The following is a 57671-nucleotide window of genomic DNA, read 5'->3' on the forward strand; positions in this document are numbered from 1 at the left end:
GATCCGGTACGCCGAGGTGTTGCTCAACTACGCCGAAGCGGCCGCTCAAACGGGTAACCTCGCGCTGGGTACGTCGCTGCTACGGGCCGTTCGGCAACGGGCTAACCCGTCGTCTGTCTTCACCCCTGCCGAAATCGGTACCAAAGACGCGCTGTTATCGACCATTCTGACGGAACGGCGCATTGAACTCGTGGGCGAAGGCTTCCGACTGGGCGACCTACAACGAACTGGTCAGGCGCTACCGGCCAAAGTGGGATCAATCGGAACGGCCCCGACCGTCTTGCCTACGGCCAGCAACTACATTTGGCCCCTGCCGAGTGGCGAACTCTCGACCAACCGACTGATTGGGCAATAACCACGAGTATAACACCTTCATGTCGATGAAAAAATATGGAATCATCATCGCCGGCATAGCCCTCATTGGGGGCTTGCTGGCGTTCTTCTGGAATCCCACAAGGTACTCGGTTGCGCTCACGGAGATGACCGACGCGCAATATCCCGACAATCCGAATCTGGAATCGCGGCATTCGGGCGCTAAACAGCAGTTGTTCAGCACGGTCACCATTAACGAAGGCCAAAATAATCAGTTCGATTTCGCCCTGCGTTCGCATGAGGCCGATTATTGCACGATCACCCTCCCCAACGTACCCTTGCTAGAATGGATACCAACGGCCTCGGAGCCCATCAAGTCGGACGCGTACCTGACCTACATTGGGGTGATCAATCAGGAGTGGAACCGGCAGCAGATCCAGTTTAAGCCAGGGCAGTTTACGGTTTCGGGTACGTCGGGTGTGCCCATCACGCGGGTCGATCTGGCCCAGAACTGCCTCAACGCCTATTTGTGGGAAGCGCTTGTCTACGTTAAAGACACCGACGGCAAGGAAAAACTGTACTGGCAAGGCTGGTTCGATTTTCCGCACACGCTCTACGCCCGACTCTTTGAAGCGCGGAACAATCTTCCGTTCGACACCTTCCGCGAGGGGATGGAAAACTGGATCGATCCACCCTCGAGACCCATCGCCCTCGGTACCCTACGGCAGGTAACGGCAGAGACCGATGCCGTATTCGAGAGTCAAAACGAGGCGATGTACCCGCTCACGGGCGAACGCGAGCGCAAACGAAAGAACATCATCTGCCCCCGACAGGTCAATTCTATCAACGACCTGCTGACCGACTCGACTACCTTCGCCACCTTCTCGATACCGGGCTATTACAACACCGCCGACCCGCGCAAAACCGAACTGGGTCGACTGGGGAAACTCCAGCGGGTGATTCGTCGGCAGACGATCGGGATGGCGAGACAACCCCTGACCGAGCTGGAACTGGTGTTCGCCAGCCCGACGAAACCGGGTCTGCAAACGCGCCTGGTGGTGGGCGGTTTCAACCCGAGCGACTTACCCGTGCTGCCCCCCGAACGGGTCAATGAGAGCGGCTGGCAAATGTCGATGGGCGTGGGCAATCACTCGTTCTACGAAACGTTCGACTACCAGCAGCAGCACCCCGTCCGCACCAATCCATTCTATTCGTTCCTGCTCGATCAGCACGGCAACTGGCTCGACAGCCATAAAGTGGGTATCGACGGCACCAGCATGCACCTCGACAAAAACGGCAAACTGAATCTGTGGATCCTGTCCTTCGAGCGGCACGCATTCGTAGGCCATTATCAAATCGCCCTTGACTGATTCTGAGTAGATTATCTGTCAGCACTACATAAGTTCAGGCTATGACGGATAGATCAGCATCAGTTTGGGCTACGCCAGTACCAGGCATCAGGCTAGTTGATCTGAATCTCTAACGAAGTAGTTATTCAGATCTCTGGCTAAATTGGGTATTTCGACAGAATCGTACGAATGGCGACCTCTATGCTGTTTTATGCACGATTCTGTCGAAATACCCATATATCAACTTACTGGTGCTGCCGGTATAACGCCAATGCTTCAAGACAGAAGCCCGTGGTCAACTCTTCGGACCCCCAACCCTGTAATAACTTGGGACCACCGTAATAAAATAACCAGCGTGGCCACTCGCCGGTCTTACTCTGCTTGCTTAAAAGGAAAGAAACGGCCGGGGATAGCAGAGGAAGGTCAACGCCAAAATTGAGCAGCGTTGTGATCGTGAACGCCGTGTCTAAAACAGAGCGGCCTACTTGACCATCTGCTTGCACGACGGACAAAAGACGTGTGACAATGGGGCTAATCACAGGAGCCAGCTTCGTCACGCCCCGCTTGTAGGCACGCGACAACAAATAATAGATGTTATAAGGATTGCGGTACCACTTGTCGCAATCTCCTTCCCGCCCTTCTTCAATCATCTGAATTAAGGCGGTGATGAGAGGCTGTGTCTGCACGGTATCGCCCAGATAGTACAGTACGTTAATGTTAATCCCCAAATCGATATCGGCGCGGGTACATTCATTGGCACGCCAGAACAAAAAGCTAGTGATCGGCTGCCGCAGCTCCTTAATGGCCACTTGCCAGTAAGCTTGGTTGGCAGGCCAGCGAGCGCGAAGAACAAACCAGGTGTAGAACAGATCCTGCTCATTCCGGTTGGCCAGCAGAAGGGGCGTGCTACTGATCACAAGATCACCTGAGCCTCTATCCGTCAGCAAGGCGGAAGCATAGGCCAAACTATCTGCATCGTAAGGGACTATATGCTGCCAGGGATGCCGTTCAGAAAATACAGGCCACACACCACCATGATGCATTTGGCTGGTAACGTAGTCTGTAGCGCGGGTCACGATACCATCCACTAGTGGCTGATCAGTTAGAGGTAATAAGCAGGACGCTACTACCATGGTAGCAAAGACAGTGCTATCTGTGATGCACCACCCCTGCATTGGCTCGTCAGCGGCGATGTAGCAGCAAAATTCGCCGCTTGGATATTGGTGTTCCTCCAAGTATGCAATTCCGCTCGCGATAGACTCATCTAGTTGGCTTAATTTACTCGTCATTGTCGTATTAGGTGTTAGCCATTTCTTGCTGTTCCCACCGCTGATAGGCCATAATTGCTTCTAAACAAAAACCCGTCGTTAGTTCTTCAGACCCCCAGCCTAGAGGGCTGCCAAGGCTCGCGTAAAAGTGAAGTGCACGAGGCCATTCTCCGTAATACTGCTGGCCAGCTAACAGGACATTAGCCGCTTGCCGGATTATTTCCGGCTTCCCCCCCCAGGCGCTCAGGGCGCTCAGCGCCTGAGCCGTCTCCAACAGACTTTCTCCGAAACCACCGTTAGGTTGACGGAAGGTCATCAGGCGTTCGAGTACTAGGGAGCGAACCCCTTCAAACGGTGTGGGATTGGCGCGGTAGCAGCGTCCCAGTGCGTAATAAAATGTGATAGGCGTTCGGTAGCGGGGATCTCGATCGGTTTCCTTCCGGTTTCTGACAAGCGCAACTAAGTAATCCAGAATATGCAGAGAAGATCCGTCAACGGACAGGTAATGCAGCACATTGGCATTGGCGACTCCGCCCCGGTCGTTTCGGCTGTAACCGTGCTGCTGCCAGAAGCGCCAGCTGGCCAGCGGTGCTTTTAGGGCGCGCAGTCCAGTTCGCCAGTAAGTCCGCTGCCGCATTAGGCGAGGCCGTAGCACAAACCAATTGCCTATCCCCGCGCCGCCCCGTTGATTAGCTAGTAATAGGGCTCTGACACTGTTGCGTGGATAGATGACGCCCCAAGCATCCAGAAAGGCCGCCACGCAGGCAGTACTGTCGGCGTCAGGTGGATTAAGCTGAAACAGCGGGTTGCGCAGGGCAAAAAAATTAACTACCCCGCCGCGCATCATCTGATAGTCGAAAAAGGGGATTGTACGCGTCAGAATGGCGACGGCTTTAGGATGATCAGCTAAGGCCAGCAGCGCACTGGCGATGGCCGCCGTGGGCAACACCGTATGATCGGGTACGCATGGACCCTGCATTAGTTTATCAGCGGCGATGTAGCAACAAAATTCGCCGTTAGGATACTGGTGATTCTGCAGGTACGTTAGGCCCCGCTCAAGGGCCTTGCCGATTTGTTCGGGGGCAGGTCCCTCAGGTTCGGTTAACGGGCGAACGTCCATTCTACATCGAGCGTAATAAGTTGCTGCACTGTGGCTTGCATATTTTTCATAGTACTGACTTGATCTTCTTCTACCAGCAGTCGCTCCGGCGCATCTTCCCAGCCCAGATGAGCCAGTACTTGCATTGACCCGATCTCGAAAACAGCGGCTTTTAACTGGTAGCCACCCGCCATAAGCGGCAAACGTGGTAAACGGCAAACCAGCTCATTCCGACCTGCTTTCAAGGTGAGAGGAACTTCATTGATGGCACTCGTAATGCAGGTTGCCCCATCATTTGTCCAGATGAAAAAGGACCATCCCACGTTATCAACCGAGGTCAGCGATTCGCAGGTCAGCGTTACGCACACGTCGCCGCCTGATTTGGCGGCGGTGCCCTGCGCCGTTTTTACTGTTAGGCTACCAATAACCACAGGCCGGTCGGGGCCTAGACGTGTTGAGGACCGTTCGACTAGGCTGGTTACCGACTCGTGCTGTCGGGTGAAATAACGGTCCAGCGTTTCGGTAGCCGTTCCGGCAAAAAGCACGCGGCCTTTTTCCAGCAACAGGCCCCGCCCACAAACAGCCTGAATGTGGTACGGGACGTGTGATACCAAAATGATCGACCCACCCTCGGCCAGGTATTGTTGCATATGCCGGATACATTTACGCTGAAAGTCCAGGTCACCTACTGCCATCACTTCGTCGACCAGCAATAAATCCGGGTTCAGGTGAGCAGCCACCGCATAGGCTAGCCGGGCGGTCATGCCCGAACTGTAAAATTGTACAGGCATATGAATGGCCTCTCCCAGCCCGGTGAAGTCAATAATCTGGTCGACCAACGGGGCAACCTGCCGACGGGACATACCCAGTAGTGCCGCTCGCACAAAAATGTTTTCGCGCCCCGACAGCACGGGGTCGAGCCCAACGCCCAGTTCGATCAGAGCCCCCACCCGCCCTTGAATACGGACTTGCCCCACGTCGGGTTTGATCAACCCATTCAGGACTTTGAGCAGGGTACTTTTACCAGCGCCGTTATCGCCGATAATGGCTAGAGACTCGCCTCGGTTCAGCGAGAAAGAAACATCCTGCAATCCCCAGAATTCGGTTTTTCGCAGGTCATTGCCGGTCTGTGAATGACGCAACCCCGACGGATTCAGGTCACGGGCGATGTCTTTGACGCCGTACCAAAGCGACCGCCGAAATGACGTGCTGAATTTTTTGGCGAGCTGATCAACCGAAAGAATAGGTGCTGTCTGCATGCAGAATAGGCGACATAACGTGTCGAAGCTGTTTTAAGATAGGGCCAACGACCTTTGACGGTCGTTGGCAAAAAGTCAGAGTCGGCATTGCCGATAAAGATTTAGAGCGCTTAGATCTGTTAGTAACGTTTGTGGCCGGATAGGCGAAGAGTAGATTCGTGTTTATACACTACTCATTTCCGGCTATAGACCAAGGCGCCCACGAAATGCAGACAGCTTCATTGCTAAGCGAAACAACTGCGCTTATAAACGAACGATCAGGTGGGGCCGGGCCAGTCGATAAAGTAGCCAGCTTAGCAGCAGCAGCAGACAGGCCCCAGCGGTAACCACGATGAAACCCGGCGTTGGAACTAACGTACCCGTTAGCAGCCAGTTTCGGGTGGTGGTGAGCAGGGGCGTGACGGGATTCCAGGCAATCAGCCAAGCGACTGAGGCGGGCGGTTCGTAGACTACGGGAGTGATCAGAAACCAAAGGTTAAGCACTACCGGTAGCGCACTGGCAATATCGGCGTAGAGCAGTCCGGCGGGGGCCAGCAGATAGCCCAGGCCCAGGCCAAACACAATCAGCAAGCCTATGCCCAAGGGCACCAGCATCAGGGTGAGGTGTAAGGGTATCTGAAAAAAGGCCAGCACCATCCCCAGCAGCAGCAATCGAATTAAGGTATTGAACACCACCGTGCCTAACCCTGCTACCACAAAGGCCTCGTGCGGCACACGCACCTTGGCAATGGTGGGGCGGGCCTGTTGCAACTGTTGCAGTGGGCAGCTCAACGCCTCGACAAAACTCTGCCAGAAGAACAGGCCGGTCAAGACATAAACAGGGTAAGGAATGGCCGGGTTTACGCCACCGAAGATTCGCGTTTTCCCTAAATAAATCCAGACCAGTCCCGTCACCACCGGAGGCAGTAACATCCAGACATAACCCAGCAAATTCTGCCGCATCTGCACTGTTAGCTGGCGAATAAACAGTTGCCTTCCTACGTGATAAACCACACGCCCATCGTCGCGGATGTCACGCAAAAACCGGCCGGGGGTTTGCAGAGGCGAGTTCGCCGAATAAATAATTTCAGGGCCGGTGGTTGGTTGTTCGTTATTTCGTTGCTTTCGCCTTATCATTCGTTTTGTCCTTTATGTCTTCCCTGCCTGTTTCGCCGACGCTGCGCCGGTTTGTTCGCCAGTTGAAAACGTTTGTTCGCGCCAGCGAGTGGTGGGGCCACAAATTTTCGCCGCTGTTGGCCACGGCCTACGCTACAGCCAGCCTGAGCGCCATTCCTCTCTGGCCATTACTGCCTGTCTTCCTGCTCCAGTTGCTGGGGTTAACCGTGGGGGCCGTTTATGTTAGCCTGCTCAACGACTGGACCGACCGGGCGGTTGATCTAGCTGCGGGTAAACCCAACCGGCTGGCAGGCCGTTCACCGCAGTTTGCGGCTCTGATCCTGGGGCTTTGCCTGCTAACGGGCCTGCTGCTTAGCGCCTACTTCTGGATATTATCCCCCCCCGTTGGCCTATGGTATGGGCTCGCCTGGATTGTTTACTCGCTCTATTCACTGCCCCCAGCCCGGTTAAAAGAGAAAGCGTTCTGGGGCATATTGGCAGACGCCACCGGCGCGCACCTGTGTCCCCAACTTTTCACCGTTGGGCTGGTAGGCTACTGGTCTGGCTATACGCCATCGCTACCGTTCTGGTGGGCTGTTGGTGGCTGGTCGCTGACCTGCGGTATTCGCAACATTCTCTGGCATCAACTGAGCGATGAGGGCGCTGACCGGCAGGCGGGAATCCGTACGTTTGTTACCCACGTCGGGGCTTATCCCGCCCGCCGACTGGGGCTGTGGGTATTTTTTCCGGTTGAAGTAGCTTGTCTGGGTGTCATGTTTGCTTTATTGAATCTGCCACTTCTGTGGCTATCGCTGGGCGTCTATGTACTGCTGGAAGGATTACGCTGGCGTTGCTGGGCGCAACGTCCACAGGTACTGACTCCTCATCAGCGCATCCTGCTGAATGAGTATTACATTACTTTTTATCCTCTGGCTCTGCTGCTGACTCAACTGAGCCAGTATGCGCTGGATGGAATTGTATTACTGGTTCATCTTCTGCTGTTTGGCGGTCATTTTGCGGCTTTGTTTCGGAATGTAAGGGAGCTAAAAGGTCACTTTTTTCGACCACGGGCCTCCTGACCAGGCTAAACCGTTGCCAACGCTTTTGCATGTGCTCGTGGCTCCAGGTCAGCACAATCTGACTGACGGCCGTAGGCGATAAGCCGAAAGCGGTGGCCAAGTGGCGGCAGACAGTGGCCGAAGAAGCAACCGCCTGCCGCCAGCTAAAATACGCAAAGTGGAAATGGTGAATGGCCATGCGCCGCCGAAAAATGCGCCGCTCACGGGCCGTAAGCAAGTGTCTGAATCGCTGCATCAGTACCCGTTCGTCGTGAAATCCCACGTCTGGAATCACAAGCGTACTGTCCCGACAATCCCAGATGTTGTCGCTACCGATGTGTTTGGTCCAGTAGTGATGCGGTGAGAAAGCGGAATAACAATCCTGGGTCATCACCATATCCAGCATCATACACCAGTCATCGGCAATGCGCATCTGTGGGTTCCAGCCATTGGGGAACGACTGGCGGCGTATAATCAGGGAGGAGGAAGGCGACGGGCAGGTTTCCACAAACAGCCGCCGGTTTTGCTTTGGGTTGAGTAACCACCAATTGGCATCCAGTTGGGTGCAGTAGCGTTTGCGGTGCTGGGCGAAGTAAGAGGTATAGCCATCTTCGCTTTTGCTGGTCACCCAGTTCATAAACACAAAATCCAACTGATGCTTACGAAGCATGGCCACACCGTCGAACAAAAAAGCAGGATGCCATTCATCGTCGGAATCAAGGGAGGTAATGAATTCACCCCGGCAAAACTCAAGGCCCCGGTTGCGGGCTGCGGCCTGCCCCTGATTAGGCTGAGTATAAAATTCGAGGCAGTTGTAGCTGGATAGCCGTGCCCGCGTATCGTCAGTTGAGCCATCGTCAATAATGATAAGCTGCCAGTTGGTGTAGCGCTGCGCCTGTACGCTACGAATGGCTTTCTCAATCAGGTGGCTACGATTATAGGTAGGGATAATAATTGACACTAACGGTTCAGTCATACAATCACAGTGTTGTCGGTTACGGCGCAATGGGCCAGTTCAATCAGTTGAGTACTAAAGAGGACAGCGGCATCGGCAGGCACTGTGGCTCGTACGTGCCGGGCGGCCGCCTGTCCGATGAGCCCCCACTCGGCTCGCCGATTCCAGGCGCGCTCCAGTGCCTGGTCAATGGCGTCGGCTGTGGCGCCAGCCGCTAGAAAACCGGTCACGTTATCTACCAGCAACTCGGCAACTCCCCCAGCGTCGGTGGCAATCGCCGGACGCCCGCACAGCATGGCCTCAATCAGCGCCAGAGGCAGTCCTTCACTACGGGAAGGCAGAATTAAGGCTTGGTGAGTTTTCCAGATAGTCAAGGGATCGGCTGCGTAGCCACCTAGTTCCACCCGGCCATTGAGGCGCAATAATTGTATTAACTCCAGGATTCCCTGCTGGTGTGGTCCCTTCCCGTAAAGCGTAAGCTGAATAGGGCGACTCCGCCACTTAGGGCGAGCCAGCACGGTCAACAACAAGTCCTGCCCTTTGTCAAACAAATCAAGCCGGGCTACGCAGGCAAGCCGGATGGGATGCAAAGAAGCAGACAATGGTAATTCGGGGGAATTAAACGCGCTCAGTAAAAGGCTGTTAACTGGATTCCAGACCACTATCGCCTGCGGAAGCTCCCGGCCAATTTGCTGCTGAGTTAATTCCAGATTATGGCGGGAAACGAAAAAGCATATTTGCGCCGCTGCATAGACGGCCTGAATACGGGGCCTCTCCCAGTCGTAAGGAAACAAGAAATGAACTGCTTTCTGAGCTACCAGCGCGTAGACGTACCCACTCCGACGGCACACATCGGCAAAACCTACACCATCGAAATTATTGCCCTGAGCTACCAGCGTCAAGTCAGGCCGAAAAGATTTGAGCACCTGCATCAGAAGTTGTTGCCCACGTTGCTGGGCGTGAGCTTGCCACCGAACGGGCAGCAGACGGTTGCGTAAACGCATCAGCAACGGCGGAAGCTGGTGCAGGTCGGTCAACGTGCACCCTGCCGCTACCAAGGCTTTAATGCGTGGATGACGGTGATCAACGTTGGTTTTGGCCACATGGACCTGATGATTCGCCTGCCGGAGTTGAATAGCCGCCTGCGCCCACAACTCCTCACTGCCGCCCCAAGGCTCAGGGCACGAACTGACAATGAGGAAGTTTAACTGAATGCTCATAAGTCTGATTGTGCAACCAAGTAGTGCTTAGTCGCTGGCTAATGGACTAAGGGTGATTATTGGGTTGCCACTAAAACTCTTAAGAAGTATGATCAAGAAGCTTGCCGATAGTGTTGGTATACCAGTGGAAAAAGTAGTTAAACTAGTCCTAAAACGCATAAAACTATACAGTGCTTTGCGTGTCAGTACGTTAGCGAAGCGATTATTTATTGGTAGGTATGCATGCATCCAACATAGGTCCTCCTCCGATATGTTAGTCCAAAAGAAGATGCCTGGTCCACTGGCCCGCTTTAGGTTTGGGACCTGAACACATTCAATCACCCACGCCTATGTTTCATTCCACCACCGGACTGGTTCACCTGCTGGCAGCCTTGGTGGCCCTGGTCAGCGGCAGCACTGTGCTGCTAAGACCCAAAAGGGGCCGTTTCCACAAGCGGGCCGGGTACGTCCACCTAACCAGTATGCTGCTGAATCTGACCGCTCTGCTGATCTATCACCTGTTTGGCCGCTTTGGTCCCTTTCACTGGCTAGCGGTCCTGGGTTTGCTCTGCCTAACGGGCGGTATGGTCCCGGCCCTGCTCCGGAGCCGGATCAACAGCTGGATCTACTGGCACTACTACTTCATGAGTTGGTCAGTGGTGGGTCTGTTCGCAGCCTTCTGGTCGGAAACCCTTACCCGAGACCTGCCAGTGGGTCAATTTTGGCCCCTGGTGCTGCTGGCAACGCTGGTAACAGCGATGGCGGGCTCGTTTCTGATTCGGCGTTACGCCCCCCGCCTGTTGGCCACTGGCCCGACTACCCGCCGCAGCCTGCCTTAACTGGCCTGAAAAACGACGGCCTGTTTGAGCGTACGCTCATTACCCACCTATCGGTCATTGTAGGCCCGTTCGCCCATCTCGATGGTGAGCTGCTTGTCTATAAGCTGCTTGGTATTCGGTTCCTTCTCAGACTGAGCCTCAATGCCTGCCTCTTTAAACAAGCTGATGATGGTGGGCATACCGGCCTCCGACTGCTAGAAGCGGTGTGGTACGTAACCCTGCTCGTTCTCAAAGAGAACGGCAAAAGAAGGAGTCTTCGTGTATTTGCTTTCTCCTTCGTCAACGGTGGTCTGGACTCTGGTTTACCTGCTGCTGGGAAGCAGCCTGCTTCCAACGCTTCCGCGCCAGGTAAGACCTACTTAATCTAGAGAATAAACTAGATTGGCACGATTTTACGTAGGTTTTCGGATAAAAATAAGTTGAATGCGTCTTTTTTGCCTGTTCGTCTGTCTCTGGCCATCGTCAATTTTCGCCCAGTTTAAAGGCTGGCAGGAACTCACTATATCTGACGGCTTATCGCAAGGCATGATTTATGATCTGAAACAGGATCATAAGGGCTTTATATGGGCAGCTACCAAAGATGGCTTAAATCGGTACGACGGCTATAATTTCACGGTTTTCACGCATACTGCTTACAATGAGTACAGTTTGTCGGCCAATACCTGTTCGACCTTATTGGTGGATCACAACGGTCGATTATGGGTGGGTACGCTGACCCGGGGGCTAAACTTGTATGATGACCGAACGCAGCGGTTCTATCACATCGATATGAGTGATCCGGCTTCGCCCGCCTCTGGCAATAATGAGATCGTCTCACTAAACGAAGACCCTGAAGGAAATATCTGGGCAGGGACCAGCCAGAATAAACTCGTTAAAATCACGCTATCTGACTCGCTAAAAACCGGCTTCCCCACTCAGGCTAATGCAACCGGACAGGTCCAGTTCAGCCGGTTTTTATTTCCGCTGTTTGGTTCCGACGCCCGCAACGCTCCCTCGCATATTGTTTTTCTGGCCGATGGCCAAGCGATGGTTAGTGCGGCCAAAGGACTGTTTGCGCTTAATTGGAAACAGCCCAGCGGGATTAGCCAGATCGCTGCATTTAGCGGCATGGCTTCCCTGGTTCATCCCTCCCCCAAGACTACCCGGTCTGATTACTGGTTTGGCTTCAGTTCCGATACGCTCGTTGGCTGGCAGGGGGCTAAACGCAGGGTGATTGCCTTGCCGCCCATCAAAAACTACAATGTGTATCTGGCCGCACTGGATGACCAGACAATTGCCGTGGCTACCCCCGACTACTTGTGGCTCATGTCGCCTGCCCAACTTTACGCACAGGGTAGCCTATCGGCTCGCAATGCATTTGCTGTGATGCCCCCGAATGTGTTTGCCGTCTCTAAACTGCTGATCGACAAAACTGGTAATATCTGGGTGGGCACGGGAGGCTATGGCCTGCGCCGGTTCAGTCCACGTATCAAGCAGTTCAGGACGTACCTGCCCAGTAGTTCACTCTCTTACTTGTTTGAGGATAGACAAGGCCAGACGTATGTTCGGGATCAGTTCGACTATGGGCAATTAGACCGCTCCGGCAACCGGCGGTTTAAGATACCGTTTCGAGGTAATGACAAGATCGGTCGGCATGACAAGGCACTTTATTTCATGCAGGATCGCCAGGGGTTTTTCTGGGCTTCCATGAATAGCGCTCAGCCCAATGTGGCTTCGCATCAGTTGGTTAAGTTTTCGGAGAGCTGGCAGCGTCTGAAAACTTACCCGCTTCCGGCCGGTACTGCTTTTGGCCTGTATGGCAATCAAACCCGGGAAGACAGAACCGGACACCTGTGGATCGGAGCCATGAACGGCAAACTTCTCCGGTTTGATCCTGCTACCGAGACATTTACGCAGTTTTCCTACCAGCATTTGCTGCCAAGGCAGGCTGCCGAAGTAGAAACCTACTCCCTGTATTTCGACGGGACCGGTACGGGCTGGATTGGTACGCAGAGCGGTCTTATCCGGGTCGATCACCCGCAGACAACGCCTGCTTTTTCACTCTACAGAAATGATGTGGCTCAATCAGGAAGCCTGAGCAACGATTTTGTGTCGAGTACCATCGATGATCCAGATCAGCCCCAAAACTATTTGTGGGTCAGCACCAAAGGAGGAGGGCTGGAGCGGCTCAACAAGCAGACGGGCCAGTTCCGGCACTTCACCGAAGCCCAGGGCCTACCCAACAAAGTCGTTTATGGCATTCTGACGGATGAGTTTAAGCGTCTCTGGATGAGTACTAATCGGGGCCTGGCGCAGTTTAATCCCCGAACTTTCACGTTTCGTAAGTATACAAAAGCCGACGGGCTTCAGGACGACGAATTCAATACGGGTTCATTTCTTACAACCGCATCGGGCGAACTGCTCTTCGGGGGCGTAAACGGGTTGACCTCCTTTAGACCCAAAGACGTCGTAACGCTTACGTCGGGCTCCGCACCGCTGGTTCATGTAATCGGGCTTAAAATCAACAATGAAGCCCTTGCCGTGGGGGATGCCGAGGGTATGTTACCCCAAAGCATCGAGCAGACGACTCGACTCGATCTGTCGCACACCCAAAACCTGGTGACGCTCGAGTTTGCCCTCATGGATTATGCTAACTCAACCAAAAACCAGTTCCGCTTCCGGCTGAGTGGAATCGATCAGGATTGGGTAGAAGCGGGCACTAACCGATTCGCCAACTACGCGCAGCTACCCAGTGGTACGTATACCTTTGAGGTTGAAGGGTCGGCCAATGGTGACGTCTGGAGCAGATCCGTCCCATTAATTATACGGATTCATCCGCCTTTTTACCGAACCTGGTGGGCGTACGTGCTTTATGGCTGTATCCTGGTGTTACTTGGCTGGCAAGCCTATAAATTCCAGAAACAACGGTGGTTACTTCAGCAGCAGGTACGCTTTGAGCAGAAAGAGGCCAGCCGACTGGCGGAGCTTGACACCTTGAAAACGCAGTTTTTTACCAACATTTCCCATGAATTCCGCACTCCGCTGACCTTGATTTTAGGCCCCCTTACGGATTTGAAACGACGATTCCTGACCGAAAAAGTGGTTATGTTGACCGAGCCGGTCGTGACGCTGATGGAGCAAAATAGTAATCGGCTTTTAAGTCTGATCAATCAGCTGCTGGATCTGAGCAAACTGGAGGCCAACCAACTCAAAGCCGAACCGCAACCGGGCGATATGGCGGTTTTCTTCCGTACGTTGGCCAGTTCGTTTAGTTCGCTGGCTCAAACTCGTCAGATAGAATTTTCCTTTACGCAGCCGCCTACCCATTTCTGGGCCAGTTTCGACCGGGACAAGATTGAAAAAATAGTTACGAATCTGCTTTCGAACGCCTTCAAGTTTACGCCCGCCGGCCAACAGGTGCACCTACGTATCGATTACCCTTTCCCGGGCGAAAACCAGGAGGTCGTTATTACGGTAGCCGATACCGGCATTGGCATTGCCCCGGCTAATCTGGCCAGCGTATTTGAGCGTTTCTATCAGGTCGACAGTAAAGCCAGCCGAATGTACGAAGGCACGGGTATCGGGCTGTCGTTGGTCAATGAACTGGTGAAGGTATTAGGCGGTAAGATTACTGTTGCCAGTACAGAAGGCGTTGGTACTACGTTTACCGTTTGTCTGCCAGTGGTTAGCCTCCATGAGCAGATGCCTGGCGAGACATACATTGAGAGCGACGAGCCAGTTCTGTCCTTACAACGTACCCAGACAGCACTGAGTGGTACGTCCTTGCCAGCTCCGGCCACGGAGAATGTGCTACTGATCATCGATGACAACGCCGATATCCGGGCGTACGTACGCAGCGTTTTTCAGGCGGACTATCACATTATCGAAGCCCGCGACGGGCAGGATGGGCTGGAACAGGCAACCGCCTCCCTGCCTACTATCATTATCTGCGATCTGATGATGCCCCGGCTCGATGGTCTGGGCTTCTGTCGGCTGCTCAAAAATCAGGAAACTACCAGTCACATCCCCGTCATCATGCTGACAGCCAAAGCAACCGTAGAAGACCGGATCGAGGGGCTCGAGGTAGGTGCTGATGATTACCTGACCAAGCCCTTCAACCAGGCCGAGCTGGAAGTCCGCGTGCGCAATCTGATGCAGAAACAGGCCCGGTTGCAGCAATACTATACCGGTAAGCTGGATGTAGTAAACAACGTACCCAACGTACCCATGCACTCGGCGAAAGAAGAAGCCTTTTTACGCAAAGCACGGGCGTTGGTGATGAGCCAGCTAGCTGATAGCGGCTTTGGTGTGGAGCCCTTCAGCCAGCAGATGAACATGAGCCAGAGTCAGCTGGTGCGCAAACTAAAAGCACTGACGGGGCAGACGGCCGTGGAATACATTCGTACCATCCGACTCGACGTGGCCGCCGAGCGGTTGCGGCAAGGAGAGAGCGTTTCGGAGGTAGCCTATCAGGTGGGTTTCGAGAGTCTGTCTTATTTCAGCCGGGTTTTCCAGGATAAATTCGGCGTCACAGCCTCAGCCTATGATTCCCACGTCCAGCCGGACAGACGCTAATCAATAAGTCACTAATCTGTATAATCAATAGCCTATACGGGCTCAACTCGAGCCTGTGTAGGCTATTGACGTACCTGGGAGCAGGTAAATGGCGAAAACGAGCAACAGAATGCCGAAAATGAGCTAACGCGTGCCGACTGAAATCGGGCAATTTTACCCCCATCAACCGGAGCGGATGCTCACTTCAGTTCGTCTGCTTCCGGGTTGCTGCTCCGTTATGAAAAACGACGTTTATCTGCTCTCTTTTTTGGCATCAATCGGCTTCACGCCATACTACACAGGCGTGTTCGGGAATACACCTGTTCGGTTACCCGCCACGATGATGCATCGGCTCATAGGGCAACTCTTCTGGCCGAACTACTTGCGCTTATCCTGCTTGACCCACCTGATAGCCTGCGGATCAAACCAGGTTGCAGCACCTGACGGGTTCACCAACCGCTGACCGCTTTCCGCTTCACACACATCTACTTTCTACCTGTTTCGCCAGATACAATCTGGCGACAGGCAGTCGCTCCGTATCCATACGAGACCTCTTCATCTAGCTACTTCTCTATCTTCTTTATGAACGCACGTTTACGTTTCTTCCAACGCATCACCGGCCTGCGGGTTGTTATACTGCTGATGGGGCTGCTCAGCCTAAGCCTGAAGACCCAGGCTCAGACAATTCGCTATGTTAGGCCAACTTCCAGCGGCAACGGTAGCGGCACTAGCTGGACCAACGCCAGTGGCAACTTGCAGGCCATGATCGATGCCAGCGCATCAAGCGATCAGGTGTGGGTAGCAGCCGGTATCTACAAACCGGGAGGTAGCGCCAACACCAATCGAAGCATCAGCTTTGTGATGAAGAACGGAGTGGCCATCTATGGCGGCTTTGTGGGCAACGAGACGCTCCTGACTCAGCGTCCAGTTATCAACCCGATCACTGGGCAGCCCTCTAGCACGACCCTCTCCGGGGAGATTGGTAGCGCCGGTACCACTGATAACAGTTACCACGTAGTCAACAACGATCAGACGGGTATTGACAATACGGCGGTGCTGGATGGATTTGTTATTACGGGGGGGAATGCTGCTGGGGAGAATGGTAATGCCAGAGCGGGTGGGGGTATGCTTAACGTACTGACCAGTCCAACAGTACGCAACTGTAGCTTCCAGGCCAATACTGCTACTACCAGTGGCGGGGGGATGTACAATGGTGATGCCAATCCCCGCTTGACCAACTGTAGCTTCCAGGCTAATATCGCTGTTGTTGGCGGGGGGATGTGTACTATTGGCGGTAATCCCATTCTGACCAATTGTGGCTTCCAGGCCAATACCGGTAATGACAGTGGCGGGGGGATGTACAATAGTGGTGCAAACGTCCGCCTGACCAACTGTAGCTTCCAGGCTAATACCGCCGGGATTGGCGGGGGAATAGACAATGAGGGCAGCAGTAGTTCTATCCTACTTAACTGTTCCTTCCAAAGCAACACGGCTAATAATGGGGGCGGACTCTTTACCAACCCCAGCAGCACTGCCAACCTGATCAACTGCTCTTTCCAGGGCAACTCGGCTAGCGATGGTGGTGCCGTTTATGCAGAGAATACCTGCTCGCTCACCAACTGTGTGCTGTTTGGCAATGGCGGCGCCAACACCCTGACTACGGCGGGCCGAGGAACAGTGACGCTGCGCTACAGCCTGATCGAGGCGTCGGAAACCGGTTATACCAATGGGGGAAGTAACCTGACCGCTACCGTCTCGCCCTTTGTGTCTACGACCTCCACCCAGCTTAACGGTTGTGCGCCCGCTATCGACGCCGGAAACCTCAGCGCGTACACGACGGCTGGTGGGCCAACTACCGATCTGGCGGGTAATCCCCGTTCCTATAACAGCGGGCCGATAGACATGGGAGCTTATGAGTTTCAGGCAGCTTCTGCAAATATTTCGCTCACCAATCCCACTATCAGAAGCGGCGAAGTGAACGTTTTCTTTAGTCAGCCCTTCAGCGCCTCTGGCGGGACATCGCCCCGCAGTTTCAGCGTGGCCAGCGGCAGCTTACCTGCCGGGCTGACCTTGTCAGCTGCGGGCGTCTTGTCGGGAACACCCACCCAAGACGGCAGCTTCACTATCACCGTACGGGCCACCGACGCCAACGGCTGTTCGGCGACGGGCAGTGCTTATGTGCTCACCATTGTGGACAACAGGCCCGTCATTGAGAACTATGCCGCCGTCAACCCCACGGTTTGTGCGGGCAATCCCCTCACGTTTACCGCCACGGTAAGCAACATATCGGGCAGCTACAACTTCACCCTGACCAACGGGATCTCCACTTCTTTCACCGGTACCAGGGTAGGGGCTAGCTTTAGCCAAAACTTGACATCTTCAGGTGATGGTACGCAGAGCTTTACGTTGACTATCAGTGATAATAGCCAATCGACACAGGTAGTCACCCAGGTAACGGTGAACCCACTGCCCATCGCCAGCCTGACCAGCAGTGGTCCCCTCAGTTGCACCAATGCCAGTGTGACGCTGACTGCTGCTGGCGGAACCTCTTACACCTTCACCCGGGGTGGAGTAGTGATTGGTACACCGGGCTCGTTGAGTACCGTGGAGGTAACCGAGTCAGGTACCTACTCGGTGCGGGTGGCCAGCGCCAGCGGCTGCGTCAGCACGACCAGTACCACCGTCACCAGTACTACGGCCACCGTTGCCGTTACCAACCCCACCACCAGAAGCGGAACGGTGAACGTGTTCTTCAGTCAGACCTTCAGCGCTTCGGGCGGGACAACTCCCCGCAGTTTCAGTGTGGCCAGCGGCACTTTGCCTACCGGGTTGACCTTGTCGGCTGCGGGCGTATTGTCGGGTACTCCCACCCAGGCCGGCAACTTCCCCATTACTGTACAGGTCACCGACGCCAACGGCTGTTCAGATACGGGCAGTGCTTACGTGCTAACGATCGTGGACAACAGACCCGCCATTGAGAATTTTGCCCCCGTCAACCCTACAGTTTGCGTGGGTGGGCTCGTCACCTTCACCGCCACGGTGGGCAACGTATCGGGCAGCTACAACTTCACCCTCACCAATGGCATCAACACACCTACCATTGGTGTCAAGGTAGCGAGCAACTTTAGTCAGAATGTGCTGGCTTCAGGGTCTGGCACCCAAAGTTTCAGCCTGATTATTACGGGTAATGGCCTATCTGCTCGGGCCACAACCGAAGTAACGGTGAGCCCGCTGCCCATGGCTGGCCTGAGCAACAGTGGTCCACTCAGCTGCACCAATACCAGTGTAACCTTGACTGCTACGGGGGGAAGCTCCTATACCTTTACTAACAATAACGGTGATGTACTGGCCGGAATGGGTAACACACGAACCGTTTCTATTGCGGGCACTTACCAGGTGCGGGTAGCCACCGCCAGTGGTTGCGTGAGCACGACCAGCACCACCGTTACCAGCACTACGGCCACCGTTTCGCTCACCAACCCCACCACCAGAAACGGATCGGTAAACGTGTTCTTCAGTCAGACCTTCAGCGCCTCGGGTGGAACGTCGCCCCGCAGTTTCAGTGTGGCTAGCGGCAGTTTGCCTACCGGGCTGACCTTGTCGGCTGCGGGCATCTTGTCGGGTATCCCCACCCAGAGCGGCAGCTTTACCATCACTGTGCAGGTCACCGACGCCAACGGTTGTTCGGCGACGGGCAGTGCTTACGTATTGACCATTGTGGACAACAGACCCACCATCAATGACTTCACGACGCTGGATAATACCGTCTGTGTGGGCAGTCCCATTGCCTTCGCGGCCACGGTGGGCAACGTGACGGGGAGTTATAACTTTACGGTAACCAATGGCAGCAGCACCACCACGGGTACGTCCGCCAGTACAAACTTCAGTCAGAATCTGATCGCTTCAGGCACGGGGAATCAAACCTTCACCCTGACCATCAATGACAACAGCCAGTTGGCCAGCGCCACTACCATTGTAACGGTCAACGCGCTACCAGTTGCTATCTTAACGCCTAACTTCGGGGGGACCTTAACCTGCGGACAGACCAGCCTGACCTTGACGAGTTCGGGCGGTACCCATTATGAGTTTGCCCGCCAGGGAGGGGGGGGGATCCTCGGTATGAGTGGTGCGATTCCGGATGGCGTATTGCGTGACGGCTTTGCCATCGTTAATGCCAGCGGTGTCTATTCGGTCACGGTTACTAACAGCAATACAGGCTGCAGGAGCACAGCAACGACCACCGTATACAGCAATACGGCTGTTATTACGGTCAGCAATCCGGCCACGGTTACTGGTACGCTGAACACCGCCTTTAATCAGACCTTTACCGCTTCGGGCGGAGTAGTACCCCGCAGTTTCTCCCTGGCCAGCGGTAGCTTGCCAACGGGTTTGAGTTTAAATACGGCCACAGGTGTCTTGTCGGGCACCCCCACCCAGACTGGTAACTTTCCGTTCACCGTACAGGCCACTGATGCCAACGGCTGTTTAGGCGTAAGTGCTATCTACACCCTGATGATCAATAGTGCTACGCCCACCCTGACTGGGTTTGCCGTTAGCCCCAGCCCGGTATGCGCGGGTAGTCCACTCAGCTTTACCGCTAGCGTAGGCAATTTCACGGGCAGCTACACGTACACGCTTACCAATGGCAGTAATCCGCTGACTGGAACGGCCAGTACCTCTACATTCAGTCAGCTACTGACGGCCAGCGGATCAGGCGTACAGACCTTTACGCTGACGGTGAGCAGCAGTGGCCAGCTAGCCAGGGCCACTACCCTGGCGACCGTCACCCAACCGGCTATCGCCAGCATCACCTACCCAGGTACGTTATACTGCACCCTCAGCAGTGAGGCACCCTCGCCCACCTTCACGGGGACCTCGGGTGGCTCTTACAGCAGCGTTCCATCCGGGCTTAGCCTGAACAGCACCACCGGTCAGTTCGTTACCAATACCAGTCAGCCGGGCAGTTACACCGTTAGCTATACCCTACCCCCTCAGGGAGGTTGTCCGGCCGTGGTGGCCACCGCCTCTTTGACCATCGCCAGTCCGCCAACGTTGGGCAGCATCCAGCTGACCCAACCCACCTGCGCTGTGCCCACAGGTACCATCAGTGTGAATGCTGCGCCTGCGCAAGGCACCATCGAGTATTCTAAAGATGGCATCACCTGGCAACTCAGCGGTGTGTTCAGTGGCCTGCTACCAGGCACTTACACCATACAGGCGCGGGTACAGAGCGCTGCCGCCTGCATCAGAACGATCAGCAACCTCACGATCGATCCGGTGCCTACCCGTACGGCCAGCATCAGCTATCCGGCCGGCCCCTACTGCCAGAACGCTTCGACGACCTACGCTCCCACCCGGAGCGGCCTTTCGGGCGGCAGTTTCAGCAGCAGCCCAGTGGGGCTGAGCATCAATAGCGGGGGTACGGTCTTCCCCATTTTTAGCCAGCCAGGCAGCTACACCGTCAGCTACACCCTACCCGCTCAGGAAAGCTGTCCGGCTGTAATAGCCACCGCCTCCATCACCATTACTGCGGCCCCCACTTTTGTCTTTGGCGGTGGCTTCCCGGGCGTGACTCAGCCTACCTGCGTCAACCCAACGGGGACTATCAGCCTGAGCGCCATCGGCAACGGTGCGGTCGAATACTCGCGCGATAACGGTGCCACCTGGCAGGCGTCAGGCATCTTTGCCAACCTACCGCCCAACCAGGCGTATACGATTCTGACTCAATCGGTGGCCTATCCAGGCTGTACCCGCAGCCTGAGCCTGTCCATCGACGCCGTCCCCCTTCCGCCGGTGGCCAGCATCCTGACCCCGGCCAGCAGCACGCTGAGCTGTACGACACCCAGCCTGAGCCTGACGGCCACGGGTGGGGGCACCTACCGCTGGAATGATAACACCAGCTCGCCCACCAAGGCGGTAAGCACCTCGGGTATCTACTCGGTGACGGTTACCTCACCTGGTGGCTGTACGGCGAGTGCCAGCGTGACGATTGACGCTAACCAGATAGTCCCTCAGGTGAGCATCAGCGCCTCTACTACCGTCCTCACCTGCGCCAATCCGTCGGCTACGTTGACGGCTACTGGGTCTGGCAGTGTTCGCTGGAATACCGGTTCAACCGCTAACCAAATTAGCGTGGGTGCATCCGGTATCTATTCAGCAACACTTACTTCGCCTAATGGCTGCACGGCTTCAGCTAGCGTGACGATCAACGCCAACCAGGCAGCCCCTCAGGTAAGCATCAGCGCGTCAAGTACCGTCCTGACTTGTGTCAGTCCAACAGTCACCTTAACGGCGGTGGGCACGGGCAGTGTTCGCTGGAACACGGGCTCGGCCGATAGCCAGATCACGATAGCTACGGCAGGACTGTATTCAGTAACGCTGACGGCTCCTGGTGGTTGTACGGCATCGGCCAGTGTAACGGTGAACGCGGATCAGACAGCCCCTCAGGTCGGTATTACAGCGTCCAGCACCGTCTTGACCTGCATTAATCCGTCGATTACCCTGACGGTTTCGGGATCTGGCTCAATTCGTTGGAGCACGGGCTCGACCGATAGACAGATTAACGTCAATACAGCGAGCGTTTACTCAGTGACCTTGACGGCTGCTAATGGATGCACGGCGAGCACTAGTGTAACAATCAATGCCAACACGACGCTCCCTCAGGTGAGCATCAGCGCCTCTACTACCGTCCTCACCTGCGCCAATCCGTCGGCTACGTTGACGGCCAATGGTACAGGAGCTGTTCGGTGGAGTACTGGATCGACCGATCCCCAAATTAGCGTGAATGCATCCGGTATCTATTCAGCAACACTTACTTCGCCTAATGGCTGCACGGCTTCAGCCAGTGTGACGATCAACGCCAACCAGACTGCCCCTCAAGTGAGCATCAGCGCGTCAAGTACCGTCCTGACTTGTGTCAGTCCGTCGGTTACCCTGACCGCTACTGGTACAGGCATTGTGCGCTGGAGCACGGGCTCAACGGAAAATCAGCTTAGCGTGAGTGTATCAGGTACGTACTCCGTAACCCTGGCCTCACCGGGGGGCTGCACAGCTTCGGCCAGTGTGACAATAGGGACTGATCAAACCGCCCCCCAGGTCAGTATCACGGCGTCCAGCACCGTCTTGACCTGCCTTAATCCGTCGATTACCCTGACGGCTTCGGGATCTGGCCCCTTTCGCTGGAGCACGGGTTCGACCCAGAATCAAATCACTGTTTCCACGGCAGGCTTGTATTCGGTGAAACTGACCGCTGTCAATGGCTGTACGGCAACGGCCTGGGTCAATGTCGAGAGCAGTACCACTCTGGGCGCGCCGACACTAGTCACTCAGAGTGGCCAAGCGAACATCACCGTAGAACTCAACAGCACTCCGGTTACTCTGCTGGCCAGTGGCTGCGCCGGTACCATCAGCTGGACGGGCTCTAACAACACGGGGGGTACGGGCACAACTATTTTAGTGCCCACTACCCAGCCCGGTACGCTAATCTATCAGGCGGTCTGCCAGCAAGGTAGCTGCACCAGTCCGCCAGCCAGCGTGACGGTAAACGTGGCTGCTCGCCCGGCCAGTAGCCTGATGGTGCTGCACCGGGATGTGGACAATTACGCTAACAACAATGCCATACAACCAATGATCCAACTCCTAAATACCAGCGCGGGATCGCTGACCCTGTCAGCCATCACCCTGCGCTACTACCTGACCGTTGAGGGCGCCGCCGCCCTGAGCAACCTCTCGATCAACTACGCTCAGGTGGGCAACCAGAACGTGCGGCTGCGCTACGTGCCCCTGAACCCGGCCCAACAGGGTGCTTCAGGCTATGTGGAGTACAGCTTCTCGCCCGACGCGGGCAGTCTGACCGCCGGGGCCAACTCAGGCAGCATCCAGAGTTACTTTGCCAAAAGCGACTATTCAGGTCTCAACGAACTGGACGACTACTCATATGCAGTCGTACGCGATCAACTGGTGGGCAACCCGCGCATCACGGCCTACTACAACGGGGCACTAATCTGGGGAGTAGAACCGGGTAATACCAACCCTTTCCGGGCGCTGCGAGCCCTGACCGAGAGCAAGAATGGCCCCTCGGCTACCCAGATCAGTACGTACCTGACTATTCGCAATGAGGGCAACGTACCTGTTAATTATAGTGAGCTGAAGGCACGGTATTATTTCACTTCCGATGGCCCTGAGCGGCTACTGGTAGAAGTCGACGAGGGGCAGGTAAGCACCCAACTCGTTGCCTTAAGTCCGGCCGTAGGTGGGGCCAACTACTACCTGGAGGTTCGCTTCAACCAAGGTGGTCAGTTAGCTCCGGGGGCCAGCACAAGCCAGATTCGTTACCGCATTAGTAAGCCCGATGGTGGCCGCTTTGATCAGGTCAATGACTACTCCTATCAGGAGCAGCCCGCCGAGCCGAGTTCCAACAACCGGGTGACGCTCTACGTGGGCACTGAGCGGGTATGGGGCGCTGATCCAGGTGGCGCAGCCCGACAGGCAGTGCCAGAGCAGATGCCTCAGCTGGAGGTGACGGTTATGGATAACCCCGTGCGGGGTGATGTGTTGTCTGTTGCCATCAAAGGGGCGGACTCCCAACCGTTGCACATTCAACTGGTCACCACTCAGGGAGGGGTAATTACCCGCCAACAAGTAGCCAGTGCTCAGGCCCAGGAGCGGCAGCAGCTGTCACTAGCGGGGCAAAGCGCAGGCGTGTACCTGCTGGATGTCAGCAGCCCAACTCAGCGCCGGACTATCCGGGTGCTGAAGGTTGACTAATCAGCCAAGGAGCGCTATCTAGATGAAGGGGAGATGACCATAACGGTCATCTCCCCTTCTCTATTGAGGGGCTGCTGGCAATACGTTGAGGAAACCAGAATGAGCAGTCAAGGCGTTGGACCTGGTATGAGCCCATTACCTAGCCTTGATATTGGCCAGCTGACGCGGGCCATCACGGCCAGCTATGCCAATTTTACCATAGCTACGGTCAATGATCACCTGGTGAGGGTGAGCGAGCGTATGACCCGGCACTACTTCCGGCACTATTACCTTAATTCAGATGAAACCTTTCTAGTCCTGGAAGGCGTCTTGATACTTGAGCTGGAAACAGAAACGGTTGAGGTATAGCCCGCACAGCTGATGGCGATTCCCGAAAACACGGTTCAACGGATCCGGTCTGTAGGCGAGCTGTTGGTGAACCTGACCTTCGAGCGGGAGTCGATTGAGAGGGTGCCGGTCGAACGCTGTCGCCACCCAACTAATAGTGGCCACTAGCCCTTCAAGGCTCTAAAGGAGGCGTTTGCTGGCTGGTTAAAGAAGTCCCTGAGAATCATCGCTGCGTCAACTCTAAACGCTGTCGATCTCTTTACATGAACGTCCGTTCTTATAACGTTATAAACACCCAGACTACCTTATCTTCGCCCGTGGAGCCCCTATCACCTAATGCCTTTCCAGAGATGGATAAGTGAAGGCATTAGGTGAAGTCCTCTCTCCCCTTCCGTCATTCCTCTATTTGAGATATGAAGTACGTTCCCTATTACCGGGTTTCCACCGCCAGTCAGGGTAAAAGCGGACTGGGCCTGTCGGCTCAACGTGAGATTGTCAACCGCTTCGTCAAACAGGGAGACGAACTTCTTGAAGAATTCGTCGAAATTGAATCGGGTAAGCGGGCAGATCGACCGCAGCTAGAGGCCGCCACTGCCTTCGCCAAACAACAGGGTGCCCGTCTTCTGATTGCCAAACTCGACCGGCTTAGCCGTAATGTCTCTTTCATCTTCTCATTACGTACTTCAGAAGTCGACTTCGTGGCCTGCGATATTCCCGATGCCAATACCTTAACTGTAGGCATCATGGCCGTACTAGCACAGCACGAACGGGAGCTCATCGGAGAACGTACCCGAGCGGCCTTGCAGGCTAAGAAAGCCCAGGGGTACAAATTGGGCACCCCTAACCTCACTCCTGCCATCAGTGAACTAGGTCGACAAATTCATCAAGCCAATGCCCGCACTCATCCGGCCTTTGTCGTTGGGGCGTGTTCCCAGGATGTGAGTTGAGTAAAAGGAGATGTTCACAAACGTAAGTATTTCAGAAAATATCTCATAGATACGGATACGCTAACTAACTGAAAAACAATAATTTAACTACTAGTTTTAAGCTGACAATCAGGTCGAATTATAGCCGGGAGAGGATGAGCCGGTATAAAAGTTGGGTGAAACGATAATGCTTTATTTCATTAACACACCGCAGGTACGTCTGCTAAAATAAGGGGTAGGCTAACCACAAACTGCCCTGACTGCTCTTGCACTAGGGGCCGTGGCTGGTTTAGCATCTGATACTTCGTATAAATGTTGGTCAGGCCAACGCCGTTGGAAATTACCCGGCCCGGCTTCCGCTGAATGTTATTCCGGACTTGCAACGTACCGCGCCCGTTGGTACGAATCTGGATGTGCAGGGGCTGTTCGGGCAGGGCAATGTTATGCTTGACCGCGTTCTCGACGAGCAATTGCAGCGTCAGCGGTGGTAGTTGGCAGTCGAGCAGATGGGGAGCTATCTGTGAGTCAATGAGGAGAGCGTTGCCGTGCCGGGTTTGCAGCAAATGCCCGTAGGATTTAATAAAATCCAGTTCGGCTCTCAGCGAAATCAGTATCCGGTCGTTGGAGCGAAGCAGGTAGCGGTACACGCTGCTCAGCTCGTCGAGAAAGCGGTTGGCGCGTTGCGGGTCTTTGTCGTCGATGAGAGCACTAAGTGAGTTGAGGCTGTTGAACAGAAAGTGCGGGTTGACCTGCGCCTGCAAACCCCGAATCTGTATCTCGACCTTCTCCTGTTCAAGCCGTTGCTGCGTTAATTCGGCCTCAAGTTGATCGCGATGGTGGCGTTCCCGTTCCCGCACCAGTTCCTGCTCGACCATCGCGCTCCGAATGGAAGCGCGCCGTTGGCGGTAACTGAGGCCAAGCGAAAAACAGATTAGTTCGGCAATGATACCCGCCTGCATGTAGGTGAGCGACACCCGCCAGAACGGGCCGTTCCAGTCTTCGCCAGGCCGGTCCATCGATAAAAACATGGCCGTCAACCCCCCAATCAGCAAAAATGCCGTGCCGATAGCATAAGCCCGCGACACAACATCGCCCAGTTTACCCATCTGCCAGATGCCGTATACACCCAAAACAGCCATTGCCAGCCGCATGGCCACAAACGAGGTTTCGTAGAGGGCCAGCGGAACAGGAGCCGAGTAACAGATAACGGACTGCGTCAGAACGTACAGCAACAGGCCAATCTGGGTACTCTTGAGTTGGCGGTAGAACCGGGGGACGCGGTGGCGCAGGTCGAGGATGGCGTCGGCAAAATCGAAGTAGACGTAGTAAGCCCCCATCGGCGCGACGGCCCGTACAAACAAGTTCGTTTCTAACGACACCCAATCGCGGAAGGTGTAGACGCGCAAGCCGAAGTAGCACAGCCACGCCAGCATGTAACCGGTGTAGAATCCATAACTCCGGTCGCGGTAGGTCAACCACTGCACTATGTTGAGTAGAAGAATAGACAGGATCATTCCCGTAAAGACCGCGCACCAGAGCTGGAAAGACATAGCGTTACGAGTTTCAGGGGCGTTGCCGACACGCACGTCAGCAACGCCCTCTATACTTATTTATCAGTCAGTTCATTAGCTAATGCATTGTTGTCAAATGTATTTGCGGTACTGAGATCGGAATTATTGGACGATCCATAGCCAATGAATACACCATGACCACCGCTGCCGCTAATGCGCGCTTTCGTGACGTTTATGGTGGAGTGGGGTCCCCAAACCGCGATATTGGCTTTCCTGCCCGAACAATCGAACTACTGCCTGCTTCATTAACTTCAGTGTTTTCCAGCTCATTTTCAGCGTCCGGCGAGTAACTGATGATTCCACGACAATAAGCAGACGTACGATCAGCACTGGTAAAGATCACTTTTGCGTGAGTGTACCTTTGGGTTTCGTTAATTTGAATCAGCGCATCGCGGTTCATTTCCATAATTACACCCGGTGCCAGTTTGAAGCCTGTGGCAATCCCTAGCACGCCATTGATCCGGTAAGTGGTTTTGTCAGCAAAGCCTGCCCAAACCAATTCATTTTTACCAGTGATGGGTGATGGCGTTACCTCGACCACATTGCGTTCGTTGTTAAGTCCATTACCGGCGGTGAAGGTCGAGGCCGCATCTAACTTCGGTACGTTCAGGGCATCAAGTAAAATACCGGCTCGTTATTGGCCGAAAAGTCGTTTTGACTGAACTCGCGGAGAATGCCTCCCTCATACACATAGATTCCGTACCCGTCATTCTTAGTGAACAAACAGTTTTTTATTGACTGATCTGCGCTTTGCTGCTGCCAGCTACAAAGAGTGCCGCTTTGGTGGTGCTGTAAGCTGTCCGATTACCTGTATTCCTCACCTCTACGTATTCCATGGTATTGGCGTTGCTGCCGGAATAAAGGGTAAGACGCGCCCAAAACCCTTTGCTATTCTGAACACCAATCAGTTTAATTCTCTGATGATGGGTGCCTTTGACCATCAATACGCCCTCACCATCAGTGATCGTCATCCGGACATCGCGCTCGAACGCAATAACAACACCGGGGTTAATGGTTAACTCGTGAGTGACGTCGATGGTCTTTGTCACGATGTAATCCGGTCAAGGAGCGTAGTCTTAACGATGATGTTAGTGATAATGGCCAGAGGCTCGGCCGCCGAGGCCGTCACCACCACCCGGTCGGTACTTTTACCGTTGGCACTAGACACGGTCAACTCGAATTCGTACTCACCTACTTCGTCGATTTTAACCGTAGGTTTAAGCGAGGCCGAATAGAAGAGAGTGGCCGTACTTTTGGCGGGTTTGCGGAGAATGGTCCACTGGTAGGTCAGGGGATTTCCGTCACTATCGGCGGAGGCCGATGCATCGAGAGTAATTGTCTGGCCAACCTGTACCGACTGATCCGGACCGGCTTTGGCTGTAGCGGTACCGGCTGGTGTTATTTCGATTTCCATTTCGCAGCCTGTTAACATCAGTAGGAAAGCCAGCAGTAATAGCAATGACCCGGTTGACGGAATCAAAACGCGGTTATTCAGGGGAATAGCAATATTCGTTTTCATGGGAAGGTGGCCGATTTGCTGTTTACAGGTTTAGACCGCTTTCCAGGTCAGCAGCGCCGTCATCGTATGGCCGTCTTCGGTCATAGTCATCTTGACTTTCATAGTTTTGGCCGAAGCTTCCACCACATCCATTTCGCTCACTTCTTTACTTTCACCGTCGATAATTCGAAGTCTTTTGGTACCGTTGTCGTAAGTCCAGGTGTCAGGCTTAGACGGGTTGGGGTCCACATCGTCGTCGCAACGTTGCTTGCCAAAATCGCCCAACATTTTGCCGGTTTTCTCAAACACAATGGTATTATCGAGGTCGCAGGGGCGCATGAAGCGCATCAGGTCGGAGTCAGGTTTGCCATCTTCGTCGAGGTCCATCGGTGGAGTCAGTTCAAAGGCCGCCATCTGGAAACGGACATTCATGAATGAGGCGACAATACTCGGTTCAGTCGGGTCGGGTGTTACTACATCGCTGTCTTTTTTGCAGGAGGTGGTCAGAGCGATCATGCCGAACAAAGCGGCACAGAGGCGGAGATTGCATACACGTGTCATTTGATCTGTTATTTAGAGCCTTTGGTTGATTTGAGAAAAATGTCGTATTCAACTGTTCAAAATTGGCTCTACGTGGCTTAGCGGCTATTTTGTTTTCGGCTGAAGCTTCATCTCAACCCGATGAACCCACCCAAACAGCAGTTGACTTGGTCGCGATGGTGATGTTTAGGCTTTTGTACGGACTATGGTTGCCGCAAATCTTGACGTATTTAGTAGCCAAAGCCGAGCTGGTACGAGCGGCAGGTTGGTGAGCTGCTGACGCAAACCAGCCTGAAGCCACTGCCGTACCCACAATACATCATCGCTGAGCCGGACACCAACGACCTCGTCGCGCTGGGTCAGTAGATCGCGAATGCCTTTGGCGACTGTTTTACCTGCCATTCGGCTACTTTGCTGAAGCAGGACAGGTATATACCGAGAAGACCGGAGGCTACTACGGCGGCGTATCGAGCTGAAAGATGAAAGAGGTAAGCCAATTTAAAGCAGCCTGTTGTTGAGTAGTAACAAACGAACGTCACCTATGCTGTCCTAGTAGAGCGTAGGTGACGTTTGTATACTGAGTGGACAATGACTTAGCGGCCACCCAGCGGGATCAGGTAGGCGACCGAGAGCTTGCCGTTTTGCAGGCTGACGTTGGCTTGATCTGTGACCAAATACGTACCCCTCGCCTCGATGTGCAGGCTACCCGGCCCGGCTTTCAGCGCAACACCCAGGCCCAGCGAACCGCCGTAGTTAAGCCGCCCGTCGTTTGGGCCAATCTCCATATCGGCTTCGCCCGATTCGCCTGCTTCTTTAAATGAGATCTTGCCGCCCAGCAGGTACGTTGCCGTTGGGCCAGCATTGATAAAGAAGCGCGTGTTGGTTTGGCCAAACGTGTATTTCAACATTAGCGGCACTTCAACCGTGTTAGTTTTTAGTTGCAGGTAATCGGACCCGGCGGCAAGTTTGAAACCATATTGCGAGTACAAAATTTCGGGCTGAATCGTGAACGCGCGTTTGCCAATGCTGAACACGACGCCCGCATGGAAGCCCATTGCGGACTCTACCTTCGCACCACCAAGGTCGGCCTCGGAAAGACCGGTAGCGGTTGACCCGCTGCCACCAACGCGGAATCCAACACGTAAACCACTCTCGCCATTACCAATTGACTTGGCCTCAACGCGCGGGGCGGGTTTGGCAGCGCGGGTGGCTTTCGCAGGTTTTGCCGACGCCGCCACGATGGGCTGTTCAGTAGCTTTCGGCGGCGTTGGTTCAGGGGCCGGGGTCGCTACAGGTGTGGCAGGTACGTTGGCTGTGGTATGGACCGATTCGGCGGGTTTGGCCGTCATCATGGTGTTTGACGTCGCCGGGCGCGTCCCCAACCGGCTAGTCGATGGGCCAGCGGCGGAGCGATGGGCCGAGGTGGTCGGTTTTCGAACCGATGATTTTGACTGGGCTGATAAGCTCAGCGGAAGCACTGCCAAAGCGAGAAAAGTAACGATCTGTTTCATTTGAGAAAGTGCAAAAAGGCGATTTGTTGTTTACTATTCTGAGTGTTCATTGGATTGGTCTGCGATGACCATGACAAAGTTGAGAGCTTCTACTTCACTACCCAGCTACGTACTGTGTGAGTCGTCGGAAGTGATGTATGAACCGGGAAAACTGGCATACCAACAGGAATTGGTTGATGCTGGTGTATGGCTGAAGCGTGACAATAAACCGGCATCAGCCGATTCCTATAGTTGATCCGTCGAATCTGGCAGTTTGGCGGAGATAATCTCGGCTGCGTAGGGCAACTAGCCTGGATTTACCGAAGCAACTAGATAACACATACGCATGAACACACTAGCTGTCCGCGCGCCGGGTGTGTTCTATGGTCTGGCTATCAGTGCCGTACCGTCAATATTGATCCAGCAGGCCCGATGATGGGCACAGTGCATCCGTAGGTAGTGCGGTGGTAAAAACGGATTTGGCAGCAGCGTGGTTACCTCGGACTGGTGGCAGCTTTTCTTGGGCATACAGCTGTAGTCGCCCGCACTGGCCGTACAGACATGTTCGCCGATGGTGAACCGGACCGACCCTTCGAGTGTATAGAACGGTTCGTCTCCGCGGGCATGAGTGTGGGCACTTGGTTTGCGGCAGGGTTGCAGGCTTATGGCCACTTGTGCGTAGCGCCCCCGGTTTGGCTCCCGTATGATTAGGGCGGTGACGAGCGAGCCAGAAACCAGAGCGTTTTACCAGGCGATGTGACTGGTTCGGAAACGGTTACTATTTCCGTATTCATAATCTTTTAGGCCTGAAAACATGGCTTAAAGCCGGATCTCCAGGCTGACAAAGAAAAGACGCGTCGGCCTGATCCCGATCGTATTAATCTGATTGATGAACTGTCGTTTTGAGTCATTAAAGCGGCTTTGTGATGCTTCATCAATCTATACTTCCGGTTCATCGGGCCTTGTCTATACTACCGCTGGGTTGCGCGCCAATTTTGGTAAAACGAACAGTAAACAACAACCCCATGGCCAAGCCCCTTATTTACCTTGCCCTCGTGGCCGCGCTCGCTGCTTCGCTGGTAGCCCTGCGCCCCGCCGACGTACTGACCGACACTGGCGTTACGATGGCCAACATCGAACAGGCCGCCCTTGTCAATCTTAAAGCTGACGGCTCATTATATGTCGAACCCTCCGCCCTCATGCGCCGGATGGCCCGGCGTATCCCTACCGACGTGCAAGCCGCCACTGTGCGGGCACTCGGCAAGGTGGTACGTACCTACGTAGAGTCTGACGCGTTCAGGCAGGCCTACCGGCAGTCGCTGAGTGCAGAACACAACGTCGATGAGACCTACAGCGATGAAAAAATTGCCCGTCGCGAGGCTGAAGTGGGCATGGTTGATGAGACAGTTGACGCTCAGACCGTCGCCCTCCGCCAAACGATGAGCGCCGTAGACCCGGCTATGTTCTACACCATGTTCAAGGCGCAGGTGCCGCAACTGGAAGCACAAGCCGCAGCCGCCACCAGCACCGAACGTACCCAGCTCACACAAGAGGTAGCCGACCTGAAGCGGATGCTCGCAGCCAACGCCGGCAAGCCCGCCGAGTTCAAGAAGCAGTATGTGGCCTACCAGGAACAGCGGCTCCGCAAAGGCGGTAAGCAGTACGAGGCAAACGCCAGCCAGGAACTCGCTGCTGCCAAAATTCACAACGCGGAATACCGTAAACAGAAAGCTGCCCTCGACGCTGCCAGCGATGTGCGCTCACCGCTTCGGAAACAACTCCGGGCCTTCGTTGCTCTCTGCGATGAGGTTGATTTCGGAGCACAGCTCTACGCTAGCGGTTCGAAACAGCACTTCGTGAACCCAGCCTACGAGCGCAAGCCCGACGCGTGGAAGTTGCTTTTCCGTATGGGCAAAGTTCCGACGATTGCCGCCCGTCAGTTCGCGCAGGAGTGGCTGACCGCGTTACCATGATCTCGGGCAGTACCACACCCCACCCGACAATAGAAACCCGAACATAAACCACAAAAATCTAGTAACTACTCATCATGTTACTTAAGCCCAATCCGTTGCTCAACGGTCGCGTGGGCTTAAGTAACACGATTGCTGATAATCAGTTGTTTGACATCACCTATGCTTGACTAAATGACCAATAGCTGTTCGGTCAGAATCACGTTTTGCCTGACACGGTACGCCGCTGCGGGCATTTTTGATCAACAGTTGAAGGTAAAGCGAAGGTAACCGACGCACTTCGGTGACAGGCAGTACGTAGTCTACCAGCATGAGCGCGTCGCCGTGATGAGTTGGCAGGAGATGGTATCAGAAGTACTGGCTGTCGCGAACGTTAATCTGTTTTGATAGTAAGCTGACCTAAGCAGTCCCCAGTTTTGAAAACCGATGAGCAAAGGTGCGGCCACCATTGCACGAGCTTTAGTATACGGGCATGGGCGGCGACAAAGGAAATGATTTCTATACTCTCAAGTTAGCACGTCGTAACCATAAAATACAAACCAACGTCTATACCGTCTGGTGCCACCCTATTTTTCACCGGTACTTGTATTTTTGTCGTCACCCTAACTGACTGAAAGTGGATACCTTCAGCGATCAAAAGCTACGCATATACGGCCCGTTTGTGCTGTTTCTGATCGGGACGTTGTTTTTTCGGTTGAACTGGTACTTCGAGTTATCGCTCTCTGACCTGGCCATTTCGGACCTGATTAGCCTGGTGGCGGGCTACGTTTGCTGGGAATTGGCACGCTGGATGATCCATCAGTTGCAGGCCCGATATCCTAATCTCCTCAACACCCGTCGGCGGTTGCGCTGGATGGTCCTGTTGTTGTTTACATTGGCCAATGTGGCCTGGGCCATGCGGCGATTGGGTTATGTGCTCCTGGCAACAGACGATAGGTTTATGGTTCCCCTACCCAATTATACCTATGGCCTGGGGATTCAGCTTTTTTACCACTGCGTGTATTATGTTGTCTATGAGGGCGGCTACGTGTTACAGGCATGGCGGCAGACATACAACAACAACGAACAGTTGAAAAAGAACCGCCTGACCCACCAATTAAATCAGTTGCGCACCCAATTGAACCCGCACTTCCTGTTCAACAGCCTTAACTCGCTGTCGATGCTGATTCATGAGAACCCCCGGCAGGCTGAAGCCTTCGTAGATGAACTCAGTAGTGTGTACCGCTACGTGTTACGATCCAATAACCACAACGAGGAAGCCCCCGAACTCACGACGCTGGAGCAGGAGCTACAGTTTATCCGGTCGTATTTCGAGCTATTAACGATTCGCTATGGAAAGGGTATCGACTTACACATCGACGTTGATTGTCGGTACCTGAACCACCAAATTCCGCCGCTGACGCTGCAACTGCTGGTCGAGAACGCCGTGAAGCACAATGTCATTTTGTCCGACAGCCCGTTGCGGGTAGTCATCTTCACCGAAGGCCTCCAGCTGGTCATTCAGAACAACCTGCAACGGAAAAATTCTGCTGTCCATTCCACGAAAATCGGACTGAACAGTATTGCCATGAAATACCGGTTACTGGGGTCATTCGCTATCAGTATCTGCGAAGAAGCGGGATACTTTGTGGTGAAACTGCCGTTACTGCCCACCCAGCTCACCCCCGTCAACGAACCATGAAACCCCTCAACGACACGCGACTGCGCCTGCTGGGGCCAATTGGGCTATACCTGTTTGTAGCCGTTTTTTTTCGGCTCGACTGGTACCTCACACTCCCGCTCGACAAACTGCTTATCAACGACCCCATTGCCCTATTTTGGGGACTGGTGTGCTGGCAGCTAGCCCGCTGGGTGGTATTGAAAATTCAGGCGCGGTATCCGGGATTGTCTAACACGCACACACGGCTATTGTGGTTGTTAGCATGTTTGCCGGCGTTGGTTTGTCTGGCCTGGTTTCTGCGCCACGCTACGCGTTTTCTGCTGGATGGGCATTTTTTTTACTTCGGCAGCGCGGTTGAACTGAGCCGTACCATCGGCATCCAGCTCTTTTACCATTTCATTTACTTCACGATCTACGAAGGCTGGTACATTCTCCGGCAGTGGCAGCACGAAACCGTGGAGGTCAACGCGCTGGAGAATGCGTCGTTGCAGAGCCAGATTTTATCGCTGCAACATCAGGTAAATCCCCATTTTTTGTTCAACAGCCTCAATTCACTCTCCGCCCTGATCGCCGACGATCCAAATCGTGCCGAGTTGTTTCTGGATGAGTTGACTACCGTATTCCGTTACCTGTTGCAGGCCAGCAGTCGATCGTCGGTAACACTCGGCGAAGAACTGGCATTCGTGCGGGCCTATATCCACCTCTTACAGGCCCGCTACGACACCGGGTTACAATTAGATGTGGCCGTCGATGCGTCACAAGAGGAAGCGTACCTAGTTCCGCTGACGTTGCAGACCCTGATCGAGAATGTCATTCGCTACAACGTTATACTGCCCGAACAGCCGCTTCGTATCCGCATTTACACCGAACAGGGGCGGCTGTTTGTTGCCAATACCCTGCAACGCAAAACCCTGCGCGTAGCCATGGCTGGTTCGGGCCTGACCAACCTGGCGATGCGCTACAAACTGACGAACTATGGGCAACTCGCCATCAACGAAACGGCCGGTTGGTTTGTAGTTAGCCTGCCCCTGGTACGCGAGCTCGAAAACGCGCTGCTGCCCACTTAGCCAGCCTTTTCCTTTCACCAGTGTGTTTACCAGACAACGCAAAGCCCGCTGATGAAGCGGCTTTTTCGTTACAGGCATCAAGTTAATGTTATTCGTTATGCCAAAGTAATTTCTTGAGCTACGACGGATGCAACCCGGGCAAGCCTTTTGAATTTGCTGTTGGCTTCGACGTCAAGTCCAGCGGTTCGTATCAGCTGTATGTTGTATCTGGTGCGCAGGATTTCAGGGGCCGCCGTACTGAGGCTTCACCTGCAAAAGGCCAAACGACTCACGGAAACGTAGTAAGTTAGTCCCTTCCATTGCTAATAGCCGAATGCCTATCCATGCAATCAGCAGCCACCGTCATTGTCGATTAGTTGAGTCGCTGGCAAAAGGGGCAGTGTTACCCGAAACCAACCTTCCTTCTCCTCAATCAAGGGTAGGGAGCTGCCCAATAGCCGGTACTTGTCGGCGATGTTGTTCAGCCCCACCCCATTTGATTCAACTCGGACGTTTCGGCGCTGCATATTGTTTTCAACCACTAAGTACCCTTGCCCTGTTGTGCGAATGCGTATGGTCAGAGGTTCATTGGGCAGGACCCTATTGTGTTTGACGGCGTTTTCTACCAGCAGTTGTAGGGTCAGCGGCGGAATTAAGGCGTCGTAGTGGTTAGAGGCAATGTTCAGTTCGGGGCAGACGCTGTCACCGAAGCGAATCGTAAGCAGGAAAAAATACGATTTAATAAATGCCATTTCAGCGTTTAGGGGCGTCAGCTCCTGATCGGCTGACCGCAGCAAGTAGCGGTACACACTGCTTAGCTCGTCTACGTATTCTGTGGCCTGACGCGGGTTTTCGTCAATGAGCGCGGAGAGCGTATTAAGGGCATTAAACAAGAAATGCGGGTTGACCTGACTTTGCAGGGCGCGCATCTGAGCTTCGGTACGTTGCTGTTTGAGGTGTTGAAGCGCAAGATCGGATTGAAGTTGCTGGCGCAGGTGTTGCTCCCGTTCGCGGATGAGTCCCTGTTCGATCCGCACTTGTTGCAGGGCACGCTGCTGTTGCCGATACGAGAGACCCAGCGACACGCTTGCCATGTCGAGAAGGATACCGAACTGGATAAGAAAACCGGGATGAATCGGTGACGGTAAATCAGAAAAAGTTACTAATCGCTCGGCATTGGCATAGTGGCTGATGATGAAAATGCCGATGAGTTGGGTAATCCACAGGGCCAAGGTTCCCGCTATAAAAAAGCGGGCCAGCAGATCTGTAGACCGGACGTGTATGATCACCGTGTAAAGAATCGTCAGGTACGCCATTGAAACTACAAGCACCCTCATACCATTGAGTTGTGTTTCGTGCCACTGGGTTTGCCAGGCCGACGAGAACAAATTAAAATACACTTCGGGCAGAGCTACAATCAGTATGCCTTTCTGTATAATCCGGTACCAGCGCAACAGAGCAGGGCGGGTTTTCAACTGTAAAAAGGTAATGGCTATTTCGAGGTAGAGCCAAGCGAACATGTGTACGTTAACGGTGTGGATAAACGCTTTTACCGGAGATACTGGAACGTTATCCAGGCCAAAAGCGAGTAGCCACAATAAAATGTACAGGGTATACAAACCGTAGATCCGCTCCCGCCGCACCATCCATTGAATGAGGTTAGCAATCAGAATAACAGTAGTGGCTCCTATGAATAGCAATATCCATTCGGCGTAGGTAGGGAAAAAAGAGGGCATATGTCGAAGGGCTGGATATAGACGAAACTAGGTAATTATCGCTTTAGCCGCTACTTTTTCCGGTTCAATAGGTATTGAGTATATAAGCAAAAGAGGCAACGGTAATTTCGTCATCAATCGTAAACAATAACACTTATGACACCTCAGCGAATCCTCTTTGCTACCATGCCCCTCGACGGCCATTTCAACCCATTAACCGGCCTGGCTGTTCATTTACAGCAACTCGGCCACGATGTACGGTGGTATGTAGGTGGCCCCTATGGCGACCGAGTCCGAAATCTAGGGCTGCATCATTACCCGATCGTCAAAGCCCAGTTTGTCAATCAAACCAACATCGACGAAATTTTCCCCGAACGAACTGTTTTGAAAAACCCGATAGCCCGACTTCGCTTCGACATCGATCAGTTTTTCCTGCGCCGTGGACCCGAATACGTTGAAGATATCCGGGCTATTTACCTGGAATGGCCATTCGATCTGATCGTTTATGACTGCGCCTGCGTTGGAGGGTTGCTTGTTCAGCAGTTACTGAGTGTGAAGGGGGTCAGTATGGGAATTATCCCCCTGTCCGAATCGGATGACTACGTACCCGTTAGTGGGTTGGGACTTCAACCGGCTACTTCCGCGCTGGGGCAGATAATACAGGGATTGGTTCGCCGGTTTGTGCAAAATGTGTTGTTCAAGCCCTCTAACAAGCTTTATAACCAACTTCGCCTGCAGTTAGGCTTGCCGCCAGAGCAAGGCTTCGTCTTTGATTCGCTAATCAGAAAAGCCGATTTGTATTTGCAGAGTGGTGTGCCCGGTTTCGAGTTTCCACGCCAACAAATCAGCCCTACCATTCGGTATGTAGGGTCATTGTTACCCCATCGGTCCGGCAAGGTAGGTTCATTCGGGCTGGCCGAGTGCACGCTACACTACAAACATGTAGTGCTGGTAACGCAGGGCACGTTTGAGTGTGACCCGGAAAAAATCATTGTGCCAACATTGGAAGTCTTTAAAAACGACCCTGATACAATGGTGATTGTAACGACAGGTAGTTCAGGCACGGCGGAGTTACGTCATCGTTATCCGCAAACTCATATTATAATCGAAGACTTCATCGATTTCAATGTTGTTATGCCCTACGTGAGCGTGTATGTAACCAACGGTGGCTACGGAGGCGTTATGATGGCAATACAGCACAAACTACCTATTGTAGTTGCGGGTATTCACGAGGGCAAAAACGAGATTGCCGCCCGCATCGCGTACTGCCGCGTCGGTATTAACCTTAAAACCGAGACACCTAAACCCGTCCAAATTCAACGGGCGGTTAGGCGCGTCCTGGCTGATCCCCTCTTTAAAAATCAGGTGCGCCAATTGAGCCATGAATTTAGCCAATATCAGCCCAACGAACTGGCTGCAGGCCACATTCACGCCTTAATGATGAGCCAATCGAACCCTATATTGGCTGGTGTTAGTAGCCCTGTAGACTAACAGAACTGATTTATCAGCAGTAACCTTCAGCACCCCTTGTACACGTACCTACAGGGCTTTCACAAAAAAGGACTAACAGCCAGCTGTTAGTCCTTTTTTGTGAAAGCCCTGTACTGGTAAGGCAACAGCACCAATGGTCAGTCTACGAACGTCAGCATGAACTCTAACCTGAGCAGAGGCTTTATATGGTGAGCCAATAGTAAGCCTGCCGATTGCGCAAAAAGACCTTGGCCATCACGGCATGAGTGTGTCGAGGCTGGCGAGCAACTTACTAGTATCAGTTTCATATGTCGCCAAGCCTGCTGACTCAGCCAATCACGATTATAACTTGGAGAAGCCCTTTAGTGATTTGGGCGGTCAGTATGCGTAGCGTCCCGATGCTGATTATCCATGTGTGGCTTCTCCGTGGATAACGGCAATAATCCGTTTAAAGCAATCGCGCCACGCTTTGAGTCATCGTTATAGCGTTCAAAAAGCTTATGGGTTCTCCACTACCTGCGTCGTTTCATGGCCTTGGGTAGTGGTGATAAAAACCTATGTTCACTGATACTGATTGCTGCTGATCAGCCATACTTCACTATAAAACAGCACCTAACAACACTGGCAACCGCTCAGAAAAAGCTGGTTGGCTAGGTTGTTAGGTGCTTCAAAACCGGCTGGTGGATGTTTAGGCTGCGACCGTGGTTAGCGCTGTGCGGGGGCGTACGGTGGCGATTCGCCTCAGGGTAAGCAGATCGCGCTGAATTTGCTGACTGAACAGTTCGTGGGTAAGGGCAGGCAGCAGTTTATAAAGACCCGTGGGCTCAATCGTCAGTTCGTAGGTAAACCTGGTTTGGTTGGGAGCTACTGCCTCGAACAGCCGTTTTCCCTGTATGCTCATAGCCGTGTTTACAGTGCGGAAAGCCAGTCGGCAGTTGGGCTCTACGGCCTCAATGACGGCTGTCATCGTAAAATAGTTTCCCTGGTAACTCATGGCTTCCTGAAAGGTCATCCCTACATAGGGGAGGCCCGGTGTAGTCTGCTTACGCGAGAGGTTCATTCGCCAGAGCAGGTCATTTTCTAGGTTGCCGGCCAGTGCGAATACCTCGGCAACGGGCCGGTTTATCAGTTCGGTAACTTGACAAGTGATCATACTATGTTTGGTTTAAGAGCAATATGGCTGTTTAAGGTCTGCGGGAGGTAACAGGCGACTAGTGGCAGCAGGTAGGCAACCGAACGTTTCGCATTCTGAAGGCTGGTGTTGCCGTTGCTCGTTTTTAGGTACGTGCCGCGAGCCTTGACCTGAAGGATGCCAGACCGGCTTTCATCGCCACGCTCAACTACTATCGTGTTCGCTCACGAACAGACCCACACAAACTGCTACTTTTTACTGCGCTGTTTATCAATGGGTTAAAAAGCAGCAGTACATCTACCGCAAAACTGATAGACTTTTTCCCTATTACATCGCTCGTTTCGAATGAATTGACGTATTCACGGGTCGAACCGGCGAAACAGGCTATTGAAGAGAGAAGTAGGCCTCAATGGCTGCGACCTACAACCACCAGGAAAAACGCTGGTTCATGGCTCCTTTTTGGCCTAGGTGAAACAGTGGTAAACGGGCATCTTGGCCGAGTTGTACATGACTTAACGCCGTAGGTTGAGGTCGGGCCGTGACACGCCAGCGCCATCTGGCCTCCGTTCCCAAAGCCGTTTTTCGCTCCGTTTCAACAGCGGCTTTTTTACGTTTCAGCCTGACTTTGTCCACATTCATAACGCTTGCTGTGGTGCCAGATACGTAGCCTCCCAACCTTTACATCGCTTTTCGGAGCCAACCTCTTTTTAAACCGGCCACCTACCGACCTGCCCAGTGATGACAGGCCGACGATGACCACATCTGGACAACTACACATGAAAAAGTTAGGCACTATCATCGTTATCCTGGCCTGCATGGGGGGCACGACCTCCTTGCTGATGAGCAACAAGCAGAAACAGGCAGGACAGATTCGTGATGCGCAGAAACCCCTTGTCACAACCGTGTCTACAGCCCCTGTCACCCAGCAATCCTTTTCGGAGGCAGCGCAGTACGTGGGCAAAACCGAGTGCTGGCGCGAAGTGACCATGAACGCCACCACACAGGGTACCATCCGCACCCTTACCGCCCACCTCGACGGACCTGTGCGCGAAGGGCAGCCTCTGCTCACGGTAGATACTGAACTAACCAACATTGCCCTAGCCCAGGCCGACGCGCAACTACACAAAGCCCAGACCGATCTGGCCCGCTACGAAACGCTGCATCGCGAAAACAACGTACCCACCACCGACGTGGAAAACGCCCGATTGCAGGTACGTACCCTGGAGACTCAACGGCTTACCCTTCGTAAGCAACTCCGCGAGGCGGTCGTGAAATCCCCCATCAGTGGCATAGTGACCACCAAACTGGTTGAACCTGGCATGTTTATAGCGCCCGGTTCTCCCTTAATGACCATCACCGACATGTCAGCGGTGAAATTGGTGGTGGGCGTTCCCGAAGCTGAAGTTGGTCAGTTTCGGCCCGGTCGACAGGTGGTGGTGCAGTTCGACATGTACCCCGGTCAGTCGGTAACGGGCATAGTGCGACAGATCCGGTTGAAAGGTGGCGATACGGGTAAGTTTCCGGTCGAAATTCGGGTTAACAATACCCCCAACGTTCCACTTCGGGTGGGGATGACAGCCAGCATTTCAGTGCCCAACGCCAGCCGGGCCAGTGGCCTGGCGATCCCCCGCACGGCCCTTGTTACCACCAGCGCCACGCCCGCCGTATACGTCATACAGGGCAAACATCTCAGCCTGCGCTCTATCCAGCCCGGCCACACCTTCGGCACTACACTGCTGGTTAACAAAGGCTTACAAGCTGGTGAACAAGTTATTATCAGCGGCACGGAAGGGTTGAAAGAAGGACAAACTGTAGTCGTAAGCCAATAAGAATTATGAAACTTACTCTCCTTTCCATCACCCGCCCCATTTTGGTGATTGTCCTGTTTGTAGTACTGGGCATTCTGGGGCTGTATTCGTACACGCAGATGCGGTACGAACTCCTGCCAAACATGTCGATTCCGTTTATTATCGTCACAACGCCCTATCCGGGTGCATCGCCGACGGAGGTTGAACTCGGGCTGACCAAGCCCATTGAAGATGCCGTTTCGTCGGCTGATCGGATCAAGCGCGTAACGTCGTTGTCCCTCGAGAACGTCTCGGTCGTTATGGTCGAATTCAAGCACGATGTAGACGTCGACAAGGCGCAGCAGGATGTGCAGCGTAAGGTCAACACCGTAACGGGTACGTTGCCGACGGGGGCTAAAACGCCCACCCTCGACCGGTTTTCACTCACCGAACGGCCCGTCGTGCAGGTAGCAGCCAACAGTAACCTGTCAGATCTGGAATTGGGTACGTTACTCAAAACACAGATCAAGCCCCGGCTATCGCAGGTGGCGGGCGTGGGTCAGGTGCAGTTTGTAGGCCTGCCCGAAGCTGAGGTGAGTATTGCCCTCGACGCCGCCAGACTACGCGCACTTAACCTGTCTACGATACAGGTGGTCGGAGCCATTCGTACAGCAAACCTAAATGTACCGTCGGGGAGCGTTCGCGATACCGACGCGGCCTATTCGGTGCGCGTTGTGGGTAAATCCGATGCCCTCGATCACCTCCGCGACATTGTGGTATATCGAAGTCCAGCGGGCCAAAAAGTACTTCTGGGCGATGTGGCGTCTATTTCGTTGACACCCAAAGAACTGGAAAACAAGAGCCGATACATGGTGGCCTCCGACACCGCCCAACCCGAAAGCCACGCCGCCGTGGGTATTCTGGTGAAAAAACAAGCGGGTGCCAACAACGTCGACGTAAGTGCCGCCGTACGCAAGACGCTGACCCAACTCGAACAGGACTACGCGTCGTCGGGCCTGCGCTTCACCATTGCGCAGGACGGTTCAGAGTTTACACTGGCGGCGGCAACGGCCGTTAACCACGACCTGATGCTGGCCATTGGACTGGTGGCGCTGGTGATGTTTGTCTTTTTACACAGCCTGCGATCGTCGCTGATAGTAATGGTGGCTATTCCCGCCTCGCTGCTGTCAACGTTCATTTTCATGAACCTGCTGGGCTTCTCGCTTAACCTGCTTACGCTGTTGGCCCTCTCACTGGTGATCGGTATCCTGGTCGACGACTCCATCGTGGTGCTCGAAAGCATTTACCAGCGCATGGAAAAAGACGGTGCTTCGTCGGATGAAGGCCGAAAGGCGGCGGCGCTGAACGGGCGTAGCGACATTGGCTTTGCGGCCATCGCCATTACGCTCGTCGACGTGGTCGTGTTTGTCCCGCTGTCGTTCTCGCCGGGGCTGGTGGGTGATCTGGTACGCGAGTTTTCGCTCGTGGTGGTCATCTCCACGCTTTTCAGCCTGCTGGTATCGTTCACGCTCACGCCCATGATCGCCTCGCGCTTTGGTAAGGTCGAACACCTGACCCGCAACACCCTCATGGGCCGGTTTGGCCTGGGTTTCGAACGGCAATTTGCACGACTGTCGGCGGCCTACATGCAATTGCTGAAATACACGCTACACTACCGAAAAACCACCGTTCTGATCACATTTGGGCTGTTTATGATAGCCCTCATGCTTCCCGGCGCGGGCTTCATCGGTGGGGAGTTTATGGCCCCCGCCGACAAAGGTGAGATCAATGTGGTACTGCAATTTCCCGAAGGCTATAAGCTCGAGCAGACCGACGCGATGGCGAAGCTGTTCGAGAAGAAACTGTACCGCCTGCCCGAGGTGCGGCGCGTGTTTACCAACGTGGGAGCCAACCCAGAAGGCTGGTCGGGGCTACCCACCAGCAAAAACGCCGTAGAATTCGCAGTGGCTTTCGCGCCCCGCAACGAGCGCGATAAAGACCTGAACGCCCTGACGCGCGAGGTAAAAGAACTGGCGGTGCAAATACCCGGTGCGCGGGTGAGGGCTTACCCGCTGGGGCTGCTGGGTAGCGACGGTGCCGCTCCCATTGTGCTGATGGTAAGCGGCAGTAACCGAGACGTGCTTCGCCGCGAAACCACCCGCCTCACCGAGGCTATGCGGCAGATTCCCGGCACCGCCGACGTGCGTTTTTCGGGCAACGTGCGCAAGCCAGAACTGGCTATTGCCGTCGACCAGGAAAAGCTGGCGCGCTATGGCCTCACCACTGAAGCCGTGGGCATGGCTATCCGCACGGCACTGGCGGGCTTCGACGACCTTAGCATGCAACAGGATAACCAAATTGTGACCATGCGGGTACGATTTGCCGAGGCGTTCCGGAACCATACCCAACAGATGGGCCAGCTCACCCTGACAAATGCCTACGGGCAGCCCGTTGAGCTGCGGCAGGTAGCCACCATTCGCGAAACATTCGACCCGGCTATTCTGGAGCGCAAAGACCGCGAGAACTCTATGACCATCACCTCGCAAGCCGTGGGCCGACCCTCAGGCGACATTGGCGTCGATATTCAGAAGGCCGTGGCCTACCTGAAGATCGACCCGTCGGTGCAGATCACTTACGGTGGCGACCTCGAAATGCAGGACGATTCATTCGGCAAACTAGGGCTGATGTTCCTGGCGGCCATCGTGTTCATGTACCTCGTGATGGTGGCGCTCTACAACTCGTGGGCCTACCCGTTTGTGGTGCTCTTTTCCATACCGGTGGCCCTTTTCGGTGCCCTGTTTGCCCTGGCGCTGAGTATGAACTCGCTCAATGTGTTCACCATCCTGGGCCTGATCATGATGCTGGGTTTGGTGGCCAAAAACGCTATCCTGCTGGTGGAACGTACCAACGAAAACCGCGAACGGGGCCTTACGGTGGTCGACGCTCTGCTCGACGCGGGTCACGTGCGGCTGCGTCCCATCCTGATGACTACGCTGGCAATGGTGATCGGAATGCTGCCCATTGCGCTGGCCACCGGCCCTGGGGCCGAACAAAAAACGGGCCTCGCCTGGGCGCTTATCGGTGGCCTCAGCAGTTCCATGTTCCTCACGCTGATCTTCGTGCCGGTAGTGTATTACTATATAGCAAGACTGATTGGGGCGAAAAAAAAGAAGCATGGAGGAGAGAGACGTGGAGACGATGTGGCTCCGCTGGCGAAAAAAAGACGGCTCGCGTTGGCCCCATTGGCGGTGGTGGTTCTGTTGCTGCTCGGTGGCAATACCCTAGCGCAACCTGTTCCTGCCTTTCCTGCTTCTTCACCCTCTTCTTTTTCCCTTTCGTTGCAAGACGCCGCTAACTTGGTTCGACAGCAGAACGGCGAGGTGCGGGTGGCCCGACTGGGTGTGCAAAAAGCTGAGTCGCTGACCGACGAAACCCGCCGCCTGAGCCTGCCCACGGTAAACGGATCGGTTCAATACCAACGCAATATCAGCGCACCCGTGTTTTTCTTCCCCGCCTTCTCTATTACGCCCGACGGTGGTTTTTCGCTCGACAATACCCACATGACCCCCGTTACGGCGGCCCTTCAAAACCAATATAATGCGGGCCTGACCGTTGCCGTGCCCCTGCTACAGCCCAGCCTCCGGGTGGCCCGGCAGCAGGCCGTGGTTGGGCAAAAGGTGGCCTTTGAGCAGGTACGTGCTGTCACGAATCGGCAGGTAACTGATATTAAGAAGCTGTACCTCAATACTTTGCTGGCCAAAGAGCAACGGGTGCTGCTAGCACAAAGTATTGGCCGCGCCGAGCAGGCGCTGCGCGAAGTACGTAACCTCTACCGGGCGCAGCTGGTCACCGATGCCGACACACTACGGGCCTTTGTGGAGGTTGAAAACCTGAGACCTACTTTGTCTAAACTCGACCGGTTGGGGCGGCTGTTAAAGGGTCAACTTCTGGTGCTCACGGGCCTCCCCGCCAATACCGACCTGGTGCTGACCGACTCGCTGACGTACCCGGATGCGGTTGTCCTGGCCGAAGAAAGCAGCATTGAGGGAGCCTATAACCAGCGTCCCGAACTTCGTCAACTGGCGTTGGGGGTTGCCGCTAATGAGTTGCAGGCGCAGCTGGAGCAGGTACGTCGTCGGCTCACGCTGAATGCGTTTGGGCAAGTGGGTACGTTGTCACAAACCAGCAATTTCCGGTTTTCCGACAGTCGCTGGCCGGTAGTGAGCTTCGTGGGGTTGCAACTGAACGTACCCATTTTCAACGCCGCCACTGCTCCTAAACTACAACAGGCGCGGCTGGCGCAACAGCAGGCGCAGGAGCAACTTCGCTATACCAAAACGGCCATTGCCAACGAGGTACGTTCGTGCCTGTACGCCCTTGCTGAAGCCCGCGACCGCATCCTGTCTCAGGCGGGCGTGGTCCGGGCTGCCGAACGGAGTTATAGCCGCACCGAGAGCCGCTACCGGCAGGGCATCGCTAAACTAGGCGACCTCACCGATGCCGAACTGGCTCTCCGCCAGGCGCAGACCAACCGCCTTCAAGCCATCTATGATTACCAGGTGGCACAGGTAGAACTGGAGCGTGCCAAAGGCGAGGTGGAGTGATGGCCAAAACTTGACTGTTACTTCTATCACACTAGCCTGTGGGAACGCAGGCTAGTGCGTAATCCTCTTACTAGTCGGGAGTTGGACACTGAATCCACCCTTGTACAAGACGACTAAAAGCCGCTTCATAGGCGGCTTTTTCCGGTTCAGCTGACCAAGTCTTGAAGGAATACAGGCAGGCGGGCAACTTTGTTACAATCAACCTGCTCAGACTGTCCAACCTCTTTTTAATCAATTCACAACCATGAAAAAAGTCATGAAAATCCTCGGCCTCGTGCTTGGCAGCGTAGTGCTGCTTTTGGCCGGCTTCTGCGGGTACGTTGCCGCCGTGGGGGTACCCACCTACGACCCACCCGCCCTGCCTAAGATCACCGTCGACGTTACACCCGCCCGCGTGGCGCGGGGTGAGGTCATCGCCCAGATCCAGTGTATGGCCTGCCATGCCGACAAAGACAACCGGGTCACAGGCAAACACATGACCGACGTACCCTCCATGTTTGGCACTATCTATACCAAAAATATTACGCAGGATAAAGAAAAAGGAATCGGCAACTGGACTGACGGCGAACTACTCTACTTCCTGCGCACGGGCGTACGCCGCGACGGTTCCTATGCCTTCATCATGCCACAGTATCCTAACCTGTCCGACGAAGACCTGATGGCCGTGGTGGCGTGGCTAAAGTCAGACCGGTTTCCGGTGCAGGCGGCCAAAGCAGAGCCGAAGCCATCGGAGTTGAGCTTCGTGTCTAAACTACTAACCCACACGATGATGAAGCCGGAGGCTTATCCAACCTCGTTTATTGCCATGCCCGACACCAATAACATGGTGGCCCTGGGCAAATACACCGCTGATGCGTTCGGCGACTGCTTCGCCTGCCACTCCGGCGACCTGGTAAAGCAAGATAAAGTGCATACCGAAAAAACTGAAGGCTATTACGGCGGCGGGATTGAACTGATGGATGAAAAGGGACAAAAAATTATCACACCCAATCTTACCTTCGACGAGCAGACGGGCATCGCCAGAAAGTACACCAAAGATCAGTTCATCCGGGCCGTGAAAGGCGGTGTACGGCCCGATGGTAGTGTCCTGCGCTACCCGATGGCTCCCAAAATGGCGCTGTCGGACCGGGAGGTGGGTGCCATTTACGAATACCTGAAAACGGTACCCAAGATTAATAACGACATTGCCAAAAGAACCGTCGAATTGCAACTGACGCAGAAATAGGCAGGTAATCGCAGCCGATTGTAAGCTGGCACCGACTGATCAATCTGCTGACAACCAGGAGGATAAACTATGCTAAACACCGTCTTTCTGGGAACCAACCCGTCTGTAGCTGTGCAGGAACACGGTGTTCAGTCATCATTCTGACACTCATTGTGCGTTTGTCTGGCTATCGCACCACATACATAAATACTATTGCCAATGGCTACGCCATATCAACTTTTCATCTTTGACTTCGACGGTACATTGGCCGACTCCTTTCCGCTGTTTGTACGGTCGTTTAATGCCGTAGCCGGGGGATATGGCATTAAACCCATGAACCTGGCCGAACTCGATCAGTTACGAACGTTAGGCTCCCGGCAACTGATGCAGCAACTGCATATTTCGGCCTGGAAAGTACCGTTGGTTGCCTATTCGGTTCGTCGGTTAATGACGCGCGGCCTTGAGGAGGTATATCTGTTCAAGGGCGTACCTGACCTGTTACGAACAGCCATTGAGGCGCATAAGCAAGTGGCAATTGTCAGTTCGAATAGCGAAGCCAACGTTCGGCGGGTGCTGGGGCCGGAGTTGGCCTCATTGGTTAGCCATTACCAGTGTGGTACAGCCCTTTTTGGCAAAGCTCGGGCCTTTAGGCAGGTGATTCGACGGGCTGGGGTCAGCTCATCCGAGGCGTTGTGCATTGGTGATGAAATCCGGGATTATGAAGCGGCCCGATCTGAAGGTTTGGCATTTGGGGGCGTTAGCTGGGGGTACACGCAACCTGACACATTACGGGCCTTGCCTAATGCCTACTTTTTCGAAGCCATAAGTGACATCGCCTACTAGTAGCCTACACCAAAGGCAGCAACACACTGAATTCGCGCCCGTCGTCTTCGATGATGGGCGCGGGTTGACCCAGCATCTGGTATTTGCTGAGGATGTTGCTCAGGCCCACCCCGGTGCTTAGCACCCGTGTAACTTTGCGTTGCACATTGTTGCGCACAATCAGGTGGTTTGCCTCGTCGGTCAGCAGATTAATTGTGAGGGGCTGTTCGGGCAGGACGACATTGTGCTTCACCGCATTCTCGATCAACAGTTGCAACGTTAGTGGGGGAAGCTTGCGGTCTTCCATGCCCGGCAGAATGTGCGTCACCAGGGTCAGTGCTTCACCGTGGCGGGTTTTCAGCAGGTGGTAATACGAGTCGACAAAGTCGAGTTCAGTCGCTAGCGTAACCAGCGGCGTTTCATTAGCACGCAGCAGGTAGCGGTAGACCGAACTAAGTTCTTCAGCATAGGCCCCGGCCTGTTTGGAATCTTCCTCGATCAGAACACTTAGCGAGTTGAGACTATTAAAGAGAAAATGTGGGTTTACCTGCTGACGCAGCGCATCTAGTTGCGCCTGGAGCTGCGCCTTGCTGAGCGTTTCTACCTCCCGTGTCGACCGCTGCCAGTAGGTGAAAGCGTCTATGCCTTCGTAGGTGATCACCACAATTGCCACGATGACGAGGGTATACAGTATGGCGAATCCTAAACGGACAATACTCGGTTCGAAACCGGGTAGCTCAATGGCCCAGAACAGGCCATACAACAGCATAGCCAGGAGGCTCGAAGACGTACCCGTGCTGACAAATCGAATAATAAGACGCTGGATATATTGTTTTGGATTAGTAAACTGCCGGTTTATATAAAGAGCTATCTGGTTATTGATAAGCCAGTTACCGAATGATTCCACAAAGGCAATACTCGTTGCCAGGCCGAACGTAGTCCAGCTGTGCCAGTAGGGATCGCCAATCATAATCCAGTTGAGCAGGCCGATGTACGCGGGCAACACGATCAATTGCATTAGCCAGTCGTAGCGGGAGTAGTTCAATGAACTCATGGGAAGAGGTAAGGCAACAAGTACGTAGTCAAAACTAAAGAATTCTACGGGATTAGTATGTAGCATACCATTGAGTATGTACCTGATTCTACGGGGCGGTAAGCACGTCCGGTTTGGCTGTCGCTGAGTCATCGGTTTTGTCAGCCGTCGTTGTAAAATTCATGTCAAGGGTGGCTTTTGCCAGATCCCTTAATGCGAGCAGGTAATACATGCTGGCCATACCCATGTATGTCAGGGGAGTAATCATACCCATCATCTACCAGCTTTGACGATTTCCGGGCATTTGCTGACGTATCAAGTCAGTCGCCCATAACGCGCTGACAATCAAATAGTAGCGCGTTTTTCATACTATTAATGTGCCGTTTCATGAGCAGCTTTTTCCGTTTCAGCTTGCCGGCGGTTTCGGGAGTGACCAGGTCACGCCAATTTTGATTCGTAAACAACAACGCGCCCTGGCGCACCTCTAAAACCAAGTTAATACCATGAAAACGTTATTCGTTGTGCTGCTGGTCGTGGCCGCACTCAGCACAAGTTGTAAAAACAGTAACACTGATGTGCTGCCCGGTGGCAGCGTAGACGCACAGGCCGTTGGCAAGTGGATGTATGGCTCATTTTCAATGAGCGATTTCTGGTCGTACGACGGCCGAAATCTGGGCAAACCTTTTGAACTGGCGGTGGTCTTCGACTTCAAGTCCAACGGTACCTACGAAAAGTATTTTGTAGCCGCCGCTCAGGATTACAGCAGTTGCCGAACCGAGGCCTTCAGCTACGAAAAAGGCCGCGTCGATTTCAATAAGGCCGACGGAACCTTCACGACCACGCCCACCGAGGGCCAGTACCGGGGCTACTACTCATGCATTCCCAGCAAGAATATCAACCGCCCTATGGAAAAATCGGAGTTGAAGATCCAGACGTATTACTACGAGCTACAAACAGGCAGCAACGGCAAGCCTGCCATTGTGGTGCGGTTCAACAAAGCCGATACCAATACTAGCACCTTCCTGCCCACGTCGTGGTAAGCTACCGCTTCACGTGCTCAACCTCAACGTACCTGCCAATAGCTGGTCGATGCGGACCGATCTGTTTGGCAAGTATGGGCTGGTCGGCAGTATCGGCGCGGCCATCACGAGCGAGCTTACTTACCCATTGATCAACTCACAACTAAAATGAACAGACAACTCCCTCTTCCACTGCCCATCCAATGGACTATGAAGCCACTGGCTTCAGCGCGAACGACGTTCTCTGTGCTGCCTTTCGGTAGTTTCGAGCTGACCATTGAGCATGACCTCATCCGGGGCGTAACCCCTGATATGCTGCTTTGGTGGTTTCGGCACATCGGCGGAACCATAACGTACCGGGGCGAGACGTATAGTCGTTATCGGGTATGGCACCCCCTCGACCACATCCATTGGTCAATGACAAACCCTGGTCCCAACGGTGCCGCGCAGGTAGGCTCGCGCTTTCGCATTGTGGAAGCATTTGGCCGTAATGCGGCCTGCTACGTAGACAGCGTTGAAACCGTAGTGAAGTTAGACGAGGAAGGTATCCGGCTTGTGCGGCGCGAACTGGGGCAGGAAGTATTTAGTCTACAGCATTGGTTTGAGGCTACGCCGGATGGTACGTTGTATCGTTCACGCATGCAGGTCGGCGCAGAAAATCTAGTCGGTCAGTACATACTGAACCCGTTGCTGCAACGCTTTCTGTTCACCCGTGATATGGGGAATGCCTGGCTCAAACACAACATTGAAGAGGTTGGTAATTTCGAGCAGTTCTTACCGGAACTCTATGAACAGCCTCATCTACCCGTTAGTCACATTGTGTAGTCTTCGAAAAAGCCGCTTCGACAGCGGCTTTTTCCGTTTCATCCGGCCAGCCATTTCCGACGTACCTGCCACCAACCAACTTTGGCGTCATAAACGACAAACAAAAATGAGCCATGACTAAATTATATGCCCTCTTGTTAAGCCTGACACTCACCGCTCTGTCGGTAGGCTGTAAAAAAGATGTCGATATTCTTACGCCCACTCCAGAAGACCCGATCGACGTACCCACGCCCGGCGAACCCCGCCCCGGCAAAGTTTGTCCGGTCGGCACTCCGCTGGGCGACGATTCCTTTGTTGGAACCACCATCGGCCCGGCGGGTGGTAAACTCACGTCAACCAATTTAGGCCTGACCATCAACGTACCAGCGGGGGCTGTTGAAAGCACCCAAACGTTTAGCGCGGAGGCAATTACGAATACTGTCCCGCAAGGATTAGGTTTGGGCTTCCGGCTGGCACCACATGGCATCACCTTCAAAAAGCCAGTTACGATCAGCGTTCGTTACAACCCAAAAAATCTGAGCGGTACGTTTCCCCAAGCCTTAGTAATGGCCTACCAAAGCGACAAAGGCATCTGGCGAATTCCCAGTACCAAGCGGTGGGTTGATACAACCGCCCACACCGTGAACATTGAAACCACGCACTTCAGCGACTGGGCAGTGATGCAGCGCGTCGTACTGGTACCGGCAACAACTGCGCTGAAGCCGGGGGCCAGCCTCATATTACACGCTCGAGGTTATCCTAATGAGCTTGATATTCCATATCCAGGAGGGGCATCAGGGACTGACGTGGATATACCGGAGCCAGAAACGGTTACGTTAGTTGATGAAACAAGTTGGAAGTATTCGGGCGCAGGACAGTTGAAACCCGCGATCACTACCGCGACCTATACGGCTCCAGCGACGCCACCTGCCCGTAACCCCGTTTCTGTCAGCGTGAAGCTGAAAGGCCCGACCGTGATCGACGGCAACACGGTCAACGAGATCTGGCTGGTGTCTAACATATACGTAGCCGACGAAGGCATTACCTACCGCATCAACGGTGGCCCCTGGGTCAAAACATCCGTGTCGCAGGGTGGCCAAATTCAAATGACCGATAACGGGCGAGTTTTTTTGATGGTTGGCGCATCGATAACGACCGGCATTACCATCTCCAACATGAACATACCTATTCCGGATGGCGGTATGACTGAAGGCACTAGCGGAACCTATGAACAGAATTGGTCGAAAAACGGGTCAGGACCAAAATTTTTGCTCTCTGATAATAGTGGACCCTATGTCTATGTGAACTATTATAACATAGTTGAGCAAACTTTCGACAGCCCCGGCTCACTCGTATTCAGTCAGTTCGGGAAAGTTGGTGAGCCAATTATAGGTACGTTTCTATTGGAAAAAGCAGGTAGAAATCGACCAGGTCAGAAAGATGATTTCTCGACCACCGCAGTGATAGATGGTTTTTTCCGAGTCACACGCACGAAATAGCGCCTCCCTGCCGACAGGCAAACAAACTGATAGTTCTCATTATCATGATCACCTCCCCAAGGCCGCCTAAACTCTCGTGGCCCGGTAGGTTCCTGCTGTTTGGCAGGCCTACCTGCGTTTGTGGTTGTGCCTTATGTGTTTCAGCGAACGCGCAACACCACCACCGGCTTGGTCATACACGGGCTGATGAACGGCCCCATCTTTGTTGTCATGTCTCTGGGCCTGCTCAGCCCTTTGCCGTAACAGCTTCACAGGCCTTACCTTGAGTGTCAGGTACGTGAACGACCAACCTGTACATCGCTTTTCGAAGCAACCCTCTTTTAGCTGGCTATTTGTCCATCTGTGCTTATCACCGACGGGTCGACGCTGAGCACAGATGGACACGTAGCCGGTATTAAGCGGTGCACCAATCAGAACCAGACAATGAGTAAGCTACCTCTCCTTCTGAGTCTGCTGATCCTGACAGGGTCGCTATCAGCGCAGCAGCTCACCCCGGCTGACCGCCAGCAAACCATTGACGCTACGTTAACACTGCTCGACAAGGAGTACGTGTTTCCCGACAAAGTTGATACCATGCGCCAATACGTGCGAAGTCGGCTTAGCACCTGCTACGACACCATCACGGACAGCCAACGGCTTGCCCGTAGGTTGACCATCGACTTGCAGGCTGTCAGTAATGATAAACACCTGCGCGTCAATTATTTCGCCAGCGGGGTACCTACGGCGGAGTTATGGAACAAAAACCCCAGCCCCGCTCAGCAGGCCGTGCAGCGCGCCTTCCTGAACAAGTGGATGTTGCGCGAAAACTTCGGTATCCTAAACCTGTCTGTATTGAAAGGTAATCTGGGCTACATCAGCTTCAAGGTATTGGCCCCACCCGAACTCGCCGGGCCTTCTTACGTAGCAGCGATGAACTACCTGGCCCAGACCGATGCCCTTATCATCGACCTGCGACAGTGTAACGGAGCCCTATCGGAACATGCTATACCGCTACTGTGCAGCTATTTTTTTGCCCAACCCACGCACCTGAACGATCTCTACTGGCGCGATGGCAACAGGACAAGCCAATCGTGGACGTACGCACAGGTACAGGGACAACATTATGGTAACAAACCGATCTTCGTGCTGACCAGTTCAGCCACTTTTTCGGGGGGCGAAGAGCTGGCTTACGACCTAAAAAACCTGAAACGGGCTACACTGGTGGGCGATACCACCGGTGGGGGCGCCAACGGTGGGGGCACGCTGCAGGTTAATGAGCACTTTGCCGCCTTTGTACCTGCGGGCCGGGCCATCAACCCCATCACCAAAGCCAATTGGGAGGGTGTGGGCGTGGCCCCAGATACACTGGTGAGCGCCAGCAGAGCACTATACGTAGCACAGCGACTGGCCATCCAGCGGGTCTTGGACAAACCGGATCTGACCGCCGATGATCGCCACTATCTGACGGGTATTCTGGCTGAGCTGAACCGCAACGCCCCCCATTTTGTCCGGCGCACCTTTACGTTGCGTGGTCATGCTCAGGCAAAGGTAGTGCAACTGGTAGGGTCATTTAACGGCTGGTCGACCAGGGCGAATCGGATGGTGCGCCGGGGTAACGAATGGGTCGTTGAGGCCGAAGTGGAACCCGGTAAAGTGAGCTACAAATTTGTGGTAGATGGCCAATGGATGACTGATCCCGCTAACCCTCTTACCGAAGGAGAAGGTTTATTTACAAACTCCGTACTGGAGGTTGCCGAACGCTGACCATACCGATCCGTAGAGTACTCATACGTCGCGCGGCGTGTTCAAAGGCTATGCTGGCTCTGGTGTAGATTCATACTGGAAATGTTCGGATTCAAGGTGGCGAAAGGCCACGTGCTGCATTCGTTCCCTACCAGCCACAAACAATAGGTAATGCGGTTTTCTTGAACATATGCGGCTAAAGTATCACCATTGTGCAGTTGTTTTGGGGCTTATGACTCATTCCGTTCGGGCTATTGGTTCTCAATCGACTATCAGCATCACCGAAAGTCGCAGTAGCAACGGCGGTGGATGGCGTATTCGTAGACTGCGGTACGTCAATAACGCCAACACATAAGCGAACGTGGTGTAAATGAATAGATAAAAAGATTTATCCATTCAACCGCCAAAAGCCGCCTCACCAGCGGTTTTTCCGTTTCGGGAGTACGTGGGCTAGGTGTTTATCAGCAGCCCATGCACATTTATTCCTGCAAAAAAAGAAATACGTTTGTGTAATCCTCGTTCACTCAATCCGTCCTCGCTTTGGAACGCCCCAACGACAAATGGCTACGTAGTGTGTTCATTCCACTGATTGCACTGGTGTTCGTCGTTATTAGCTATTCGGATAGTTTAACACTGGACTGGATACAGGCGGTAGCCTGGTGGATTGCAAACAGCCTGTTTGGCTTAGTTATGTGGGAGGTGTCCATGCAGTGGTTGCTTTTTGTTCGGCGTCGCCACAACCGAATTGAACAGACGCGCCAACGGGTGATGACCACTTTCATCGGCTACATGCTTATTGTCGTTGCCTGCCAATCAGCATATATTCAACTAGTCAAGGTTGCTAACTTGAACGCCGTACCGATAACGGCTGCCATGTATTTGAAAAGTTTTGGTATTGGCCTGTTTAGTTTACTGCTTGTCGGATCGGCACTTGAGTTTAAGTATTACATGGCTCGTTACCGCGAGGCCATTCAGGAGTCGGAAAACATGAAAAAAGCGGGCTTACAAAGCCAGTATGACAGCCTGAAGAACCAGGTTAATCCACATTTCCTGTTCAACAGCCTCAACTCGCTCAATGCGCTTATCAGCGAAGACCGGGAAAAGGCAGGTATGTTCCTCGACGAACTATCCAGCGTATATCGCTACCTGTTGCAGGCCAGCCAACGACCGCTCGTGATCTTGACAGATGAAGTCGCCTTTCTGGACGCCTACCGGTATTTGCTCGATATGCGGTTCGGCGAGGCACTTCGCTGGGAGATACGTCTGGATGAGTCATACATGGACTACTGGCTTCCGCCGCTCACCATTCAGACGCTGGTGGAAAATGCGCTGCGCCTGAATATAGCCTTGCCCGAATGTCCCCTCACGCTCCACATTACCATTCCGTCTCCAGGTACATTAGCTGTTTGCAACACAATTCAGCGGAAGAAAGTGGCGGTGCTGGGGCAACAAGGTGGGTTAACGATGCTGGCCAAACGCTACGTTTCGCTGGGGTTGCCCGCGCCGGTTATTGAAGACGACGGTGACCAGTTCACCGTGCGACTGCCACTAACGCCAAAAGAGCAGATTCCCGACGTACCTATCGATACGCCAGGTCATGCATCTAGCCTATGAAGCTTGAACGCTACTCGAATCAGGATGAGGTAATGCAGGGGCTGATAGTCCCGGTCTACGTTGGCGTGCTAAACTGGATACTGCTGGGTAACCAGTACTGGCGTAACGGATGGGTGTTTATAATCGCCACTTTGCTGACGCTGGCGGTGTCGTTGGCGGCCTGGTTTGGCAACAATGCCGCCGGGCTTTATTTGAACAGGCTGTTTCCAGGCATAGATCAGACCATTACGCGTCTGCTGTGGCTGCTGGTCTGGTGCGCGCTGGTGGGCTGGTTGTGCTGCGTGTTTCTCTATGGTTGTTACCACCTGATCAACTCGCCCAGCCTGCCCATGCAACCGAGTCGGCTACCCTGGGTACTACTATTCAACCTGCTGGTGGTGCTCATGGTAATTACGCTTTACGAGGGCATTCGGGCGTTTGAACGCTGGGAACGCGCCCTCCGCGAGACAGAAGAACTGAAAAAAGCGAACCTGCAAAGCCAATTCGACAGCCTCAGAAGTCAGATTAACCCCCACTTTTTGTTCAACAGCCTTAATACACTGTCGTCGCTGATTGAAGAAGACCCCATGCAGGCCGAGCAGTTTGTGGGAGAGATGGCGAGCGTGTACCGCTATCTGCTCCGCGCTAACGAAACACTGTTGGCAGCGCTGGATAACGAGCTGACCTTCGCACAATCGTATTTCCACCTGCTTCATACCCGTTACGGGTCCAATATCCACTTGGAACAGATCATTGACGAACGCTTCTACAACTATCTACTGCCTCCACTGACATTGCAATTATTGCTGGAAAACGCAGTGAAGCACAACGTCATCTTGCCCGAACAGCCCCTGCACATTAGCATTCGCACCGAGGCCGGCAATCAACTGGTGGTGCGCAATAACCTGCAACGAAAGAAGGCCCGTATCCTGAGCAATCAGGTAGGACTTACCAACATTGCCACGCAGTACAGGCTGCTGGGCGGCGGGGATATCCGCGTGGAAGAAGATGACCAATTCTTCACCGTCACGCTTCCCCTCATACGGCAGACATAGCCCCGGTCAGAGTGGTAAGCGTCAATCAGTCTATTTCCAGCAAACGGCCTGTTTCACTCGCCTGTTTTGACGGCTGGTGAGACAGGCCGTTTGCTCTGCCCTGGCCCAAGGTCAGCTTTACACCGCCAACATGGCAGAACGTTTCCTGTTCAACCCAAATAACGAAATGCCTATGAAAATTGCCCGAATTACCCGTTGACTCGCTCCTGGTTTGCTTGCCTATTCGCTTTTCGCCGCCCGCAAAAAAGAAGGGACTGACTCCGTGCAACCCAGTATCCTGCTCTACGCGCTGCCTTCGACGAACCTTCCCAACTGTTTCGAATCACTTCTTCCACTGATAAGATGGCTGTATCAGAGTGGAAGGTGCTCAACGCCACAGCAAACCAGTTGACAGTGCAAACGGCAGTAGTTGAAGAGGTATCACGTATAAAGACATCATGACCTTGAAGTCGCGGTAACTCCAACCGGTCAATTACTTGAGAGGTAGGAATAACCATCGTCTGAATAGGCACTTTCAACAAGAATCTAGTTTTTACGCCACCTCTATAGCTGCCTGAGAAAAATCTCCAGCGTACTGTTGCAAGTTCACATAGGAGCGGCGTGTCACGGCGACAGTCGTAGCTATGCACCTGCAAACTGCTACAATAAGAGGGCAAGGTATTCCGATTCGTCTCGACTATTCACCATTTCAACGAGGCGTTTTACCGGTTGACTTGATCGGTTGTTCATCATCCTACGCCTACCAGCCACCTTTGTTCCGTCAATCAGCGACAGAGACGAAAGGAAATTTTAGATCACGGTTAACCGTCTATTTCAGCACTAAACAACACAATACGATGAAAACAGTACCTACATTCTCCAGAATGATGCTCGCTTTTATGCTGGGTATCCTGATGTTCACTTCCTGCAAAAAGGATAACGATACGACACCATCACCCATGGCCGACCTTGCTACCCGTATAGCAGGTCAGTACACTTACTCTGAACTGTCGTACGGCGGCAAAACGCGGCCCGCTGACCAAACTGACATGAAAGGCAGTATTGTGGTAACCCGTAAAACGGCAACAACCGTTAACATGGTACTCGATTTTCGTATAAAGTCATCTGGTGAGGAGTTTTTAGTACTGTCTGCTGATGATGTCCAGGTAACTGAAACGGGTGGTGAGGTCAGCTTTATGTATCAGGGCAGTAAGGTTGGTATACTGAAGGCCAACAAGCTCACCATTAATGGCGAAGATGACGCCAATGTGCCATTCGGTATTAGTGCTACCAAATAGGTAAATCAAATTACGTACGGCACACGCGCTTAACGGCTTGAATTTTCGGTATCTGGCACAGACACATGTCATTCGTTTAGCCAAGTAGAATCCCCGGTGCACACGATGTATCGGGGATTTTTTATTGGTCGGTCACTGCAATAGGACCGTTCGCACAGACCGTACCTGGTGAACC

The 57671-nt window shown here is 53.8% G+C and carries 44 protein-coding genes and 2 pseudogenes (1 of these 46 only partly in view); 27 read left to right on the forward strand and 19 right to left on the reverse strand.

Translation table 11 applies throughout. The features are described 5' to 3' along the window. Together J2I46_RS28505 and J2I46_RS28510 are read left to right on the forward strand one after the other, a co-directional pair. Window positions 1-355, forward strand: partial view of a RagB/SusD family nutrient uptake outer membrane protein gene (locus tag J2I46_RS28505; protein ID WP_207332511.1) — the 3' portion only. It extends 1094 nt beyond the left edge of the window; only the last 355 of its 1449 coding nucleotides appear in the window; its start codon lies off the left edge, out of view; its stop codon occupies window positions 353-355. 25 nt (window positions 356-380) lie between these two features. Further along, window positions 381-1682, forward strand: a complete 1302-nt coding sequence (locus J2I46_RS28510) for an RNA-binding protein (RefSeq protein WP_207332512.1) — start codon at window positions 381-383, stop codon at window positions 1680-1682. 224 nt (window positions 1683-1906) lie between these two features. Here the strand turns inward: J2I46_RS28510 and J2I46_RS28515 are convergent, their stop codons facing one another. The 4 genes from J2I46_RS28515 to J2I46_RS28530 all read right to left on the reverse strand — a co-directional run bounded on the left by J2I46_RS28515 (window position 1907) and on the right by J2I46_RS28530 (window position 6403). Continuing rightward, window positions 1907-2950, reverse strand: coding sequence for a hypothetical protein (locus J2I46_RS28515; protein WP_207332513.1), 1044 nt, complete (start codon window positions 2948-2950; stop codon window positions 1907-1909). Window positions 2951-2957: 7 nt separating this feature from the next. Then, entirely contained in the window at window positions 2958-4049 is a 1092-nt protein-coding gene (locus J2I46_RS28520; protein WP_207332514.1) for a hypothetical protein, read from the reverse strand. After that, window positions 4031-5287 carry an ABC transporter ATP-binding protein gene (locus J2I46_RS28525; protein ID WP_207332515.1) on the reverse strand — a complete coding sequence of 419 codons (1257 nt, stop codon included), beginning with the start codon at window positions 5285-5287 and terminating at the stop codon, window positions 4031-4033. The genes J2I46_RS28520 and J2I46_RS28525 overlap by 19 nt, the downstream gene beginning before the upstream one ends. A gap of 243 nt (window positions 5288-5530) precedes the next feature. After that, window positions 5531-6403 (reverse strand): ABC transporter permease, encoded by an 873-nt coding sequence (locus J2I46_RS28530; protein WP_207332516.1) that lies wholly within the window; start codon window positions 6401-6403, stop codon window positions 5531-5533. A gap of 14 nt (window positions 6404-6417) precedes the next feature. On the opposite strand from J2I46_RS28530, the gene J2I46_RS32990 reads away from it, so the two are divergent. Beyond that, complete coding sequence (locus J2I46_RS32990) at window positions 6418-7461, forward strand: UbiA family prenyltransferase (RefSeq protein WP_229380000.1); 1044 nt, start codon at window positions 6418-6420, stop codon at window positions 7459-7461. A gap of 448 nt (window positions 7462-7909) precedes the next feature. On the opposite strand, the pseudogene J2I46_RS32995 reads toward J2I46_RS32990, so the two are convergent. Both J2I46_RS32995 and J2I46_RS28540 read right to left on the reverse strand, forming a co-directional pair. Then, window positions 7910-8416, reverse strand: a pseudogene (locus tag J2I46_RS32995) (glycosyltransferase family 2 protein); the annotation flags it as partial. Further along, window positions 8413-9615 (reverse strand): glycosyltransferase family 4 protein, encoded by a 1203-nt coding sequence (locus tag J2I46_RS28540; protein ID WP_207332518.1) that lies wholly within the window; start codon window positions 9613-9615, stop codon window positions 8413-8415. The gene J2I46_RS28540 and the pseudogene J2I46_RS32995, both read right to left, overlap by 4 nt. Window positions 9616-9944: 329 nt before the next feature. On the opposite strand from J2I46_RS28540, the gene J2I46_RS28545 reads away from it, so the two are divergent. After that, window positions 9945-10433, forward strand: a complete 489-nt coding sequence (locus tag J2I46_RS28545) for a DUF2306 domain-containing protein (protein WP_207332519.1) — start codon at window positions 9945-9947, stop codon at window positions 10431-10433. Window positions 10434-10480: 47 nt separating this feature from the next. Here J2I46_RS28545 and J2I46_RS33220 read toward each other — a convergent pair whose 3' ends face one another. Beyond that, window positions 10481-10612: a hypothetical protein gene (locus J2I46_RS33220; protein ID WP_262898065.1), complete on the reverse strand. Its 132-nt coding sequence runs from the start codon at window positions 10610-10612 to the stop codon at window positions 10481-10483. Between the two features lie 244 nt (window positions 10613-10856). On the opposite strand from J2I46_RS33220, the gene J2I46_RS28550 reads away from it, so the two are divergent. The 6 genes from J2I46_RS28550 to J2I46_RS28570 all read left to right on the forward strand — a co-directional run bounded on the left by J2I46_RS28550 (window position 10857) and on the right by J2I46_RS28570 (window position 25006). Then, complete coding sequence (locus J2I46_RS28550; RefSeq protein WP_207332520.1) at window positions 10857-14987, forward strand: hybrid sensor histidine kinase/response regulator transcription factor; 4131 nt, start codon at window positions 10857-10859, stop codon at window positions 14985-14987. Between the two features lie 217 nt (window positions 14988-15204). Further along, on the forward strand, window positions 15205-15429 hold the full coding sequence (locus tag J2I46_RS28555; RefSeq protein ID WP_207332521.1) for a hypothetical protein: 225 nt from the start codon (window positions 15205-15207) through the stop codon (window positions 15427-15429). Between the two features lie 119 nt (window positions 15430-15548). Next, a complete protein-coding gene (locus J2I46_RS28560) occupies window positions 15549-23732 on the forward strand; it encodes a cellulose binding domain-containing protein (RefSeq protein ID WP_207332522.1) in 8184 nt (2727 codons plus the stop codon). A 126-nt stretch (window positions 23733-23858) separates the two neighbouring features. Then, window positions 23859-24080: a cupin domain-containing protein gene (locus J2I46_RS33000; RefSeq protein WP_229380001.1), complete on the forward strand. Its 222-nt coding sequence runs from the start codon at window positions 23859-23861 to the stop codon at window positions 24078-24080. 12 nt (window positions 24081-24092) lie between these two features. Continuing rightward, window positions 24093-24227 carry a hypothetical protein gene (locus J2I46_RS33225; RefSeq protein ID WP_262898066.1) on the forward strand — a complete coding sequence of 45 codons (135 nt, stop codon included), beginning with the start codon at window positions 24093-24095 and terminating at the stop codon, window positions 24225-24227. A 245-nt stretch (window positions 24228-24472) separates the two neighbouring features. After that, complete coding sequence (locus J2I46_RS28570) at window positions 24473-25006, forward strand: recombinase family protein (RefSeq protein ID WP_207332523.1); 534 nt, start codon at window positions 24473-24475, stop codon at window positions 25004-25006. 179 nt (window positions 25007-25185) lie between these two features. Here the strand turns inward: J2I46_RS28570 and J2I46_RS28575 are convergent, their stop codons facing one another. From J2I46_RS28575 to J2I46_RS28595, 7 genes are all read right to left on the reverse strand, one after another. Next, a complete protein-coding gene (locus J2I46_RS28575) occupies window positions 25186-26535 on the reverse strand; it encodes a sensor histidine kinase (protein WP_207332524.1) in 1350 nt (449 codons plus the stop codon). A 193-nt stretch (window positions 26536-26728) separates the two neighbouring features. Continuing rightward, a complete protein-coding gene (locus J2I46_RS33005; protein ID WP_229380002.1) occupies window positions 26729-27097 on the reverse strand; it encodes a hypothetical protein in 369 nt (122 codons plus the stop codon). A gap of 190 nt (window positions 27098-27287) precedes the next feature. Next, on the reverse strand, window positions 27288-27605 hold the full coding sequence (locus J2I46_RS33010; RefSeq protein ID WP_229380003.1) for a hypothetical protein: 318 nt from the start codon (window positions 27603-27605) through the stop codon (window positions 27288-27290). Continuing rightward, complete coding sequence (locus tag J2I46_RS33015) at window positions 27602-28075, reverse strand: PKD domain-containing protein (RefSeq protein WP_229380004.1); 474 nt, start codon at window positions 28073-28075, stop codon at window positions 27602-27604. The genes J2I46_RS33010 and J2I46_RS33015 overlap by 4 nt, the downstream gene beginning before the upstream one ends. A gap of 30 nt (window positions 28076-28105) precedes the next feature. Next, on the reverse strand, window positions 28106-28615 hold the full coding sequence (locus J2I46_RS28585) for a lipocalin-like domain-containing protein (RefSeq protein ID WP_207332525.1): 510 nt from the start codon (window positions 28613-28615) through the stop codon (window positions 28106-28108). Window positions 28616-28780: 165 nt separating this feature from the next. Beyond that, the gene (locus tag J2I46_RS28590) at window positions 28781-28996 is read right to left on the reverse strand and encodes a hypothetical protein (RefSeq protein ID WP_207332526.1); all 216 of its coding nucleotides are present in this window, start codon (window positions 28994-28996) and stop codon (window positions 28781-28783) included. A 191-nt stretch (window positions 28997-29187) separates the two neighbouring features. Then, a complete protein-coding gene (locus J2I46_RS28595) occupies window positions 29188-30105 on the reverse strand; it encodes a porin family protein (protein ID WP_207332527.1) in 918 nt (305 codons plus the stop codon). Window positions 30106-30175: 70 nt separating this feature from the next. Between J2I46_RS28595 and J2I46_RS28600 the strand changes: the two genes are divergently transcribed. Then, the gene (locus J2I46_RS28600) at window positions 30176-30340 is read left to right on the forward strand and encodes a hypothetical protein (RefSeq protein WP_207332528.1); all 165 of its coding nucleotides are present in this window, start codon (window positions 30176-30178) and stop codon (window positions 30338-30340) included. A 254-nt stretch (window positions 30341-30594) separates the two neighbouring features. On the opposite strand, the pseudogene J2I46_RS33600 reads toward J2I46_RS28600, so the two are convergent. Next, a pseudogene (locus tag J2I46_RS33600) lies at window positions 30595-30756 on the reverse strand (cupin domain-containing protein); the annotation flags it as partial. Between the two features lie 353 nt (window positions 30757-31109). On the opposite strand from J2I46_RS33600, the gene J2I46_RS28610 reads away from it, so the two are divergent. From J2I46_RS28610 to J2I46_RS28620, 3 genes are all read left to right on the forward strand, one after another. Continuing rightward, on the forward strand, window positions 31110-32057 hold the full coding sequence (locus J2I46_RS28610; protein ID WP_207332530.1) for a hypothetical protein: 948 nt from the start codon (window positions 31110-31112) through the stop codon (window positions 32055-32057). Between the two features lie 613 nt (window positions 32058-32670). Then, window positions 32671-33735: a sensor histidine kinase gene (locus J2I46_RS28615; RefSeq protein ID WP_207332531.1), complete on the forward strand. Its 1065-nt coding sequence runs from the start codon at window positions 32671-32673 to the stop codon at window positions 33733-33735. Then, on the forward strand, window positions 33732-34781 hold the full coding sequence (locus J2I46_RS28620) for a sensor histidine kinase (RefSeq protein ID WP_207332532.1): 1050 nt from the start codon (window positions 33732-33734) through the stop codon (window positions 34779-34781). Before J2I46_RS28615 ends, J2I46_RS28620 begins: the two co-directional genes overlap by 4 nt. Window positions 34782-35110: 329 nt before the next feature. On the opposite strand, the gene J2I46_RS28625 is transcribed toward J2I46_RS28620, so the two are convergent. Further along, window positions 35111-36496, reverse strand: a complete 1386-nt coding sequence (locus J2I46_RS28625; RefSeq protein ID WP_207332533.1) for a sensor histidine kinase — start codon at window positions 36494-36496, stop codon at window positions 35111-35113. A 135-nt stretch (window positions 36497-36631) separates the two neighbouring features. On the opposite strand from J2I46_RS28625, the gene J2I46_RS28630 reads away from it, so the two are divergent. Further along, window positions 36632-37966: a glycosyltransferase gene (locus J2I46_RS28630; RefSeq protein ID WP_207332534.1), complete on the forward strand. Its 1335-nt coding sequence runs from the start codon at window positions 36632-36634 to the stop codon at window positions 37964-37966. Between the two features lie 667 nt (window positions 37967-38633). On the opposite strand, the gene J2I46_RS28635 is transcribed toward J2I46_RS28630, so the two are convergent. Then, window positions 38634-39098 (reverse strand): SRPBCC family protein, encoded by a 465-nt coding sequence (locus J2I46_RS28635; RefSeq protein WP_207332535.1) that lies wholly within the window; start codon window positions 39096-39098, stop codon window positions 38634-38636. A gap of 755 nt (window positions 39099-39853) precedes the next feature. On the opposite strand from J2I46_RS28635, the gene J2I46_RS28640 reads away from it, so the two are divergent. From J2I46_RS28640 to J2I46_RS28655, 4 genes are all read left to right on the forward strand, one after another. Further along, window positions 39854-40906 (forward strand): efflux RND transporter periplasmic adaptor subunit, encoded by a 1053-nt coding sequence (locus tag J2I46_RS28640; RefSeq protein ID WP_207332536.1) that lies wholly within the window; start codon window positions 39854-39856, stop codon window positions 40904-40906. A 5-nt stretch (window positions 40907-40911) separates the two neighbouring features. Continuing rightward, window positions 40912-45468, forward strand: a complete 4557-nt coding sequence (locus J2I46_RS28645) for an efflux RND transporter permease subunit (RefSeq protein ID WP_207332537.1) — start codon at window positions 40912-40914, stop codon at window positions 45466-45468. Between the two features lie 244 nt (window positions 45469-45712). Then, a complete protein-coding gene (locus J2I46_RS28650; RefSeq protein WP_207332538.1) occupies window positions 45713-46693 on the forward strand; it encodes a c-type cytochrome in 981 nt (326 codons plus the stop codon). A 198-nt stretch (window positions 46694-46891) separates the two neighbouring features. Beyond that, a complete protein-coding gene (locus J2I46_RS28655; RefSeq protein WP_207332539.1) occupies window positions 46892-47515 on the forward strand; it encodes an HAD hydrolase-like protein in 624 nt (207 codons plus the stop codon). Between the two features lie 4 nt (window positions 47516-47519). Here the strand turns inward: J2I46_RS28655 and J2I46_RS28660 are convergent, their stop codons facing one another. Both J2I46_RS28660 and J2I46_RS28665 read right to left on the reverse strand, forming a co-directional pair. Next, entirely contained in the window at window positions 47520-48548 is a 1029-nt protein-coding gene (locus J2I46_RS28660; RefSeq protein WP_207332540.1) for a sensor histidine kinase, read from the reverse strand. A gap of 88 nt (window positions 48549-48636) precedes the next feature. Next, complete coding sequence (locus J2I46_RS28665; protein WP_207332541.1) at window positions 48637-48795, reverse strand: hypothetical protein; 159 nt, start codon at window positions 48793-48795, stop codon at window positions 48637-48639. A 235-nt stretch (window positions 48796-49030) separates the two neighbouring features. Here J2I46_RS28665 and J2I46_RS28670 point away from each other — a divergent pair, with 235 nt between their 5' ends. The 8 genes from J2I46_RS28670 to J2I46_RS28705 all read left to right on the forward strand — a co-directional run bounded on the left by J2I46_RS28670 (window position 49031) and on the right by J2I46_RS28705 (window position 57496). After that, window positions 49031-49567 (forward strand): hypothetical protein, encoded by a 537-nt coding sequence (locus J2I46_RS28670; protein ID WP_207332542.1) that lies wholly within the window; start codon window positions 49031-49033, stop codon window positions 49565-49567. 13 nt (window positions 49568-49580) lie between these two features. Then, complete coding sequence (locus J2I46_RS28675; protein ID WP_207332543.1) at window positions 49581-49718, forward strand: hypothetical protein; 138 nt, start codon at window positions 49581-49583, stop codon at window positions 49716-49718. Continuing rightward, a complete protein-coding gene (locus J2I46_RS28680; RefSeq protein WP_207332544.1) occupies window positions 49715-50371 on the forward strand; it encodes a DAPG hydrolase family protein in 657 nt (218 codons plus the stop codon). The genes J2I46_RS28675 and J2I46_RS28680 overlap by 4 nt, the downstream gene beginning before the upstream one ends. Before the next feature lie 113 nt (window positions 50372-50484). Beyond that, window positions 50485-51849 carry a hypothetical protein gene (locus tag J2I46_RS28685; RefSeq protein WP_207332545.1) on the forward strand — a complete coding sequence of 455 codons (1365 nt, stop codon included), beginning with the start codon at window positions 50485-50487 and terminating at the stop codon, window positions 51847-51849. A 423-nt stretch (window positions 51850-52272) separates the two neighbouring features. Next, window positions 52273-53592: a S41 family peptidase gene (locus tag J2I46_RS28690; RefSeq protein ID WP_207332546.1), complete on the forward strand. Its 1320-nt coding sequence runs from the start codon at window positions 52273-52275 to the stop codon at window positions 53590-53592. A gap of 519 nt (window positions 53593-54111) precedes the next feature. Continuing rightward, window positions 54112-55185: a sensor histidine kinase gene (locus tag J2I46_RS28695; protein WP_207332547.1), complete on the forward strand. Its 1074-nt coding sequence runs from the start codon at window positions 54112-54114 to the stop codon at window positions 55183-55185. Continuing rightward, window positions 55182-56219, forward strand: a complete 1038-nt coding sequence (locus J2I46_RS28700) for a sensor histidine kinase (RefSeq protein WP_207332548.1) — start codon at window positions 55182-55184, stop codon at window positions 56217-56219. The genes J2I46_RS28695 and J2I46_RS28700 overlap by 4 nt, the downstream gene beginning before the upstream one ends. Window positions 56220-57055: 836 nt before the next feature. Further along, window positions 57056-57496, forward strand: a complete 441-nt coding sequence (locus J2I46_RS28705; protein WP_207332549.1) for a hypothetical protein — start codon at window positions 57056-57058, stop codon at window positions 57494-57496. The last annotated feature ends 175 nt before the right edge of the window (window positions 57497-57671 follow it).

The organism is Fibrella forsythiae (assembly GCF_017353175.1).
Taxonomy (GTDB): domain Bacteria; phylum Bacteroidota; class Bacteroidia; order Cytophagales; family Spirosomataceae; genus Fibrella; species Fibrella forsythiae.

What these genes read in the sequence shown, in the direction of transcription:
- J2I46_RS28510 (WP_207332512.1), top strand. Translation starts at nt 381, where the DNA reads ATGAAAAAATATGGAATCATCATCGCCGGCATAGCCCTCATTGGGGGC.
- J2I46_RS28515 (WP_207332513.1), bottom strand. Translation starts at nt 2,950, where the DNA reads ATGACGAGTAAATTAAGCCAACTAGATGAGTCTATCGCGAGCGGAATT.
- J2I46_RS28520 (WP_207332514.1), bottom strand. Translation starts at nt 4,049, where the DNA reads ATGGACGTTCGCCCGTTAACCGAACCTGAGGGACCTGCCCCCGAACAA.
- J2I46_RS28525 (WP_207332515.1), bottom strand. Translation starts at nt 5,287, where the DNA reads ATGCAGACAGCACCTATTCTTTCGGTTGATCAGCTCGCCAAAAAATTC.
- J2I46_RS28530 (WP_207332516.1), bottom strand. Translation starts at nt 6,403, where the DNA reads ATGATAAGGCGAAAGCAACGAAATAACGAACAACCAACCACCGGCCCT.
- J2I46_RS32990 (WP_229380000.1), top strand. Translation starts at nt 6,418, where the DNA reads ATGTCTTCCCTGCCTGTTTCGCCGACGCTGCGCCGGTTTGTTCGCCAG.
- J2I46_RS28540 (WP_207332518.1), bottom strand. Translation starts at nt 9,615, where the DNA reads ATGAGCATTCAGTTAAACTTCCTCATTGTCAGTTCGTGCCCTGAGCCT.
- J2I46_RS28545 (WP_207332519.1), top strand. Translation starts at nt 9,945, where the DNA reads ATGTTTCATTCCACCACCGGACTGGTTCACCTGCTGGCAGCCTTGGTG.
- J2I46_RS33220 (WP_262898065.1), bottom strand. Translation starts at nt 10,612, where the DNA reads ATGCCCACCATCATCAGCTTGTTTAAAGAGGCAGGCATTGAGGCTCAG.
- J2I46_RS28550 (WP_207332520.1), top strand. Translation starts at nt 10,857, where the DNA reads ATGCGTCTTTTTTGCCTGTTCGTCTGTCTCTGGCCATCGTCAATTTTC.
- J2I46_RS28555 (WP_207332521.1), top strand. Translation starts at nt 15,205, where the DNA reads ATGAAAAACGACGTTTATCTGCTCTCTTTTTTGGCATCAATCGGCTTC.
- J2I46_RS28560 (WP_207332522.1), top strand. Translation starts at nt 15,549, where the DNA reads ATGAACGCACGTTTACGTTTCTTCCAACGCATCACCGGCCTGCGGGTT.
- J2I46_RS33000 (WP_229380001.1), top strand. Translation starts at nt 23,859, where the DNA reads ATGAGCCCATTACCTAGCCTTGATATTGGCCAGCTGACGCGGGCCATC.
- J2I46_RS33225 (WP_262898066.1), top strand. Translation starts at nt 24,093, where the DNA reads ATGGCGATTCCCGAAAACACGGTTCAACGGATCCGGTCTGTAGGCGAG.
- J2I46_RS28570 (WP_207332523.1), top strand. Translation starts at nt 24,473, where the DNA reads ATGAAGTACGTTCCCTATTACCGGGTTTCCACCGCCAGTCAGGGTAAA.
- J2I46_RS28575 (WP_207332524.1), bottom strand. Translation starts at nt 26,535, where the DNA reads ATGTCTTTCCAGCTCTGGTGCGCGGTCTTTACGGGAATGATCCTGTCT.
- J2I46_RS33015 (WP_229380004.1), bottom strand. Translation starts at nt 28,075, where the DNA reads ATGAAAACGAATATTGCTATTCCCCTGAATAACCGCGTTTTGATTCCG.
- J2I46_RS28585 (WP_207332525.1), bottom strand. Translation starts at nt 28,615, where the DNA reads ATGACACGTGTATGCAATCTCCGCCTCTGTGCCGCTTTGTTCGGCATG.
- J2I46_RS28590 (WP_207332526.1), bottom strand. Translation starts at nt 28,996, where the DNA reads ATGGCAGGTAAAACAGTCGCCAAAGGCATTCGCGATCTACTGACCCAG.
- J2I46_RS28595 (WP_207332527.1), bottom strand. Translation starts at nt 30,105, where the DNA reads ATGAAACAGATCGTTACTTTTCTCGCTTTGGCAGTGCTTCCGCTGAGC.
- J2I46_RS28600 (WP_207332528.1), top strand. Translation starts at nt 30,176, where the DNA reads ATGACAAAGTTGAGAGCTTCTACTTCACTACCCAGCTACGTACTGTGT.
- J2I46_RS28610 (WP_207332530.1), top strand. Translation starts at nt 31,110, where the DNA reads ATGGCCAAGCCCCTTATTTACCTTGCCCTCGTGGCCGCGCTCGCTGCT.
- J2I46_RS28620 (WP_207332532.1), top strand. Translation starts at nt 33,732, where the DNA reads ATGAAACCCCTCAACGACACGCGACTGCGCCTGCTGGGGCCAATTGGG.
- J2I46_RS28625 (WP_207332533.1), bottom strand. Translation starts at nt 36,496, where the DNA reads ATGCCCTCTTTTTTCCCTACCTACGCCGAATGGATATTGCTATTCATA.
- J2I46_RS28630 (WP_207332534.1), top strand. Translation starts at nt 36,632, where the DNA reads ATGACACCTCAGCGAATCCTCTTTGCTACCATGCCCCTCGACGGCCAT.
- J2I46_RS28635 (WP_207332535.1), bottom strand. Translation starts at nt 39,098, where the DNA reads ATGATCACTTGTCAAGTTACCGAACTGATAAACCGGCCCGTTGCCGAG.
- J2I46_RS28640 (WP_207332536.1), top strand. Translation starts at nt 39,854, where the DNA reads ATGAAAAAGTTAGGCACTATCATCGTTATCCTGGCCTGCATGGGGGGC.
- J2I46_RS28645 (WP_207332537.1), top strand. Translation starts at nt 40,912, where the DNA reads ATGAAACTTACTCTCCTTTCCATCACCCGCCCCATTTTGGTGATTGTC.
- J2I46_RS28650 (WP_207332538.1), top strand. Translation starts at nt 45,713, where the DNA reads ATGAAAAAAGTCATGAAAATCCTCGGCCTCGTGCTTGGCAGCGTAGTG.
- J2I46_RS28655 (WP_207332539.1), top strand. Translation starts at nt 46,892, where the DNA reads ATGGCTACGCCATATCAACTTTTCATCTTTGACTTCGACGGTACATTG.
- J2I46_RS28660 (WP_207332540.1), bottom strand. Translation starts at nt 48,548, where the DNA reads ATGAGTTCATTGAACTACTCCCGCTACGACTGGCTAATGCAATTGATC.
- J2I46_RS28665 (WP_207332541.1), bottom strand. Translation starts at nt 48,795, where the DNA reads ATGATTACTCCCCTGACATACATGGGTATGGCCAGCATGTATTACCTG.
- J2I46_RS28670 (WP_207332542.1), top strand. Translation starts at nt 49,031, where the DNA reads ATGAAAACGTTATTCGTTGTGCTGCTGGTCGTGGCCGCACTCAGCACA.
- J2I46_RS28680 (WP_207332544.1), top strand. Translation starts at nt 49,715, where the DNA reads ATGAACAGACAACTCCCTCTTCCACTGCCCATCCAATGGACTATGAAG.
- J2I46_RS28685 (WP_207332545.1), top strand. Translation starts at nt 50,485, where the DNA reads ATGACTAAATTATATGCCCTCTTGTTAAGCCTGACACTCACCGCTCTG.
- J2I46_RS28690 (WP_207332546.1), top strand. Translation starts at nt 52,273, where the DNA reads ATGAGTAAGCTACCTCTCCTTCTGAGTCTGCTGATCCTGACAGGGTCG.
- J2I46_RS28700 (WP_207332548.1), top strand. Translation starts at nt 55,182, where the DNA reads ATGAAGCTTGAACGCTACTCGAATCAGGATGAGGTAATGCAGGGGCTG.
- J2I46_RS28705 (WP_207332549.1), top strand. Translation starts at nt 57,056, where the DNA reads ATGAAAACAGTACCTACATTCTCCAGAATGATGCTCGCTTTTATGCTG.